Origin of the sequence: Aeromicrobium sp. UC242_57 (assembly GCF_044452305.1) — a bacterium.
Taxonomy (GTDB): domain Bacteria; phylum Actinomycetota; class Actinomycetes; order Propionibacteriales; family Nocardioidaceae; genus Aeromicrobium.
In genome coordinates this window covers 742,217-798,716 of record NZ_JBIOAM010000003.1, presented here as the reverse complement: position 1 = coordinate 798,716, position 56,500 = coordinate 742,217, and the positions used below count along the sequence as shown (strand labels likewise).

Here is a 56,500-nt window from a genome sequence, read left to right as displayed (position 1 = left end):
GGCAGCGCGCCCAGCGCCAGGTAGTCGAGGCACTTGATGTCGGACTTGCAGCGGTTGAACGCAGAGTCCACCAGCGGCGACAGCCCGATGTCGTAGGGCCCCGTCGAGACGAGCCAGGGAACAAAAGATGGATACGATGCGGCCGGCGGACTCAGTCGACGCATCCATGGGCTGTCTGGAAGCTCCTTCGCGACGCCCACCACGATCACCTCGAAGAGGCCTGGGTAGCGGTCGTGCAGCCGATCGAGGACAGGACGAACCAGCTGGAAATCTGCATCGTGGGTCTTGGTCCCCATGTAGAGGATCCGCAGGGGAACGTCCCCGTCGAGCCCGACCGGGCGGTGGTCGGGCTGCCACAGGTCGAGATCGAGGGTGTTGCGGACGACGACCGAGCGGTCTGACCCTCCGTGCAACTGGCGCAGGGCCTCGGTCGAGAGCCAGATCTCGTCCGCAGCCCCGATCACGTCGTCGAGCACCCGCGCGATCACCGAGAAGCTCCGCGAACTGCGGGTGCTCGTCAGTGATCGCGGCGAAGGCATCGTCGTTGTCGACGACCAACGAGCACCCCACCCGGTCGACCTCGGCCAGCAGGCGTCGGACGTCAGCGGGATTCGTGAGGGCGACGCGCTGCACGACGCAAGCTGTCGTGCGGCGATTCAGGCGAAGATCGCGAGCGTCCAAGATCTCGATCCCGACACGACGGCCGAAGGCCGGGCTGGTCAACGGCGCAAGCATCCGGATGAAGGTCGAGCTGGTCGGTCGGTCGGACTTCGCCACGACCAGTGAGACATTCGTTCCCCGACGACCGAACGGCTTCAACACGTACGTCGGCGCGTAGAGCTCCCGCACTGCCTGGCGTCGCCGGGACCGCTCACGGTCGCGGGCTACCCGGCCTCTGACCCGGCTCACCAACGACGACAACGACACGATCACGCAGTCTAGACGAGACGGGCACGCAGCTCGGCGAGCTGCTCGGCGACCCGGACCTGAGCCGTCCCGCCACGCGAGTCGCGCGACGCCAGCGAGCCTTCGACGGTCAGCACGTCACGCACGCCCGGCGTCAGAGCCGGCGAGATCGCTGCGAAGTCGTCGTCCGACAGGTCCCACAGCTCGATGCCGCGCTGCTCGCACACCTGGACACACGCTCCCGACAGCCGTGCGCGACCCGGAACGGAACGCCTTCTCGTACGAGCCACTCGGCAATGTCAGTCGCCAGCGCAAATCCTTGCGGTGCCAACGCCTGCATGCGTTCGGTGTTGAACGTGAGCGTCGCGATCATGCCGGTGAAGGCCGGCAGCAGGACTTCGAGCGTGTCGATCGAGTCGAACACCGGCTCCTTGTCCTCCTGCAGATCGCGGTTGTACGCCAGCGGAAGGCCCTTCAGCGTGGCCAGCAGCCCGGTGAGGTTGCCGATCAACCGTCCCGACTTGCCGCGAGCGAGCTCGGCGATGTCGGGGTTCTTCTTCTGCGGCATGATGCTGGACCCGGTCGAGTAGCCGTCGTGCAGCGTGACGAAGTCGAACTCCTTGGTGTTCCAGATGATGATCTCCTCGGCGAGCCGGGAGACGTCGACGCCGATCTGCGCCGTCACGAACGCGAACTCGGCCACGAAGTCACGCGCAGCAGTGCCGTCGATCGAGTTGGCCGTCGAGCCCGTGAACCCAAGATCGGCGGCGACCTTCTCGGGATCGAGCCCCAGGGACGAACCAGCCAGAGCACCGGCCCCATACGGCGAGTCGGCGGCAACCCGGGCATCCCAGTCGGCGAGGCGGTCGAGATCGCGGACCAACGGCCAGGCATGGGCCAGCAGGTGGTGCGACAACAGGACGGGCTGAGCGTGCTGCAAGTGCGCGCGTCCCGGCATCGCGACGCCGAGATGGGTGTCGGCCTGCGCAGCGAGTGCCTCGACGAGCTGCGTGACGAGAGCCGAGATCCGGCGACCGTGATCGCGCAGGTACATCTTGAACAGCGTCGCGATCTGGTCGTTGCGTGAGCGCCCGGCGCGAAGACGTCCACCGAGATCGGCACCGAGTCGTTCGAGCAGTCCCCGTTCAAGCGCCGTGTGGACGTCCTCGTCGCCCGGCTCGGCCACGAAGGCGCCAGTCTCGACATCGGCTGCCAGCGCGTCGATACCGGCGACCAAGGTCGTGAGGTCGTCGCGGCTCAGCAGACCAGCGGCCTGCAGCACCATCGCGTGGGCGCGCGAACCGGCGAGATCATACGGCGCGAGCCGCCAGTCGAAGTGCGTCGAGCGCGACAGCTCGACGAGCTCGGGCGACGGGCCGGACGCGAACCGTCCACCCCACAAGGCGGTCCCTTCGACGGGTTCGGTCGGCTCAGCGGGCGTGGTGTCGGTCATGAGTTCTCCTTGGAGGCCGGACCTGCCAGGTCCGTGAAGCGGGTGGCGACGGCCGAGCCGCCGGCGGGGTCGCTGCAGATCAGCAGGACGGTGTCGTCACCGGCAATCGTGCCGATGACGTCGGTGGGCGACGAGTGGTCGATGGCCGATGCGAGGTACTGCGCGGCGCCCGGAGGCGTGCGCAGGACGACCAGGTTGGCCGACGACTCTGCCGTCACCAGCAGCTCTCGTGCGATGCGGGCCAGACGCGCCTCACCGGCGATGCTGCCGGTGGCGGGACGCGGGGTGCGATCGCCGCCCTCCCCGGGGACGGCGTAGACCAGCCCGCGGTCGCCGTGCCTGACCCGGACGGCGTCGAGCTCGACGAGGTCGCGGGAGACCGTTGACGGCGTCGCGTTGACTCCCTGCTCATCGAGCAGCTCGACCAGGTCTCCCTGCGAGCGCACCGCGTGGCGGCTCAACAGCTCGACGATGAGCTGCTGTCGAGCTGCCTTGGTGTCGGCGGTGCTCATGACTGCTGCCTCGCAGCATGGGCCAGCAGGTAGACCATGACGGCCTTCTGGGCGTGCAGACGGTTCTCGGCCTCGTCCCACACGACGCTCTGCGGACCGTCGAGCACCTCGGAGGTGATCTCCAGCCCGCGGTAGGCCGGCAGGCAGTGCAGCACGATTGCGTCCGTGGCCGCGAGCTCGAGGGTCTGCGCGGTGATCGAGTAGTCGCCGAACAGCGCGAGTCGGGCCTCTTTCTCGGCCTCCTGACCCATCGAGACCCACGTGTCGGTGATCACGACATCGGCACCAGAGATCGCCGCCGTCGGATCATCGGTCACCACGACCGAACCGCCGGTCGTCGCGGCAATCGCGGCTGCGTCGCCGACGATCTGCGGATCGGGCTGATAGCCCTCGGGCGCACCGATGCGGATGTGCATGCCCGCCGTGGCACCACCGAGCAGGTACGAGTGACCCATGTTGTTGGCACCGTCACCGAGGTAGGCGACCGTCAGACCCGCAAGCCTGCCCTTGTGCTCGATGACGGTCTGCCAGTCGGCCAAGATCTGGCACGGGTGGAAGTCATCGCTCAAGGCATTGATGACCGGGACGCCGGCATGAGAAGCCATCTCCTCGAGACCTGCCTGGGAGTACGTGCGCCAGACGATCGCGCTCGTCATCCGACCGAGCACCCGAGCCGTGTCAGCCGGGGACTCCCCCCGCCCACCCTGCGTGGCCGCAGAGTCGAGGACCAACGGGTTGCCCCCCAGGTCGGCGATGCCGACCGCGAAGGAGACCCGGGTCCGGGTCGACGCCTTGTCGAAGATCACCGCAACGGTCTGCGGGCCGGCCAGCGGCTTGCGCCCGTACGGATCTGCCTTGATCTCGGCGGCGAGCGCCAGCACCTCGGCCTGCTCGGCCGGGGTCAGGTCGTCATCGCGCAGGAAGTGCCTGATGCTCATAGCGACACCTCGTCCAGGATGCCCCGAATCGTGGTCACTGCATCGGCGGCCTGGTCCTCGCTCAGGATCAACGGAGGAGCCAGCCGAAGGCGTTCGGCCGTCGCGTTGTTGAGGATCACGCCCGCCTCGAGGGCAGCCTTCTGTGCCTCCGCCGCCAGGGGCTCACGCAGCACGATGCCGACCAGCAGGCCCCGACCGGTCACCTCGGCGACGAGCGGGTGATCGACCAGTCCGCGACGGATCTGGTCGCCGATCGTCGTGACGTGATCGAGGAGGTTCTCGGACTCGATCGTGGCGATGACGGCGAGCGCCGCAGCCGTCGCGACGGCATTTCCGCCGAACGTCGTCCCGTGGTTGCCCGGCTGCAGCAACGTCGCCGCATCGCCGATCGCGATACATGCGCCGATCGGGATGCCGCCGCCGAGGCCCTTGGCCAACGTCATCAGGTCGGGGACGATGCCCGACTCGGTGTGGGCGAACCAGGCGCCGGTGCGACCCATGCCGGTCTGCACCTCGTCGAGCCACAGCAGGGCACCGTGGCGAGTCGTGATCTCGCGGGCCGCCTTCAGGTATCCCTCCGGCGGCACGACGACGCCCGCCTCGCCCTGGATCGGCTCGACCAGGAAGGCCGCGACGGTGTCGTCGATGGCTGCCTCCAGCGCTGCGACGTCGCCATACGGGATGAACGTGACATCGCCCGGGGAGCGGCTCGAAAGGTGCCCGGTAGGCCTCTTTCGAGGTCAGCGCGAGCGCCCCCATCGTCCGGCCGTGGAACGATCCCTCGGCGACGACGATCTTGGTGCGGCCGGTGCGACGCGTGACCTTGAACGCGGCCTCGTTGGCCTCTGCGCCGGAGTTGGTGAAGAAGACCCGGCTGTCGTGGCCGACGAGCGCGGTCAGCTTCTCGGCCAGCGTGATCTGCGGCTGGGTCGCGAACAGGTTCGACGTATGACCCAACGTCGACAGCTGCTCGGTGACGGCCGCGATGATCGCCGGGTGGCCGTGCCCCAACGCGTTGACGGCGATACCAGCCAGCAGATCGAGGTACTGCTTGCCGTCGGCATCCCAGACATGGGCGCCCTCACCACGCACGAGCATCCGGGCAGGCGTGCCGAACGTGTTCATGACAGCGCCTTGGTAGCGCTCCTGCCAGGTCGCAGTAGTTTCGACGGTCATGGCTTGTCCTTGTCGACGCTGGTCGAGTAGAGGGCGGTGCGGATGCGAGTCGGTGCACCGGGCACGACCTGCGTGCCGACGCCCTCGTCGGTGAAGATCTCGAGGAGCACGGCGTGGGGCTCGCGACCGTCGATCACGGTGGCGCGCTTGACGCCCTCCTCGACGGCCTTGAGGCAGGCGTTCATCTTCGGGATCATTCCGGTCGCCAGGCCAGGGATCAGCTCGGCGAGCGACTCAGGGCTGATCTCGCCGATCACGTCGCTGCTGTTGGGCCAGTCGGCGTACAACCCCTCGACATCAGTCAGGACCAGCAGCTTCTCGGCGCCCAGAGCCACCGCGAGAGCCGCAGCAGCGGTGTCGGCGTTGACGTTGTGCACCTGCCCGTCGACATCGGGGGCGACGGTCGAGACGACCGGGATGCGGCCGGCGTCGATCAGGTCGAGCACCGCCTCGGGGCGGACGCCCACGACCTCGCCGACCAGGCCGATGTCGGTCTCGACCCCGTCGATGATCGGCAGGGTCTTCTCGGCCGTGAACAGCCCACCGTCCTCGCCCGACAGCCCCACCGCCAGGTCGCCGTGCTGGTTCAGCAGTCCGACGAGCTCGCGGCCGACCTGGCCGGTCAGCACCATCCGGACGACCTCCATCGTCTCAGGCGTCGTGACCCGCAAACCACCACGGAACTCGGACTCGATGCCCAGCTTGTCGAGCATCGCACTGATCTGCGGGCCGCCGCCGTGCACCACGACAGGCTTGAAGCCCGCGAGCCGCAGGAACACGATGTCCTCGGCGAACGCTCGTTTCAGCACGTCATTGGTCATGGCGTTGCCGCCGTACTTCACCACGATGACCTTGCCGTGATACTTCTTCAGCCAGGGCAGGGCATGGGCGAGCGTGGCCGCCTTGTCAGTGGCCTTCTTCCAGTCGTCCGGATGCCACTCGTGGTCGGAGGTCAGATCTTCTGTCATGAGGAGTACGCCGAGTTCTCGTGGACGTACGCCTGCGTGAGGTCGTTGGTCCAGATGGTGCCCGACTGGTCGCCGGACTTGAGGTCGATGAGCACCGAGACGGCGCGCTCGTCGAGGTTGATCGAGTCAGGCGACTCCCCCGGGCCGCTGTTGCGGCACACCCAGACGCCGTTGAGCGCGACGTCGAGGTCGGCCGGGTCGAAGGCGGCCTGCGTCGTGCCGACCGAGGCCAGGATGCGTCCCCAGTTGGGATCCTTGCCGTAGATCGCGCACTTGAACAGGTTGCTGCGTGCCACGGACCGGCCGACCTCGAGCGCGTCGTCGACCGAGGCTGCGTTGACGACCTCGATCGCGATCTCGTGATCGGCACCCTCGGCATCGGCCAGCAGCTGGATCGCGAGGTCGTGGCAGACGGCAGTGACAGCCTCGGTGAAGGCCGTCGTCTGGGGGGTGACGCCCGAGGCACCCGACGCCATCAGCAGCACGGTGTCATTGGTCGACTGGCAGCCGTCGGAGTCGAGCCGGTCGAATGTCAGAGCGGTCGCAGCGCGCAGCGCGGCATCGGCCGTCGCCGCGTCGACATCGGCATCGGTCGTGATGACGACGAGCATCGTGGCCAGGGCGGGGGCCAGCATGCCGGCGCCCTTCGCCATGCCACCCACGGTCCAGCCATCGCCGTGCGCCACAGCCTCCTTGGCCACGGTGTCGGTCGTCATGATGGCCGTCGCGGCGTCACGTCCACCCTCGGCGCTCTGCGCCTCGATCGCCGCACGCGTGCCCGCGAGCACGGCATCGCGGTCGTTGAGCAGCCCGATCAGCCCGGTCGAGCAGACCTGGACCTCGATCGCCCCGACCCCCAGCAGATCGGCTGCCGTCTCAGCGGTCTGGTGCGTCGTGGCGAAGCCCTCGGCGCCGGTGTAGCAGTTGGCGCCTCCGGAGTTGATGACCACGGCGCTGGCAGCGCCAGCCTTGATGGCCTGCTCGCTCCACAGAACGGGGTTGGCCTTGCACCGGTTGCTCGTGTAGACCGCCGCGGCGACCTTGGACGGCCCGTGGTTGACCACGACGGCCATGTCAGGGGTGCCGGACGTCTTGAGTCCGGCCGTGACGCCGGCGGCGGTGAAGCCCTGGGCTGCGGTGACTGTCATGGTGCTGTTCCGATCGTGCTGAGCCCGGTGGTCTCAAGGAGACCCAGGGCAAGGTTCATGGACTGGATGGCACCGCCGGCGGTGCCCTTGACGAGGTTGTCGATGGCGGACACGACAACCAGGCGTCGGGCTCGGGCATCGATCGCCAGCTGGAGCTGGGCGGTGTTGGCCCCCAGCGTCGCGGCCGTCGTCGGCCACTGTCCCTCGGGCAGCAGGTGGATGAACGGCTCGTCGTCGTAGGCCGCGGTGTACGCAGCCCGCACGGCAGCGAGGTCGACACCGTCCTTGATGCGTGCCGTGGTCGTGGCGAGGATGCCACGAGCCATCGGCACCAAGGTCGGGGTGAACGAGATCGTCACCTCGTCGGCGCCCGCGAGCCGCAGGTTCTGCATGATCTCGGGGACGTGCCGGTGCATGCCTCCGACGCCGTAGGGCGATGCGGAACCGAGCGCCTCCGAGGCGATCAGGTGCGCCTTGGGCGCCTTGCCTGCACCGGAGTAGCCGTTGGCGAGCACGGCAACCAGGTCGGTGGCCTCGACGAGACCGGCTGCGATCGCCGGCTGGATGCCGAGCGTGATCGCGGTGACGTTGCATCCCGGTACCGCGATGCGGTTGACCCCGGCCAGGCGGTCGCGTTGACGTCTGCCTCCGACGATGACTCGGGCAGCCCGTACGGCCAGGTGCCGGCATGCTCTCCGCCATAGAACTCGGTCCAGTCGGCGGCCGAGTCGAGCCGGAAGTCGGCCCCCAGGTCGATGACCATGACGTCATCGCCCAGCTGGGCCGCGACCGCACCCGACTCGCCGTGCGGGAGCCCGAGGAACACCACGTCATGACCCGAGAGCGTCTCGGTCGTGGTCGGTTGCAGGATGCGGTCGGCCAACGGGACGAGGTGCGGATGGTGCCCGCCCAATGCCGTTCCGGCGCTGGAGGCAGCCGTCAGCGCGCCGATCTCGACGTCCGGATGTGACAGCAGGAGCCGCAGCACCTCGCCACCGGCGTACCCGCTCGCGCCGGCCACGGCGACAGTGATCTTGGTCATCTCTCCACCTTTGCAGACAAGCGAATGGGTGTGGGTCAGTCGGTGCCGAGCTTCCATCGCAGCAGCGTCGAGCAGCTGCGCGTCGTCATCCGCGACGGCCGGGTTGGCCTCGATGCGGGTTGCCCCGCCGGCGGGAAGCTCGCCGAACAGCGTGCCGTTCTCGACGAGCACCTGCCCCTGGTCGAGCGGCTGCGCTGCGTAGAGCTCGAGCATCGCACGGGAGTCGGCGATGTCGAGGTTGCGCATCGTCAGTTGCCCGATGCGGTCGGTCGGACCGAACACTGCGTTCTCGGTGCGCTCCATCGACAGCTTTTCGGGGTGGTACGAGAAGTTCGGGCCCTGGGTGTCGAGGATCGTGTAGTCCTCGCCGCGGCGGAGCCGGATCGTCACGTCGCCGCTGACGACCGACGCGATCCACCGCTGCACCGACTCGCGCAGCATCATGGCCTGCGGGTCGAGCCAGCGTCCTTCGTACATCAGCCGGCCGAGACGACGACCGTGCTGGTGGAAGTTGGCGATCGTGTCCTCGTTGTGGATCGCGTTGACGAGGCGCTCGTACGCGATGTGCAGCAGCGCCATGCCGGGCGCCTCGTAGATGCCGCGGCTCTTGGCCTCGATGATGCGGTTCTCGATCTGGTCGGACATGCCGAGGCCGTGGCGACCGCCGATCGTGTTGGCCTCGTGGACCAGGGCGACCGGGTCGCCGTCGAACGTCGCGCCGTTGATCGCCACGGGGCGGCCGGCCTCGAAGGAGATCGTGACGTCCTCGGTGAGGATCTCAACCGAGGGATCCCAGAACTTGACGCCCATGATGGGGTCGACCGTCTCGAGGCTCGTGTCGAGGTGCTCGAGCGTTTGGCCTCGTGCGTCGCGCCCCAGATGTTGGCGTCGGTCGAGTAGGCCTTCTCCTGGCTGTCGCGGTAGGGCAGGTTGCGCTCGGTGAGCCACTGGCTGATCTCGGTGCGACCGCCGAGCTCGGCGACGAAGGCTGCGTCGAGCCACGGCTTGTAGATGCGCAGCGCGGGGTTGGCAAGCAGTCCGTAGCGGTAGAACCGCTCGATGTCATTGCCCTTGAACGTCGACCCGTCGCCCAGATGTCGACGCCATCCTCGTGCATCGCGCCGCACCAGCAGCGTGCCGGTCACGGCCCGGCCGAGCGGCGTCGTGTTGAAGTAGGTGCGTCCGCCTGAACGGATGTGGAACGCTCCGCACGCCAGGGCTGCGAGGCCTTCGTCGACGAGCGGCCGCTTGCAGTCGATCGACCGCGCGGAGCTCTGCGCCGTACTCCATGGCGCGGCCGGGGATGCCGGAGATGTCCGGCTCGTCGTACTGACCGATGTCGGCGGTGTAGGTGCACGGGATGGCGCCCTTGTCACGCATCCATGCGACGGCGACGGAGGTGTCGAGGCCCCCAGAGAAGGCGATGCCGACGCGCTCGCCGGACGGAAGGCTGGTCAGTACTTTGGACATATTCACATTCTTGCACACGAGTGCAAGTCTTTGCACACCGGCCCGTCATCGCCCACGTATCGTCGCTGCAACCCCTAGGATGCGAGCCATGTATCGGACGCTGCTGCGCGTGGTCATCCTGTTGGTCGCTGCGGGCCTCGTGCTGGTCCCAGCGCTCGCGTCGACTGTCACCGACGACACCAGCACCGGACCCGATCCCGTCCGCATCAGCGACTACACCGCCGACTTCACGGTCAGCTCCGACGGCACGCTCGTCGCCAAGGAGACCCTCACCACCGAGTTCCCCTCCGGCGCCACGGCATCTTCCGCTACTGGGACCTCAGCGCACCCTACGACTCCCACGTCCGGCTCAACCCCGACCGCATCTCGGTCGAGCTGGACGGCCGCAGCGTGCCCCACGACCTGTCCTGGACACAAGGCCGCCGCATCAGGGTCGCCAAGATCGGCGACCCCGACGCCTACGTCTCCGCAGGCACCCACACCTACACGATCCGCTACACGATCAAGGGCGCCCTAGCTCCCAGCGACGTCGGCACCGGCAGCTTCGGATCGTCGAGCTGGACCGACGAGCAACCCGCCGAGTCGGTCTTCTACTGGAACGTCATCGCCCAGGGTTGGTCGATGGACATCGCGAAGTCGACGGTCAACCTGACCCTCCCGACCGCGAGCGGCAAGGTGCAGTGCACGACCGGCTTCGACGGCTCAGGGCGGTGCACGATCGACGGTGCCGGCACCGACACCGTGACGCTCGGCACCGGCGCGCTGGCGCCCAACACACCGGTGACAGTCCGCATCGGGCTGCCGATCACGACGCCCGACCAGGTCACGGCGCCATGGCCAGTCTGGGCCGACCGCGCACTGGGTCAGTCGCTCGTGGCGGTGCTCATCGTCGTTCTCGTCACGCTCGCGCTCGCTGCCGCCGGATACCTCCTCGACCGCCGCAGCCGCGAGGAACGACCGGGCTTCCCCGTGACCTTCGAGCCGCCACCAGGACTCGGACCGGTGCAGACCGCCTACCTGACGACGGAGTCGGCTCCCAGCCGCAGCCTCGTCGCCACGCTCCTGTACCAAGCCGAACAGGGCTTGACGACATTGACACCAGGCACCGACAAGTCGTGGACCATCACGGGTGTCGGCGATGCCACGGCGTGGGCCGGCACGGATGACGTGACCCGGTACGTGGGCGTCAGCCTCGGCGTCGACCGTCCTGGCGCGACGTTCACCTCCAGCAAGGACTCGATCGAGTCCGGCAAGCAGCTGCAGTCGGTGCGAGGGGCGCTCCCCGGGCAGACCAACCAGTGGGCCTCAGGCATCGGAGCCCAGCGCACTGTCTCGTCAGAGTCGATGTCACGGGTGCTCGTCGTGCTGTCGCTCGTCGCTCTGGTCGGGATCGGCATCTTCTGGAGCCCGCCCATCTCGATGTACCTGCTACCCCTGGCCGGTTTCGCGGTCGGCGGTGCAGGACTGCTCGCCCCGGGCGTCGGCAAGCGGCGCACCCCTCTAGGCCGTGAGCTCTGGTCGCAGGCCGGCGGCTTCGAGCGGATGCTGTCGACCGACTCGGCGCAAGACCGGTTCGACTTCAGCGGCAAGAACGACCTGTACACCGCATACATCCCCTATGCCGTCGCCTTCGACTGCGCCGACCGGTGGGCCCGCAAGTACGAGATCAGCACCGGCACCGCCGCGCCGGTGCCGATCTGGTACGGCGGAGGCAGCCCGGCCGGCGCCTCGTCGGGCTTCCTCGGCGCCGGAGACGGGTTCGCCGACTTCGAGTCCTCCCTGGCCTCCTCGATCAGCGCCTATGCCGCAACACAGAGCTCGTCCTCCTCGTCCGGAGGAGGAGGCGGGGGCGGAGGCGGCGGTGGAGGCGGCGGGGGCGAGGTTCCTGGTAGTCCCGCACGACCACAGCTGATCATTCGCACCACCCCACAGGAGAAGACATGATCTGGATCATCCTCGGCGTCATCGTCGTCGCGCTCGTGCTGTTCGGCGTCACGGCGTTCAACAAGTTCCGCAGGGCAGACATCGGCGCCCAGGAAGCCCTAGGCGGCATCGACGTGCAGCTGACGCGTCGCGCCGACCTGATCCCCAACCTGGTCAACACGGTCAAGGGCTATGCCCAGCACGAGAAGGGCGTGTTCGAGGCGGTCACGGCGGCCCGGGCAGGGGTCAAGGAGGCTGCCCAGAACGGCACCGTCGCCCAGAAGGCCGCTGCCGAGCAGGTGCTCGACAAGGCGATCGTCGACGTCCTTGCCGTGGCTGAGGCGTATCCCGAGCTGAAGGCCTCGGCAAACTTCCTGCAGCTGCAGTCTGCTGGCCGACACCGAGAACAAGATCTCGTTCGCGCGCCAGTACTACAACGACGCCGTCGCGACGCTCAACAACCTGGTCAAGACGATCCCCTGGATGTTCTTCGCCGGCCTCGCCAACGTCAAGGAACGAGACTTCTACAAGGCTCCAGAAGGCCAGGCAACCCCACCCCCCGTCCAGTTCTAACCCCCACCCTGACGAGGTGGTTATCGCCCCTTGACGAGAGGGTTGTCACCCCTTGACGAGAGGGTTGTCGCCCCTTGACGAGAGGGCGCTAAACCTCTCGCGAAAGGGCCATAACCACCTCGTCAGCGGTCAGGTGCGGAGGGTGGCTCCAGTGCGCGCGTTCGCTGCGCTCACCGCGGCCTCCCGCGCTTCACGGATTTCCTTCTCAGTCAGGGTGTGGTCCTGGGCCCGCAGCCGCAGCGCGAACGCCAGCGACTTCTTGCCCTCGGGCACCTGCTCACCGGCATAGACGTCGAACAGTCGCGCCGACTCCACCAGATCGCTCGAACCCGCCAGAGCCGCCTCGACGTCACCAGCGGCGACCGACACGTCGACCACGAGCGCCAGATCTTCCTTGGCGACCGGGAACGTGGAGAAGCTGGGACGCGGACCGACCGTCGGCGACGCCGCGATCAGGGCATCGAGATCGACCTCGGCGGCCACGACACGTGCCGGCAGTCCGTAGGCCTTCAGCACCCGAGGATGTAGCTCGCCGGCGAAACCGACGATCTCGCCGTCCACGAGGATCTGGGCGCAACGCCCCGGATGCCATGGCGCGAGCTGCGCCTGACGGACCTCGACCTCGACGAACATCGACGCAGCCAGCTGCCGGACCACGGCGATCGCATCTGCCCAGCTGGCCGCACGGCCGGGGCCGGCCCAGCCCGAACGGACGCGCTCGCCGCTCATGACCAGCGCTACGTGGAACGGCTGCTGCGGCAGCGAGCCGCCGAACGCGGCGAGCTGCTCGTCCGTCGGACGATGATCGACACCGTAGATCGGCGCCTCCGCACCATCGGCCTGGGGCAGGAACACCCGCCCGGTCTCGGTGATGTGGACATCGGAGTGACCCCGCCCGACATTGAGCACGAGGCTGCGCAGCAACCCGGTGAGCAAGGTCGTCGTCAGCCCCGGCTCCTCGGCGGACAGCGGGTTCTCCAGCAGCACCTGACGGCGTCGGACGTCGTCGGCGTCGAGTCCGAGCCGGTCCCAGTCGGCCGGGCCGGCGAAGGGGAAGGTCTTCACCTCGACCAGGCCTGCACCGGCCAGCACCATGCCCGCGCGGCGACGCAAGCTTCTGAGAAGGCGTCAGGCCACGACCGGCCGGCGCCGTCGGGACGATCGATGGGACCTTGTCGTAGCCGACGACTCGCAGCACTTCCTCCACGACGTCGTACGGATCGGTCAGGTCGGGGCGCCACGTCGGAGGCGTCACCGACAGCTGCTCACCGTCGAGCACCACGGCACAGCCGTTGGCCTCGAGCGCCGACACCGCAGTGGCAGTCTCGATCTCGACGCCTGTGATGCGGGCGGGCAGCTCGGCCGAGAGCACGATCGGCTGCGGTGCGGCAGCAGAACCGATGCTCGTCAGACCAGGCGACACGGTGCCCCCCGCCGAGCTCGGCGAGCAGCTCGGCGACCCGCGTGGCCGCGCGTGCCTGCAGGGTGGTGTCGATGCCGCGCTCGTTGCGCTTGCCGGCCTCGGACGTCAACCGGTGACGACGAGCGGCACGGAAGATCGTCGGCGGATCGAAGCACGCGGCCTCGATCACGATGTTGGTCGTGCTCGCGTCGATCTCGACCGAATCGGCACCCATGACGCCGGCCAGGCCGACCGGCCCATTGTCGTCGGCGATCAGCAGGTCGGCCGGATCCAACGGACGCACGACGTCGTCGAGGGTCTTGATCGACTCGCCCTCATGCGCACGTCGCACCACGATGTCGCCGCGCAGCTTGTCCTTGTCGTACGCGTGCGAAGGCTGACCGAGCTCGAGCATGACGTAGTTGCTGACGTCGACGGCCAACGAGATCGACCGCATGCCGGCGAGCTCGAGCCGGCTCGACATCCAGGCAGGAGTGGGGCTGGCCGGATCGAAGCCGGTCACCTCGCGCATCGTGAACACCGGGCACGCCGCTGGGTCTTCGACTCGCACGGGGTAGGACTCACCCGAAGTCTCGACAGCGATGTCGGCGGGATCGTGGAACGGCACGCCGAAGGCGATCGCCGCGTCACGGGCGATTCCCCCGCATCGACAGCGCATACGCCCGATCGGGGTTGACCTCGAGGTCGAGGACCTCCTCGCCCAGGCCCAGCAGCTCGATCGCGTCATCGCCGGGCTGGGCCGAGCCCGGCTCGAGCACGATGATGCCGCTGGCATCACCCGGCAGGCCGACCTCGGACGTCGAGCAGATCATGCCGTCCGAGACGTGACCGTAGGTCTTGCGAGCTGAGATCAGTCCGCCGGGGATGTACTGCGCGAGCGACGGCAGCACCGTCCCGGGCAGCGAGACGACGACGAGGTCGCCCTCGACGAAGTTGTGGGCGCCGCAGATGATGCCCCTGGACGGCACGTCGTCACCCGGCGCGTCTGGCACCGACGGCTCGTTGTGCTCGGGGCCGACGTCGACGCGGCACCAGTTGATCGTCTTGCCGTTCTTCTGCTCCTCCTTGACGAGGTTCAGGACGCGGCCGACCGTGAGCGGTCCGCTGATGCCGGACGAGACGATCTCTTCGAGCTTGAGGTCGAAGGCCGTCAGACGTGCGGCCAGGTCGACCGTCGACAGGTTCTCGGGCAGGTCGACGTACTGGCGCAGCCAGGAGACAGGTGCCCTCAGCAGCTGAACTCCAAACGGCTCGGTGAAACGGATGTCGCCATCGAACAGATCGCGCAGGTCAGCGATGTCGTAGCGGGACGTGATGGTGCGGTCGATACCGATGCCGAACGCGAAGCCCGAATAGCGTTCGGGTCGACGCCGCAGGCGATCAGGACGCGCGGATTGACGACGCCGCAGCCGCCCCACTCGACCCAGCCCTCGCCCTTGCACGTGCGGCAGTCGGCGACCGCCTCAGGCTCGTTGTGGCACACGTAGCAGAGCAGGTCCATCTCGGCGCTCGGCTCGGTGAACGGGAAGTACGACGGACGAAACCTGGTCGTCATCCCGTCGCCGTAGATCGCCTGGGCGAAGTGGTCGAGCGTGCCCTTCAGGTGTGCCATCGACAGACCTTCGTCGATCGCGAGTCCTTCGACCTGGTGGAAGACCGGCGAATGGGTCGCATCGAGCTCGTCGGTGCGGAAGACGCGTCCGGGGCAGGCGATGTAGATCGGCGGCTTGCGCGTCAGCATCGTGCGGGCCTGCACCGGGGAGGTGTGCGTGCGCAGCACCATCGCCGCCTTCTCAGGGGTGACCCAGAACGTGTCCTGCATCGTGCGGGCTGGGTGGTCGGGGCCGAGGTTCAACGCATCGAAGTTGAGCCATTCGGCCTCGACCTCGGGTCCTTCGGCGATCTCCCAGCCCATCGAGACGAAGATGTCGGCGATGTGCTCGGACAGCGTCGTGACGGGGTGGCGGGCGCCAACCGGCATGATGTCCCACGGCAGCGTGACGTCGACGGTCTCGGTGACGAGCGCCAGCTCTTCTGCGGCGGCTTCAGCTTCAGCCGTCTTGGCCGCAAGAGCCTGGTTGATCGCTCCACGCGCCTGGCCGATCCGCTGACCGGCCTCCTTGCGCGCCTGTGGGGGCAAAGCACCAATCTCGCGATTGGCCAGGGCGATCGGCGAACGGTCACCGACATGGTCGATGCGGACCTGCGCCAGGTCGTCGAGCGTCGCAGCGGCGTCGATCGCAGCGAGGGCCTCGATCCGCATGCGGTCGATCTCATCTGCGTGCAACGGAGTGACTTCCACCGGGTCGTACGACGAGTTGGGCGCGGACACAGCAAACCTGACTTTCGTTCGGGAGGCGCCCTGCACGGGTCGCGGGCACCACCTGCAGTCTAGTGACGTCCGTCGTCAGTCGGTCATCGTGTCTGGCTCGTTGATCGGGAGCCACACCCCGGATCTGCGCACCCCCGCCGTCAGCCTCGCCGATCTCGATGTCTCCGCCGTGCTCCTGGACGATGCCGCGCACGATGTACATGCCCAGCCCGCTGCCTGCACCGGGACCAGAACGCCAGAACCGGCTGAAGACGCGTTGCCGCATCTCCTCTGGGATTCCGGGGCCGTTGTCATGGACCTGCAGGAGCACGCCCGAGCCCTTGGCGGGATGTTCAGAGTTCTCGAGGGCGATCTCACGCAGGCCGAAGCCATGACGCAGGGCGTTCTCGACGAGGTTGGTGACGACCTGGTGGATGCGGTCGCTGTCGCCCAGATCAGGTCGACGCCGTCGGTGATGCTGATCTCGAAGGGCTCACCCTTGCCTGCCGAGACGTTCCGTCAGTACGTGGCGGACGACCTCCGGCAGCTTGACCGGGCCGCGCCGCAACGTCAGACGTCCGGCGTCGATCCGCGCGGCGTCGAGCAGCTCGGTGATGAGCCTGCTCAACCGGTCGGCATCTGCATCGATCGTCTCGAGCATCAGCTGGCGCTGCTGCTCGGAGAACTTGTCCCACTTGGTCAACAGGGTCGGCTGCAATCCCTTGATGCCGGTCAGCGGGGAGCGCAGCTCGTGGGCGACGGTCGCGACGAGGTCGGACCGTTCCCGGTCGGCCTGGTTGCGGATCCGGGCGTTCCGGACGCTGACGAGCACCCGCTGCACGGGACCGGCCCGGCGATCACGCACCAGGGATGCCGTGATGAGGTACTCGCTGCCCTTGGGTGACCACCAGGACGACTCCGACAGCCGGTTGCGGATGTTGATGCCCTCGTAGGGACGGGTGACGTCGTACCAGGAGTTTCCGTTCAGGTCGTCGAACGGCATGGCCTCGGAGATGTGCATCCCGATCATCTCGTCACCTACAGCACGAGCCATGACCTTGATACGGGGATTTGACGTACTCGACGAGCCCATCAGGTCCGGCGATGAGCACGCCGTCCGGATAGTCGTCGTAGTCCATGCCGAGAGAATCTAGTACTAAAGAACTAATCCCTTTGCACCGGTAGGGGAAAAATTTTAGGGAGTGAGACGCGCACGCGCGGTCGTGTAGAGGCAGACAGCAGCCGCCGTGGCCAGATTGAGGCTCTCGGCCTGCCCGTAGATCGGCACTGCAACGACCGAATCAGCCAGGGCCCGAGTCTGCTCTGGCAGGCCCCAGGCCTCGTTGCCCATGAGCCACGCGGTGGGCTGCGTGAGGTCGAGTGCCTCGTCGAACAGCCCGACGTCTCCCCCGCCGTCGGCTGCCAGCACCTGGAAGCCCGAGGCCTGCAGGGATTCGAGCGTGCCAGGGGTGTCGCGGTCGATCACCAGGGGCAGGTGGAAGATGCTGCCGACGCTGGCGCGTACGGACTTCGGGTTGTAGGGGTCGACGCTGTCGCCGACCAAGATGACTCCGTCAGCACCAGCAGCGTCGGCGCACCGGATGACCGCGCCAGCGTTGCCGGGATCGCGGATGTCGGCGCAGACGACCACGAAGGACGGCGCACGATCGAGGAACGCCTCCAAGGGGCGGTCGAGCATGGCGCAGCGGGCGACGACGCCCTGTGGCTGCACGGTGTCGCAGATGGCCTCGACGACGTCGTCGGTGACGACGTGCCAGTCGATTCCGGCGGTGCGGGCTGCGGCGACCAGATCAGTGTGGTGATCGGTGGCGTCAGCCGTCGCGAAGACTTCTTGTGTCACACCAGAGGTTTCAAGCGCTTCTCTGACCGCTTGGGGACCCTCCGCGAGGAACTCCCTCTGGTCGGCCCGGAACGCACGAGTAGCGAGCCGCCTGGCGTGCTTCACCCGTCCGAAACGGACGGTGAGCCACCAGGCGTGCTCGCCACTATGCGTCGGTACCACGGCTCAGGCCGCGGCGCCGTCCTTCGGAGCGTTGACGTCGGCCGGAAGGTTGTCCTTCGCGACCTGCACGAGTGCCGAGAAGGCAGCCGGCTCGTTGACAGCCAGCTCAGCCAGGATCTTGCGGTCGACCTCGACCTCAGCGGCCTTGAGGCCCTGGATGAAGCGGTTGTAGGTCAGGCCTTCAGCGCGGACCGCAGCGTTGATGCGCTGGATCCAGAGACGACGGAAGTCGCCCTTCTTGGCCTTGCGGTCACGGTAGCCTGTAGACCGAGCGAGTGAGTGACCTGCTCCTTGGCCTTGCGGTACAGACGCGAGCGCTGGCCGCGGTAGCCCGCAGCGCGCTCGAGTGTCTGACGGCGCTTCTTCTGTGCGTTGACTGAGCGCTTGACGCGTGCCATCTCAGTTCTCCTTCAAGTTCTTAGGTGGAATGGGGTGGAACGCGCGGTCAGAGACCGAGCATCTTCTTCACGCGGGGGACGTCGTTCTTGGAGACGGCCGTGGTGCCTTCGAGGCGACGCTTGCGCGACGAGGACTTGACCTCGAGCAGGTGGCGACGGTTCGTCTGCTCGCGGCGCAGCTTGCCGCTGCCGGTGGGCTTGACGCGCTTCTTCATACCCGAGTGGGGCTTGAACTTCGGCATTTATGCCTCCATGTCTGGGTCGAGGTTCTCGGAACGCCGACGGGGCTTCTTGGGTGTTGCAGTCTTCTGGGCGGCTTCGCGATGTGCCTTGACCTCAGCCTCTTCGGCTTCCTTCTCAGCGACCTTCGCAGCAGTCGTCACAGCCTTTTCGGCCTTGACCTCCGCCTGGGCTTCGGACTTCTTCTTGTGCGGGCCGAGAACCATCGTCATGTTGCGGCCGTCCTGACGCGCATTGGACTCGATGAAACCGAGATCCTCGACGTCGGCGGCGAGACGCTGCAGCAGGCGGTATCCCAGCTCGGGACGGTGCTGCTCGCGACCGCGGAACATGATGGTGATCTTGACCTTGTCGCCGGCCTTGAGGAATCGGACGACGTGACCCTTTTTGGTGTCGTAGTCGTGCTGATCGATCTTCGGACGCAACTTCATCTCTTTGATGATGGTGTTGGTCTGATTGCGGCGTGACTCGCGCGCCTTCTGAGCAGTCTCGTACTTGAACTTGCCGTAGTCCATGAGACGGCAGACGGGCGGACGGGCTGTCGGAGCAACCTCAACGAGATCGAGATCGGCTTCAGCAGCCAGTCGCAGAGCATCTTCGATACGGACGATGCCTACCTGTTCACCGCCAGGACCGACGAGGCGTACTTCTGGAACGCGGATTCGGTCGTTGACGCGCAGCTCTGTGGTGATAAATCCTCCTGAGATTGAAGGGAGGCCACAAACTAGTCACAAAAAAAGTGGCCCCCGTACGAACCGGAAGCCACCAAGCGACGTGCTCGTCAAAAAGCACGTCTCAGGTCGGTTCGGCGACATCACACATTCAATGCCGCGAGTCATGCTGAACCGACTCGTACCCCGCGACCATGAGCCACGTAGGTGGGAGGGGGCCTCCACTTCGTCTACCAGGGTATCAGCGACGTCGGTAGTGCTCCAAATCGGTCCCGGCTCACCCAGGGTTTTCGCCACACACCTGGCGCTGTGACACGAGGTGCGTGTCACAACTCCGGGGCCTCGTGGGAAACCGACGCGGAGGGGTGGTCGGTCGCCCTAGACCACCCAGGCGGGGCCGGCATCGGTGCGGGTCAGCCGGTGGCCGGCCGCCAGGTGCTCGACGTCGTCGGTCTCGACGACCGTGAAGGACGGGTTGGCGAGGTCGAGCAGGATCGCGGCCGCGCCTTCGTCGAGGGTCGCCTGCGCGGCGTCACGCCCGAGGATCGGCACCGGACGGGCCTGCGGATCCCACGTTGCCATGGTGGCCACGCTGCTGAACGCCAGGAGCGCCTGCCGCCCGTCGGCTCCGGTCATCAGCACCGCAGCCATGTCGGCGTTCTTGTCGCCTTCGGCCGGCACCTCACCGAGCAGCGCGACGATCGGCACGAAGACGCGCACGTCTGGCAATGCCTGGAGCACTGCGAGATCGTCGCCGAATGCCGCTGCCAAGCTCCGGTGCGACGGTGCCGTCATCACCGGGAAACTGAGGACTCGCCAGGGTCCGATCGTGTCCGTGGGTCATGACTCCAGCCTGCCACGCAGGTACTCGACCGCCGTGCGCGCGTACTTGCCGTCACTGCCCTGGATGCCGAACAGGTTGACCCGCTCGTCGTCCTTGGTCACGAGCGTCGGCCAGGGCGCACCGCTGTTCATCGCGAAGCCCTCGATGTCGTCCCAGCGCACCAGATGCTTCTTGTAGCCGTTGAGCACCTCGACGCCCTCGTCCGTCGCACGCACATAGCTGCGAGCGACACCGTGCAGCATGATCAGCACCGCGATGATGATCAGCCACATGGTGATCGTCTCGGCGGTGGTGAAGTAGATCTCGTCAGGCAGCGCCCACGAGATCACCGCGGTGATCCCGAGCATCAGCACCGCGACCGCATAGGCCACGACGCGGGCGCCGCCGGGGCGGAACGTCTTCAGATCCGGCACGCCAGGATGTCCGTCACCAGAATGCCGCGGGCACCGAGCCCGTACAGCTTGTCCATGACCTTTTGGGCGGTGTCGCGCGGCACCATCGAACGGACGGCGACCCACCCTTCGCGATGAAGCGGCGACACGGTCGGCGACTCGATACCGGGCGTCAGCTCGACGGCCGCCTCGACCTGGCTGACCCGGATGTCGTAGTCCATCATGACGTAGGTGCGTGCCACGAGGACGCTGTCGATCCGCCGCTTGAACACCTCGAAGCCGGCCGGCTCGTCGGCGCCCTGGCGGGTGATCAGCACGGCCTCGGACGACAGGATCGGGTCTCCGAAGACCTCGAGGTCTGCCTGCTTCAGCGTGCTCCCGGTCTCGACGACGTCGGCGATCGCGTCGGCGACTCCCAGGCGGATCGACGACTCGACGGCACCGTCGAGCCGGACGACCTCAGCGGTGATGCCGCGCTCTGCCAGGTAGGCACCGACGATGCCTTCGTACGAGGTCGCGATGCGCGCACCCTGCAGGTCGTCGAGCTTGGTCATCGCGCCGATCGGGGCGGCGAAGCGGAACGTCGATGCGCCGAAGCCGAGCGTCGTGTTCTCGGCAGCGTGGGCCTGCGAGTCGAGCAGCAGGTCACGGCCCGTGATGCCCGCGTCGAGGGTGCCCTCCCCCACGTAGATCGCGATGTCTCGCGGTCGCAGGTAGAAGAACTCGACGTCGTTGTCGGGGTCGAGGGTCACCAGGTCCTTGGAGTTGCGGCGCTGACGGTAGCCGGCCTCGGCCAGCATCTGGGCTGCCGACTCAGCAAGTGCCCCTTTGTTGGGTACCGCGATCTTGAGCATGGAATTCTCTTCTCAGAAGTTCTGTGACGGAGGTCGAAGGCACGGATGGGCGCCCGCTGCTGGCAGCGTCGGCCGATCCGTCACAGATGTGCGTAGACGTCGTCGAGCGAGATTCCAGACGCGATCATCATGACCTGCGCGTGATACAGCAGCTGGCTGATCTCCTCGGCGGTCCGCTCGGCACCTTCGTGCTCGGCGGCCATCCAGGACTCGGCTGCTTCCTCGACCAGCTTCTTGCCGATCGAGTGGACGCCAGCATCGAGCTCGGCGACGGTGCGCGAGCCCTCGGGGCGACGAGCCGCCTTGTCGGTCAGCTCGGCGAAGAGGTCATCGAAGGTCTTCATCGCGGATCAGTCTATCGGTGACGCCGCGTGCCCGGCGGAGCGGTAAGCATCAACGCAGCGAACGCAGGACGTTGAGCGTCAGCAACGCAGCCTGTGTCGCCTCGCGTCCCTTGTCCTCGCGGCTGCCGGGAAGTCCGGCCGGTCGAGTGCCTGCTCGTCGTTGTCGCAGGTCAGCAGCCCGAAGCCGATCGGCACGCCGGTGTCGAGCGCCACGCGGTTGAGCCCGTCAGTCGCCGCCTGCGAGACGTACTCGAAGTGCGGCGTACCGCCCCGGATGATGACGCCGAGGGCGATCACGGCGTCATAGCCGTTGGCGGCGTAGGCCTGCGAGATCAAGGGCAGCTCGAATGATCCCGGTGCACGCACCAATGTCACGTCGGTGACGTTCGCCTCTGCCAGCGCGCTCTGCGCTCCCGCGATGAGGCCGTCCATGACCTCGGTGTGCCAGCTGGAGGCGACGATCGCGACCTTGGCTCCGGCCGCGTCGACCGCCAGGTCAGGTGCTCCGTGTCCGCTCATGCGTGTTCTCCCAGTCCGGGCAGGTCGTGGCCCATGCGTTCGGCCTTGGTCTGCAGGTAGCGCAGGCTGTCGTCGGTCGGCGCGATCAGCAGCGGGAGCCGTTCGCTGACCTTGACACCGTAGGCCTCGAGCGCGGTGGTCTTGTCGGGGTTGTTGGTCAGCAGCCGCACCGACGTGACGCCCAGGTCGCGCAGGATCTGCGCGCCAGCGGCATAGTCCCGCTCGTCCTCGCCGAAGCCGAGGGCTGTGTTGGCGTCGACGGTGTCGCTGCCGGCGTCTTGCAGCGCGTACGCCTGCAGCTTGTGCAGCAGGCCGATGCCTCGTCCCTCGTGCCCGCGCAGGTAGACCACGATGCCGGCCCCCGCTGCGGTGATCTCGGTCATGGAGAGCTCGACTGCGGACCGCAGTCGCAGCGGCGCGAGCCGAACACGTCGCCGGTCAGGCACTCGGAGTGGATGCGCACGAGGGCGTCCTCGGTGCCGGGGTCGCCGAAGACCAGGGCGACGTGCTCCGAGCCCTCGATCCGGTCGCGGTAGCCGTGCGCCGTGAACTCGCCGAACTCCGTGGGCAGGCGGGTCGTGGCCAGCCGGTCAACCTGCGACTCGTGCAGTCGACGGTAGACCTGAAGGTCCTCGATCGACACGAGCGCCAGCCCGTGCTGGTCGGCGAACGCCCGCAGCTCGGCGCACGCATCAGCGTCCCGTCGTCGTTGAGCACCTCGCCGATGACACCGGCCGGGGTCAGACCTGCCAGCCGGGCGAAGTCGACGGCTGCCTCGGTGTGACCGTCACGCTCCAGCACTCCCCCGGGCTTGGCGCGCAGCGGGATGATGTGGCCGGGCTGGTTGAGCTCGAACGGCTCGGTGGCCGAGTCGGCGAGCACCCGGCAGGTGCGAGCCCGATCGGTTGCCGAGATGCCAGTCGTGATGCCGTCGCGCGCGTCGATCGACACGGTGTACGCGGTGCGCATCTTCTCGCGGTTGTGCGGCGTCATCAGCGGGATCGCGAGCCGGTCGAGGATCTCGCCCGTGATGGGGGCGCAGATCAGGCCGCTGGAGTAGCGCACCAGGAACGCCATCAGCTCGGGCGTCGCCTTGCTCGCGGCGAAGATGATGTCGCCCTCGTTCTCGCGCCCTTCGTCGTCGACGACCACGATGGCCTTGCCGTCGCGGAAGTCGGCGATGGCGCGCTCGATGCTGTCGAGCCTGACGCCCTCGTGTTCACTCATGATGCTGCTCCTTCACTGTCCTGCTCACATGCGGAAGCCTGCCCAGCTGCGGAGCCGCCCAGCAGGCGCTCGACGTACTTGGCGAGGATGTCGACCTCGAGATTGACCCGGTCGCCCGGGGCCTTGCTGCCGAGCGTCGTGTCGGCGAGGGTCGTGGGGATCAGGGAGACCGAGAACCACGGGCCGTGTCCGTCGACCGCGTCGACGACCTCGACGACGGTCAACGACGTGCCGTCGACCGTGATGGAGCCCTTGTCGACGAGGTACTTCGCGAGCTCGGACGGGAGCGCGATGCGGACGATCTCCCAGTGCTCGCTGGGGGTCCGGTCGATGATCTCTCCGGTGCCGTCGACATGCCCTTGGACGATGTGACCGCCGAGCCGGGCACCCGCCTGGGTGGCACGTTCGAGGTTGACCTCGTCACCGACCGCCAGGTCGCCCAGCGAGGTCTTGTCGAGCGACTCCTTCATGACGTCGGCACCGAACGTGTCGGCGTCCTGGGTCATGACCGTGAGGCAGCAGCCGTTGACGGCGATCGAGTCGCCGTGACCTGCGTCGGAGGTGACGAGCGGGCCGCGGATCGTGAGGCGCACCGAGTCGCCGAGGTCTTCGACCGCGGTGATGGCGCCCTTCTCTTCCACCAGACCTGTGAACATCAGTCGAAGTCCTCTCGTGCCATGCGACCAGGTGTGCCGATGATGCGGATGTCGGGCCCGACCATCGTCAGGTCCTCGATGTGAATCGGGCGCAGGTCGGCCAACGTGGTGGCCTCACCCTCGAGCGCTGCCCGACCCGATCCGAGCATCGCCGGGGCCATGTAGCCGATGATCCGGTCGATCACGCCGGCGTTCCAGAACGCCCCGGCCAGACGGGGACCGCCTTCGAGCCAGATGTGCCGGATGTTGTTCTCGACGGCTTGGCCAGCACTTCTTCGGGGTCGCGCGACTGGATCATGAGGGTCGGCGCGACCCGGTCGAAGACCCGGAAGTAGTCGGGGATCTTGGTCTCGCCGACCACGACCCGCAGCGGCTGCTGCTCGTACGGCAGCGGCATGTCGTTGGCGTCGCGCACCGTCAGGCGCGGGTCGTCGGCAAGCACTGCTCCGGTGCCGGCGACGATCGCGTCGACTCCCGCGCGGAACGTCTGGACGTCGCGACGTGCCTCGGCGCTCGTGATCCACTTGCTGGTCCCGTCGGGTGCTGCACTCAGACCGTCGAGCGTCGCGGCATACTTCCAGGTCACGAACGGGCGACCGGAGGTGACGGCGAAGGTCCACTCGACGTTGAGGTCGGTCGCCTCTTCGGCCATGACCCCGGCCTCGACCTCGATACCGGCAGCACGCAAGGTCTTGGCCCCGCCTGCGCCGGTGCGATCGGGATCTGATCTGCGCGAACACGACTCCGCGCCACGCCCGCCTCGATCAGCGCCTGGGCGCAGGGGCCGGTGCGGCCGGTGTGGTTGCACGGCTCGAGCGTCACGACGGCGGTCGCGCCGCGAGCTCGGTCACCGGCCTGGGTCAGGGCGTCGACCTCGGCATGGGGCTGACCTGCACCGAGGTGCTTGCCCACGGCTATCTCGGTGCCGTCGGGGGCCAGCAGCACGCAGCCGACACGGGGGTTGGGCAGCGTACGGGTGACCGTTGCTGCTGCTTCGAGTGCCCGACGCATCGCGTCGATCTCGATCTGCGTTGCCATGATCCTCCGGGGTGGTGATTCGCTCACGTGCTCCGGGGTTGATGGTGACCATGATGCCGCCAAAAAGGGTCGTGGCTGTGCCAAGACACCATGCTCCTACCATCCGGACTTTCACCGTCGGTGCCGGAATTTCACCGGCTCAACCAGATCTCATCCCTGCGCTTGCTCGTTCAGGAAGTCAGACCCGGGTCGCGGACTATCACCGCCGGTTCGGAATTACACCGACCCCGGAGCACGCGAGCAACTGCTCGTTGATCCCATGTTATCCCCCGGCAGGAAGTCAGTGGCAGTGACGTCCACCCAGTGATCGAAGCCGCCAGACCATGTCGTTCGGGTCATCGGCGCCGAACACCGCCGATCCAGCCACGAAGACGTCGGCGCCTGCCTCGGCACAGCGCTCGATCGTGCTCGACCGAGACTCCCCCGTCGACCTGCAACCAGATGTCGCCACCGTGCTTGTCGATGAGCTGGCGGGCGCGCCGGATCTTGGGCAGGCACAGGTCGAGAAACTTCTGGCCGCCGAAGCCTGGCTCGACGGTCATGATCAGCACCATGTCGAGCCGGGGAGCATGTCTTCGTACGGCTCGATGGGCGTCGCCGGCTTGAGCGCCATCGACGCACGGGCGCCCTGTGCGCGGATCTCGCGGGCCAGCCGGATCGGCGCGGCGGCCGCCTCGACGTGGAACGTGATGCTGCCGGCACCCGCCTCGGCGTACGCAGGAGCCCAGCGGTCAGGGTCGGCGATCATCAGGTGGGCGTCGATCGGCTGCTTCGCAACCTTCGCGACGGCCTCGATGACGGGCAGTCCCAGCGTCAGGTTGGGCACGAAGTGGTTGTCCATGACGTCCATGTGGAGCCAGTCGGCGCCGCTGATGCGCGCGGCCTCTGCCTCGAGGTTGGCGAAGTCGGCCGACAGCATGCTGGGGGTGATCTGGATGCCCATGGCACTCAGCGTAGTGGCCCCGCTCGGGCCCCTTCAGGAGGCGTCGGGCTCGCGCAGGATGCCGTCGACGATGATGCGGAGCATGGGCTCGGACTGGGCGGGCTCGAGCCCGGCCTGGTCGACGACGCTCGCCACTCCGCTGACCAGTCGCATGACCTGCCGCGACTCCACACCGTCGCGCAGGGCGCCGAGGGAGGCTACGTGCGCGATGACCTTGTCGTTGGCGCCGACGAGCACCTGGCACTTGCGATAGATCGGCGACGACTCGTCGTCCATCGCGGCGGTCAGCTTGGCAGCCGCCCCGTTGTAGATGCCGACGTTCTCGACGAAACGACCGAACCAGGCGGTGAGGGCCTCGCCTGCCGGGAGTCCCGACCGCACGATCTCCTCGCTGTCGGCGTCGACCTGCAGGGTCCAGTCGCGCATGACGGCGTCGATCAGGTCGTCGCGGGTCGGGAAGTGCCGGTAGAGCGTGCCTGGCCCGACGCCGGCCCGCTTCGCGATGTCGTCGAGCGACGCCTCGGCCCCGTTGCTCCGGAAGGCATCACGCGCAGCGCTGACGAGCTTGTCGTAGTTGCGCTGGGCGTCGGCGCGCAAAGGCTTGACCTGCTCGTCCGGAGCCGCAGCGCCGGAATCAGTGACGGACGCCACAGACAGCCCTCCCTTGCTAAACGGAGACACTCTCCGTATTGTCGACGAAGAACCGGAGTCCTTCTCCGTTCCACTCTACTCCACCCCACACTCCCACGACAGGGAAGCTCTCCATGACATCTGTCTCCACGGCGCGACCAGCACGCAGCCGCGCGACCGTCGGGATCAGTCTCGTGCTGCTCGCCCAGCTCATGCTCGTCCTCGACGCCACCGTCGTGAACGTCGCACTCCCCCCGATCAAGGAAGATCTCGGCTTCTCGACCGCCGGCCTCTCCTGGGTCCTCAACGGCTACACCCTCGCCTTCGGCGGCCTGCTGCTGCTGGGCGGCCGGCTCGGCGACGTCTTCGGACGACTCCGGGTCTTCCAGCTTCGGGCTCGCTCTCTTCACCGCGGCATCACTCGCTGGCGGTCTCGCACCAACCGCCGACCTGCTGGTGACCGCACGGATCCTGCAGGGTGTCGGCGCCGCGATCGCCGCCCCGAGCGTGCTGGCTCTGCTCATGACCGCCACGCCCGAGGAAGGATCCCGCAACCGCGCCCTGGCACTGTTCACGGCCGTCTCCTCAGCTGGCGGCTCGCTGGGCCTGATCCTCGGCGGCGCCCTGACCGATATCGGCTCCTGGCGCTGGACGCTGTTCATCAACGTTCCCATCGGCGTCGCCGTGCTCGTGCTCGTGCACCGCTACGTCGACGAGACCGATCGACGCACCGGCCGCTTCGACGTCATCGGCGCCGCAGCCGCGACGCTGGGCGCCGTGTCACTCGTCTACGCCTTCATCAACGCACCCGATCACGGCTGGACCTCGATCGGGACCATCGGCGGCTTCGCCCTCGCAGCCGCCCTGGCCGCGCTGTTCATCCGTACCGAACGCGTCGTCCCCCACCCGCTGCTGCGCCTCGGCCTGCTGCGCGACCGCCACCGGGCCGGCGCGCTTGTGGTGATGGCCCTGCTCGTCGGATCGCAGTTCCCGATGTTCTTCCTGCTCGTGCAGTACGACCAGGCCGTGCTCGGGTTCGGTCCGTTGGCCTCGGGCTTCGCATTCTTGCCGTTGACCCTGGCGATCTTCGCGGTCTCGCGCATCTCAGCACCGTTGGTGGGGCGCTACGGCCCGCAGCGTCTCATCGCGATCGGCACGCTCGGCATGGCGGTAGCTTCCTCTGGCTCAGCCAGATCAGCACCTCCAGCGACTATGTCACCGCAGTCCTCGGGCCGATGCTCCTGAGTGGCGCGTCGGCCGGGCTGGCCTTCATGCCGACCACCGTCGCGATCCTGAACGGCGTCGAGCCCGAGCACGCCGGCGCCGCGTCCGGACTGCTGCAGACCATGCAGCAGCTGGGCGGTGCAGTCGGCCTCGCCGTGATCGTCTCGGTCTACGCCTCCGGCTCGGTACCCGGTCAGGTCGTCCCTGGAGCGCAGGCCGCCTTCCTCACAGCGATGGGCTTCGCCTTGGTGGCCTGCTTCATCGCCACCGTGATCATGCGATCACCTCGCCAGGCGGACGCGCCGATCTCAGTGTCGGCGTAGCACCGCGCAGAACATCGCATCGGTGCCGTCGATGTGGGGCCACCACTGGTGGGTGGACTCCACGTCGACGTCATCGTGTCCAGCGACCACCGCATCGACCACGCCGGTGGTCTCCCGCAGGTGTGGCGAGCACGTCGCGTAGGCCACGACCCCGCCGGGCCGCACGAGCTCGAGTGCCCGCGTGAGCAGCTGTTCCTGCAGCTTCACCAGCTGCGCAGGTCACGCGGCTTGCGCCGCCAGCGCGACTCCGGACGTCGACGAAGCGCGCCGAGGCCGGTGCACGGCGCGTCGACGAGGATCCGGTCGAACGAGCCGGGCTCCCACGGTCCTTCACGGCCGTCGAAGACCGTGACCTCGACGTTGTCGAGCTGGCGCACCCCGTGACGCACGAGCTCGGCGCGGTGCTCCTGCATCTCGTTGGCCACGAGCGAGGCTCCACGCTGGGCGGCCAAGGCTCCCAGCAGGGCCGCCTTGCCGCCGGGACCTGCACACACGTCGAGCCAGAGATCGTCCTTGCCGGTCACGTCGGCCTCGGCCAAGCTGATCGCGACGAGCTGCGAGCCCTCGTCCTGGACGCCGGCACGGCCGGTGCGCACCTGCGTGATCTCACCGGGGTCACCGCCCTCGTCGAGGATGCGGGCGTACGGCGAGAGCTTTCCGGGGGTCCCCGGAAGATCGGCGGGATCGCACAGCCCCGGCCGCGCGACCAGCGTCACCCGCGGCGGCAGGTTGTCGGCCGCGAGCAGCTTGTCGATCTGTGCGGCGTGCCCGCCGAGTGCCTCACGCAGCGCCGTGACGATCCACAGCGGGTGCGAGGTGCGCACGGCTCGGGCCTCGTCACCTTCGAGCCCCTCGGTGACGATCGCCAACCAGCCGTCGAGATCCTTCTGGCCGATCTTGCGCAACAACGCATTGGCGAAGTGCACCGGCTTGTGGCCGATCTCGCGCCGCACGACGTCGACGGTCTCGGAGACGGCAGCATGGGCTGGCACACGCATGCTCAGCAGCTGGTGGCTGCCGAGTCGCAGCGCGTCGAGCACGGGCGCATCGATCGACTTGATGCCCTTGCTCGCGACATGATCGATGATCGCGTCGTAGGTTCCCTGGCGACGGATCGTGCCATGCACGAGCTCGGTCGCAAAGGCAGCGTCACGTCCTTCGACGTGGTGCTCGTCGAGCATCGCGGGGAGGATCAGGTTGACGTAGGCATCGCGCTCGGCGACTGCTCGCAGGGCGTGGAAGGCCACTGAACGTACGGGATCGGGTCATGCTGACACCTCCGAGGTGAAGCTCGGCTCGGCGTCGAACGAGGTACCGCGCGCCCAGTCGGCGGCGGCCATCCGCTTCTTGCCGACTGCCTGCACGTCACCGAGCACGATGTCGGTCGTGGACGTGCCGACCCGAACCTCCCGCTTGCCGACCGAGATGCGGCCCGGCTCCAACGTGCGCTCGTCGCTGATCGTGGCACGACCGATCTTGACCCGGTCGTCACCCAGGACAGTCCACGCACCAGGTGCTGGCGTGCAACCGCGAATGTGCCGGTCGACCGCGAAGGCAGGACGTGTCCAGTCGATGCGTGCCTCTTCGGTCGTCAGCTCCGGGGCGTACGAGATGTTGTCCTCGGGCTGCGGGACAGCCGCGATGTCGCCGTCCTCGATGTGGTCGACGACGTCGACCAGGAGCTTGCTGCCCCAGTCGGCCAGCCGTGCGAGCAGCTTCTTCGGAGGTGTCGTCGGGGCGGATGAGCTCGGTGATCGTGCCGAGCACAGGTCCGGCATCGAGCCTTCGACCAGGCTGAACACCGTCGCGCCGGTGACCTCGTCGCCGGCCATGATCGAGCGCTGCACGGGTGCTGCACCGCGCCAGGCGGGCAGCACCGAGAAGTGCAGGTTGATCCAGCCCCACTCGGGGATGTCGAGGGCCTCGCGGCGAATCAGCGCACCGTAGGCGACGATCGGTATGCAGTCGGGAGCGATCTCGCGCAGCCGATCCATGAACTCGGGGTCGGACGGCTTGGCCGGCTTGAGCACCTCGATGCCGTGACGCTCGGCTGCCTGCGCGACAGGCGAAGCCGTGAGCGTCCGTCCTCGACCGGCCGGAGCATCGGGCCTGGTCACGACAGCGACGACCTCGTGACGACTGGCGACAAGCGCTTCGAGGGACGGGAGCGCCGTCTCGGGGGTACCTGCAAAGACGATTCTCACCCGTTGAGTCTAGGCGGTGTGCGCTGCGCCGGACTGGGCGGTGACGCGGCAGGACGCGAGGCGGTCAGAACCGCAGCGGATCGATCTGGATCCGCGGAATCGACTGCTTTGCGGCGCTGCGGATCGCCACGACCTCGCGCAGCGCGTCGGCCAGATCAGCACCCTCACGTCGGGGAGCGCGCACGATCAGCCGCTGTCCCGCCTCGGGGTCACGTGGATCAGCAGCAACCGGACCGAGCGTCTCGGCATGCTGCGTCCAGGATCGGCCAGCCAGCTCGGCCAGCACGTCGTCGTCGGCGTCGATGATCGCGAGCCGCCCGGCCGGCGGCAGATGCGTCTCCGCGCGGTCGGCCAGCCACGGACGGCGAAGCCGACGGGGTCAGCGCGCACCAATGACTGCAAGGTGGCCGGATCTCCGACCGCGACTGCCGTGGCACCGGGTCCTGCCAGCGCCAGCGCGTTGAACCAGCGACGGTGCGACTCCTCGTCGACTCGCACGTCATCGCGTCCCAGCATCAGCCAGGTGTCGAGCAGGACGACCACGCGGTAACCACCGATGAGGTGCGGCTCGGCGCCAGGCGTCGCCAGCACCAGGACGGGCCCCGGATCGACGGAGTCGACGATCGTCGATCCCCCCGACGTCACGACTGTCAGGCCGGGAAAGGCGCGACCGAACTCCTCGGCGGTGCGCAGCGCGCCGACGACCGGTGCTCGGCAAGCTGGGTGCCGTGGCACTCGCTGCACCGCCACGCCGGCTCGACCGTTCCGCACCACCGGCACGCGATGGGCTGCGAGGCCGACCGTTGCACGAGCGGTCCGTGGCAGTGGGTGCAGCGGGCCGGATGCCGGCACGTCTGGCACGCCAACGACTCGCGATAGCCCCGTCTCGGCACCTGGATCAGCACGGGGCCGTCGGCCCGGCGGATCGCCGAGAACACCACCTGAGGCAGACGCACGGGCGCAGAGCCGTCGACGACGCCATCAGTCACGGTCAGCTGCGGCCACGCGGAGCGTCGAGTCTCGCGATCGGCCACGATCTCGCCGCACCACCCGCCTTCGACGAGTGACTGGCCCTCCGCAGTGCGGGCGTGTCCCCCAGCAGGAAGGCAGTTCTCTGCTGGGTCGCTCGCACGAGCAGCACCTCACGTGCGTGCGGATAGGGCGATCGCGGCTCGGCGAACAGGTCGTCGCCGTCATCCCACATGGCGACCAGGCCGAGGTCGTGGACCGGCGCGAAGGCAGCCGCACGGGTGCCGACCACGATCTTGACGTCGCCTCGCGACAGCGCCAAGAACGACCGGTAGCGCTGCGCCGGGGGCTGACCGGCCGTCAGGATGACGTGGTGTCCCTTACCCAGGACGTCGGCGAAGGCCTTGTCCCCATCGGGCGACGTCGCGCTGGTCGGGAACGCACACGATCGTTCCGCGGCCCGCGTGCAGCGCCGCTAGGGCAGCTTGCGCGACCGACCGTGCCGGGTCATGGCCGGGGACGGCGTTCCAGCACGCCCGCGGGCTCTCTCCCGCCATCAGGGCTGCCAGGAACGCCCGGCCACTCTCGTACGCGTCCCAACCGTCACCGGACACATCTGGCAAGGACGCGGGCACGGCGGGGCGAGCCTGGGCCTCGGCCCGAGCGTGTCGCGGCGGAATGGCCAGTCGCAGGACGTCGCCCGTCACTCCCGCGTAACGATCGGCGACGGCCTCGGCGAGCGCGAGCACCTCGGGCGTCAGGACGGGCTCGGACGAGACGATCTTTGCCACGAAGGCGAGCGTGCCCGGGTGCTCGCTGGCCTCGACCCGTTCGACGAGGAAGCCGTCGACGAGCCGTCCGGCGAATCGCACCTTGACCCGGCAGCCCGGCACTGCTGCCTCGTCGAGCTCGACGGGGACCCGGTAGTCGAACGGCCGATCGAGGTGCGGGAGGCCGGAGTCGACCAGGACGCGGGCCACCGGCAGCGACGCAGCTACCTGGGGCGCGGGCTTGGTCTTCTTGGTGCTCTTCTTGACGGCCTGCTTGGCCGGCTTCTCAGCAGCAGGGACAGACGAAGGGACCAGTGCGAGCTGCTCTGGTCCCTCGTCCGACATCACGTGCCAGTTCTATCAGTCACTACCGACGCTCCACGTTGCGTCATCGAGATCGAGGGTCATAGACCTCGACAGCGATGACGCAAGCCACGGGATTCAGGCAGTTGCGGCGGCCTTCAGGGCCTCGGCGCGGTCGGTGGTCTCCCACACGATGCCCGGCAGCTCACGGCCGAAGTGGCCGTAGGCGGCAGTCTGCGCGTAGATGGGGCGCAGCAGGTCGAGGTCGCGGATGATCGCGGCCGGACGCAGGTCGAAGACCTCGAGGACGGCTTCACGGATCTTGTCGACCGGAACCGTCTCGGTGCCGAACGCCTCGACGTAGAAGCCGACCGGGTGGGCCTTGCCGATCGCGTAGGCGACCTGCACCTCGACCTTCGAGGCGAGACCGGCGGCGACGATGTTCTTGGCGACCCACCGCATCGCGTAGGCGGCCGAACGGTCGACCTTGCTCGGATCCTTGCCGGAGAAGGCACCACCGCCGTGACGGGCGTACCCGCCGTAGGTGTCGACGATGATCTTGCGGCCGGTCAGGCCGACATCGCCCATGGGGCCGCCGATGACGAACTTGCCGGTCGGGTTGACCAGGAGCCGGTAGTCGGAGGTGTCGATGTCGAAGTTCGCGAGCACGACGTCGACGACATGCTTCTTGATGTCGACGGCGAGCTGGGCGTCGAGGTCGATGCCGTCCTCGTGCTGCGTCGACAGCACGACGGTGTCGACCCGCACCGGCTTGTCGTTGTCGTCGTACTCGACCGTGACCTGGGTCTTGCCGTCAGGACGCAGGTACGGCAGCGTGCCGTCCTTGCGAACTGCCGTGCAGCTGCTCGGCGAGCCGGTGCGCGATCGTGATGGGCAGCGGCATCAGCTCGGGCGTCTCGTCGCACGCGAAGCCGAACATCAGGCCCTGGTCGCCTGCACCCTGCAGGTCGAGCGGATCGGCCGATCCCTCGGTGCGTCCTTCGAAGGCCGTGTCGACGCCCTGAGCGATGTCGGGCGACTGCGCATCGAGCGTGATCTGGACGCCGCACGAAGCGCCGTCGAATCCCTTGACCGACGAGTCGTAGCCGATCTCGAGCACGCGGTCGCGCGCGATCTTGGCGATGTCGGCGTAGGCCTCGGTCGTGACCTCGCCACCCACGACGATGAGGCCGGTCGTGATGAAGGTCTCGCACGCGACCCGGCTCTTGGCGTCCTGCGCCAGCAGCGCGTCGAGGACGCTGTCGCTGATCTGGTCGGCGATCTTGTCCGGGTGACCTTCGGTCACGGACTCGGACGTGAAGAAGCGGCTCACATTTACTCCTGAGTTGACGACTGTTCGAAAGTGTAACGAGCGGAACGTCCTGCGGTTTCGCTCAGTCCAAGCGTTGGACTACTGCGTCCCAGATGAGGTGGGACAGGGCGGACTTTGAACCGAGTGGGAACTGTTCAAGTGTGCCGTCTGCTCCGAGCAGGACGGCCTCATTGTCTTCGCGTCCGAAGACTTTTCCGGCGCTGACGTCGTTGACGACGAGAAGGTCGCAGCCCTTGCGGGCCAGCTTGGCTCGGGCGTGCTCGATGACCGTGGCGTGGGCGTCGCCGGTCTCGGCGGCGAAGCCGACGATGACGGGGCTTCTGCTCGTCCGAGCGGCCACCAGCTCGACGAGGATGTCGGGATTCTCCACGAGGTGGATCTGCGGCGCGACCCCGTCGGCGGTCTTCTTGATCTTGGCGTCGACGAACTCGGTGGGCCGGAAGTCGGCCGGTGCGGCCGCCATCACGACGGCATCGGCGTCGACAGCAGCCAGGTGCATCTGCTGACGAAGCTTCTCGGTGCTGACGACGTCGACGACATCGACCCCGGCCGGGCGGGCCAGGGAGACGTTGGCTGCCACGACCGTGACCCGGGCTCCGCGCGCGACGGCCGCCTCGGCGAGGGCGAACCCCTGACGGCCCGATGAACGGTTGCCGAGGTAGCGGACCGGGTCGAGGTACTCGCGAGTACCGCCAGCCGACACCACGACGTGGCGTCCGGCCAGATCTCGCTCACGCCCCTCGAGGACGTTGATGGCCGCCGCATAGATCTCAGCCGGCGCAGGAAGGCGCCCCTTGCCGGTGTCGACACCGGTCAGGCGTCCGACGGCAGGTTCGAGCACGATGCACCCGCGCGACCGCAAGGTCTCGACATTGGCCTGCGTGGCATGGTTCTCCCACATCTCGGTGTGCATCGCCGGAGCGAACATCACCGGACACCGTGCGGTCAGCAGCGTGTTGGTCAGCAGGTCGTCGGCGAGGCCGTGCGCGGCCTTGGCCAGCACGTTGGCCGTGGCCGGCGCGACCAGCACCAGGTCAGCCGACTGGCCGATCCGGACATGCGCTACCTGGTCGACGTTGTCGAAGACGCCGACTTGGACTGGCTTGCCGCTCAGTGCCTCCCACGTGGCAGTGCCGACGAAGTTCAGTGATGACTCCGTCGGCACGACACGGACGCTGTGACCGGACTCCGTGAAGAGTCGCAACAAGCTCCGCGGCCTTGTAGGACGCGATCCCGCCGGTGACGCCGAGGACGATCTCTGCCATGGTGCAACCTCCGGGAGGAGGTCAGGCCTTCTCTGCCGGCTGCTGCTTCGGCCTCGGGGTCGATGTCTTCGACGGTCAGCAGGTCGGCGTTGATCTCGCGCAGCGCGATCGACAGCGGCTTCTCCTGGACGCCGGTCTCGAGCAGCGGGCCGACGTACTCGAGCAGGCCTTCACCGAGCTGCGAGTAGTAGGCGTTGATCTGACGCGCACGCTTGGCGCTGTAGAGGACGAGCTTGTACTTGCTGTCCGCCTTCTCGAGCAGGTCGTCGAGGGGCGGGTTGGTGATGCCGATGGCAACTGAACGTGTCGTGGACACAAAGCCTCACAGAAAAGACGGTGTAGTGGATGTTCATGACGAACCGACCCGGCTGATGCCGGATCTGAACAAGTCTACCAATTCTTCGCAAGCCGTACCGACATCGGTGTTGATGATCGTCACGTCGAACTCCGACTCGGCAGCCAGCTGGACCCGAGCAGTCACCAGACGCCGTTCGCGTTCTTCGGCGCCTTCGGTGCCACGACCGACGAGCCGGCGCTCGAGCTCTTCGAAGCTCGGCGGCTTCAGGAAGCACATGAGCGCCTCGGGCATCGCCTCGCGCACCTGGCGCGCGCCTTGCAGATCGATCTCGAGCAGGGCCGGCCGGCCGGCCGCCAGCTGCTCCTCGACCGCAGCGCGAGGCGTCCCGTACCGAGCGGCTTTGTGGACGACGGCCCGATTCGAGCAAGCCGCCGGTCTCGACCAGGTGGTCGAACTCTTCGTCGCTGATGAAGTGGTAGTGGACGCCGTCGATCTCACCGGGACGCGCAGGCCGGGTCGTCACCGACACCGAGATCCAGATGTCGGGATGCGACTCACGTACGCATGCCGCGACGGTGCCCTTGCCGACCGCCGTCGGGCCGGCGAGCACGACGAGGCGTGAACGGGTGCTTTCGTTGAGATCAGCCACGGGCAGTGCGCTCAGCCCGTTCGGCGAACTCGGCGAGCAGCGCCGAGACCTGGTGCGCGCCGAGACCGCGCAGACGCCGACTGTCGGCGATCCCGATGCGCTGCATGATCTCTTGGGCCCGAACCTTCCCGACGCCGGGCATCGCCTGCAACAGGTCGACGACCTTCAGCTTGGCGATGATCTCGTTGGCCTTGGACTCCGCGATGACGTCGTTCAGGCTGGCCGTCGACGACTTGAGCCGGGCCTTGACGTCGGCCCCGCAGCTGCCGGGCGACGGCTGCCTTCTCCAGCGCTGCCTTGCGCTGTTCTGGTGTCAAAATCGGAAGTGCCACTGCATCAACCTTTCTGCCTCATTTGAGCGTCACGCCACATTCGCTCTTGACGTTGTCTTTGATCGCCGTGCCGTGCTCGGCGGGACCGCGTCGGTGAACTTCTCGTAGGCGCTGCTGAGCCCTGCGCTCTGCGCGGTGCTCAGCCCGGCCACGGAGTCGACCGTGACGTCCTGAGGCTTGAGGCCCGCGGCCTTCTGAGCGTCCTTGACCTCGACCATCGCAGCGGTCAGGGCCTTCCAGTCCTTGTCGACGGGATCGGGAGCGATCTTGGAGATCGAGTTGGCCGTTCGCCGGTACTTCTTGAAGGCCGTGTCGGTCTTCTTCTTGCCGAACGAGTCGAGCGCCAGACGTTCTCCTTGACCGTGGCGCAGTACTCGCTGTCGCCACCGCACCCGGCCAGGGCTGCTGCGGTGATGGTCGTCGTGGCGACCAACGCTGCTGCCTTCTTCAGGCCACGCTTGTTCATGACAGAAGCTCCTCGGGGCGACGGACATGTGCCTGGTGTCACGACCCTACAAGTTCGGCGTTGACCCGCGCCGCAGCATCGCGCAACGCCGACACGTCGGGACCTGCCGACAGCACCCGCGCGACGTCGAGGGGATGACGTTGTCGATGACGCCGGCGAACAACCTGCGGATGTCGTCGACCGTGCCGCCCTGGGCGCCGAAGCCCGGCACCAGCAGCGGTCCGTTGATCGCCAGGTCTTCGTCGGCGTCGCCGATCGTCGCGCCGACGACGGCCCCGTACGAACCCATCGGCGTCGCGCCGGCGTTGAGCTGCGAGCTGTGACAGCACGCTGCCGGCGACCGTGCCGTCTCCCACCCGGGCGTGCTGCACCTCGGGGCCCTCGGGATTCGAGGTCAGTGCCAGGACGAACACGCCGGCGTCATTCTTCTCGGCGACGTCGAAGAACGGGGCCAGCGAGCCGAAGCCCAAGAACGGGCTGACCGTGATCGCGTCGGCGGCCATCGGCGAGTCGTCATCGAGGTAGGCGTCGGCATAGGCTGCGGCGGTCGAGCCGATGTCGCCGCGCTTGACGTCGAGGACGACGAGCGAGCCGGTGTGCCGCAGGTCCTCGATCGTCCGCTCGAGGACGACCACTCCCCTGGCACCGAAACGCTCGAAGAACGCCGACTGCGGCTTGACGAACGCGACCTGCCCGGCGAAGGCCTCGACGCAGATCGACGCGAACCGGTCGAGCCCCTCGATGTCGTCGTCGAGCCCCCACTGCTCGAGCAGCGCCGCGTGCGGGTCGATGCCGATGCAGGCTGGACCGTACGCCTGCATCGCGACCCGTGCGCGGGACCCGAAGGACATCAGCTTCGCCCGGCGGTGATGGTCTTGGCCCAGTCCTGCAACGACGTGACGCCGATGCTGCCCTCGATCATCGCCTCGATGCCCTGGACTGCGGCAGCGAGCCCCTGGATCGTGGTGATGCACGGGACGCCCTCGGCGACGGCTGCCGTGCGGATCTCGTAGCCGTCGATGCGCGGGCTGCCACCCGACGTCACACCGTGCGGGGTGTCTGATGATGCAGCTGCACGTCCTGCTCGTGGATCTTCTCCACGATCGTGCTGCGGCTCTGGCCGGCCAGCGGCTCCTCGCTGGGCTTGCGGATGACAGTCGCCTTGACCCCGTTGCGGGCCAGCACGACGGCAGTACCGCTGGTCGCCAGGATCTCGAAGCCGAGATCGGCGAGCCGCTTGACCGGGAAGATCATGTGCCGCTTGTCGCGGTTGGCGACCGACACGAAGACCTTGCCCGATGTCGGCAGGTTCTGCTGCGCACCGGCCTGTGACTTGGCAAACGCCGGACCGAAGCCTGCGTCAAAGCCCATGACCTCGCCGGTCGACCGCATCTGGGACCGAGCAGCGTGTCGACGTACTTGCCTTCGAAGGTGCGGAACCGGTTGAACGGCATGACCGCTTCCTTGACCGCGATGGGCGCGGTGTCGGGCAGCCGTCCGCCATCGCCCGAGGCCGGCAGCGCACCGGCGGCACGCAGCTCGGCGATCGACTCGCCGAGCATGAGCCGCGCGGCGGCCTTGGCGAGCGGGTCGCAGTCGCCTTGGAGACGAACGGGACCGTGCGCGATGCCCGCGGATTGGCCTCGATGACGTAGAGGATGTCGGACGACAGCGCGAACTGGATGTTGATGAGTACCCCGCACCCCGACGCCCTTCGCGATCGCCTCGGTTGCCTCGCGGATGCGGGAGATCTCCAGGTCGCCCAGGGTGATCGGCGGCAGGGCGCAGGCCGAGTCGCCGGAGTGCACGCCGGCCTCCTCGATGTGCTCCATGACGCCACCGAGGAACAGCGCCGAGCCGTCGTACAGCGCGTCGACGTCGATCTCGATCGCGTCGTCGAGGAACCGGTCGACCAGCACGGGACGGTCAGGCGAGATCTCGGTGGCCCGACCGATGTAGTCGGCCAGTGTCGCCTCGTCGTACACGATCTCCATGCCACGACCGCCGAGCACGTGTACGACGGACGCACCAGGACGGGGTAGCCGATCTCGTCGGCGATCTCCTTGGCGTTCTCGAACGTCGTGGCCATGCCGTTCTTGGGGGCGACCAGGCCGGCTTCGGCGAGCACTCGGGCGAACGCTCCCCGCTCCTCCGCGAGCTCGATCGCAGCGGGCTGGGTGCCGACGATCGGGACACCGGCGGCCTCAAGGCCTGCGGCAAGACCCAGCGGGGTCTGTCCGCCGAGCTGCACGATGACACCTGCGACGGGGCCGGCGAGCTTGCTCGGCGTGGACGATCTCCAGCACGTCCTCGAGCGTCAGCGGCTCGAAGTACAGGCGGTCGGAGGTGTCGTAGTCGGTCGAGACGGTCTCGGGGTTGCAGTTGACCATGATGGTCTCGTAACCGACCTCGGAGAGCGCCATCGCGGCGTGGACGCACGAGTAGTCGAACTCGATGCCCTGTCCGATGCGGTTGGGACCGCTGCCAAGGATCAGCACGGCTGGCTTGGTGCGCGGCGCGACCTCGGTCTCCTCGTCGTACGACGAGTAGTGGTACGGGGTCGCGGCCGCGAACTCGGCGGCGCAGGTGTCGACGGTCTTGTAGACCGGGCGGACGCCGAGCGCGTGACGCACACCGCGGACGACCTCTTCGCGCATGTCCCGCAGGCCCGCGATCTGGGCGTCGGAGAAGCCGTGACGCTTGGCCTTGCGCAGCACGGCGGGATTGCGGCTCGTTGGAGTCGCGCACCTCGACGGCGATCTCGTTGATCAAGAACAGCTGGTCGACGAACCACGGGTCGATCTTGGTCGATTCGAAGATCTCGTCGGGCGTCGCACCGGCGCGGATCGCGTCCATGACGAGCTTGATGCGACCGTCGTGCGGACGGGCGATCTGCTGGAGCAGCTCGGCCTTGTCACCGGTCTCGCCGGCCCAGGTGAACACCGAGTCCTTGCGCTCCAACGAGCGCAGCGCCTTGCCCAGCGCCTCGGTGAAGTTGCGGCCGATCGCCATGGCCTCGCCGACCGACTTCATGTGAGTCGTCAGGGTCGAGTCGGCGGCCGGGAACTTCTCGAAGGCGAAGCGCGGCACCTTGACGACGACGTAGTCGAGCGTCGGCTCGAACGACGCGGGGGTCTCCTGCGTGATGTCGTTGGGGATCTCGTCGAGCGTGTAGCCGATCGCGACCTTCGCAGCGATCTTGGCGATCGGGAAGCCGGTGGCCTTGGACGCCAGCGCCGACGACCGCGAGACACGCGGGTTCATCTCGATGACGACGATGCGGCCGTCCTCGGGGTTGACCGCGAACTGGATGTTGCAGCCACCCGTGTCGACGCCGACCTCGCGGATGATGCCGATCGAGATGTCGCGCAGCTTCTGGTACTCGACGTCGGTCAGGGTCATCGCGGGGGCAACCGTGATCGAGTCGCCGGTGTGGACGCCCATCGGGTCGAAGTTCTCGATCGAGCAGACGATCACGACGTTGTCGGCGGTGTCGCGCATGACCTCGAGCTCGTACTCCTTCCAGCCGAGGATCGACTCCTCCAGGAGCACCTCGGTGGTCGGGCTGAGCGCCAGACCCGAACCGGCGATGCGGTAGAGGTCTTCCTCGTTGTACGCCAGTCCTGAGCCGCTTCCGCCCATCGTGAAGCTGGGTCGCACGACCACGGGGTAGCCGCCGAGCTCGGGCACACCGGCCAGGCAGTCCTCCATGCTGTGGCAGATGACCGAGTTGGCCGACTCCGCACCCCACTCGGGCGGCAGCGTCGCGACGACCTCCTTGAAGGACTCGCGGTTCTCGCCCTTCTCGATGGCCTCGATCGAGGCGCCGATGAGCTCGACGTCGTACTTCTCCAGCACCCCCGCCTCGTGCATCTGGATCGCAGCGTTGAGCGCCGTCTGGCCGCCGAGGGTCGCGAGCAGCGCGTCGGGGGCGCTCCTTGGCGATGACCTTCTCGACGAACTCGGGCGTGATCGGCTCGATGTAGGTCGCGTCGGCGAACTCCGGGTCAGTCATGATCGTGGCCGGGTTGGAGTTGATCAGGATGACCCGGATGCCCTCCTCCTGGAGGACACGGCACGCCTGGGTGCCCGAGTAGTCGAACTCGCACGCCTGACCGATGACGATCGGACCCGAGCCGATGACCAGGACGGACTTGATATCAGTGCGCTTCGGCATTACGCGTCCACCTTGCTGGTCGAGCCTGTCGAGGCCATGAGGTCTACAAAACGGTCGAAGAGGTAGGCCGCATCGTGGGGGCCGGCAGCCGCTTCTGGGTGGTACTGGACGCTGAACGCGGGCTGCTCCAGCAGGGCGAGCCCTTCGACGACGTCGTCGTTGAGGCACACGTGGGTGACTCGCCCGGCACCGTACGGTGTCTCGAAGGTGCCGGTGATCGGCGCATCGACCGCGAAGCCGTGGTTGTGCGCGGTGATCTCGACCTTGCCGGTCGTCAGGTCCTGCACGGGCTGGTTGATGCCGCGGTGTCCGTAGACCAGCTTGTAGGTCCCACGGTCGAGCGCCCGGCCGAAGATCTGGTTGCCCAGGCAGATGCCGAAGTAGGGCAGCTTGGCCGCGAGCACCTGCTTGAGCACGCCGACCGCGTGGTCGGCGGTGCCCGGGTCACCGGGTCCGTTCGACATGAAGACGCCGTCGGGGTTGACCCGCGACGATCTCGTCGTAGGTCGTCGTGGCCGGCATGACGTGCACCTCGATGCCGCGCTCGGCCATCCGGCGCGGGGTCATGCCCTTGATGCCGAGGTCGATCGCGGCGACCGTGAAGCGCTTCTCGCCGACAGCCGGCACGACGTACGTCTGCTCGGTCGTGACATCGGCCAGGAAGTTGGCGCCCTTCATCGTCGGCGCGGCCTGGACCCGGGCCAGCACCTCGGCGACGTCGGTGCTGGTCGAGCTGATCGCACCGCGCATGGAGCCACGCTCACGCAGGTGACGGGTCAGTGCGCGTGTGTCGATGCCGGAGATTCCGACGACGTCCTGCTTGACGGCTCTTCGTCGAGCGAACGGTCAGAGCGCCAGTTGCTGCGCACGCGAGCCGGGTCACGGACGATGTAGCCGTCGACCCAGATGCGGCGCGACTCGAAGTCTTCGTCGTTGACGCCGGTGTTGCCGACGTGCGGCGCAGTCATCGCGACGATCTGGCCCTTGTAGGACGGATCGGTCAGCGTCTCCTGGTAGCCGGTCATGCCGGTCGAGAACACGATCTCGCCGATCGTCTCACCGACGGCGCCGTACGACTCGCCGCGGAACACGCGCCCGTCCTCGAGGACCAGGATTGCTTCGGTCGTCGTCATGCGTTCACACCTTCTACGAGTGCACGGTCCTGGACGGTGGGGTTGCCACGCAGGAACGTTGCGACGATTTCGCCGGGCAGGGTCAGCCCGGCGTAGGGGTTGTTGCGCGACAGAGAGGCGGTGTCGCGCGGGTCGATCGTGCGGGTGGCTGCGGGGTCGACCAGCACGATGTTGGCCGGCTCCCCCACCTCGAGCGGACGGCCGTGGCCGGCCACTCGACCGATCGACGCGGGCTTGGTCGACATCTTCTCAGCGACCTGAGCCCAGGTGAGGCGTCCGGTGTCGACCATGGTCTGCTGGACGACCGACAGCGCGGTCTCGAGCCCGAGCATGCCGAACGCTGCGGCGGACCACTCACACTCCTTGTCCTCCATGGGGTGCGGTGCGTGATCGGTCGCGACGATGTCGATCGTCCCGTCGGCCAGGCCGTCACGGACTGCCTCGACGTCGTCGTTGGAGCGCAGCGGCGGGTTGACCTTGTAGATCGGGTCATAGCTGCGCACCAGGTCGTCGCTGAGCAGCAGGTGGTGCGGGGTGACCTCGGCCGTGACGTCGATGCCGCGGCTCTTGGCCCACCGGATGATCTCGACCGATCCGCGGGTCGACAGGTGGCACACGTGCAGGCGCGAGCCGACGTGCTCAGCCAGCAGCACGTCGCGGGCGATGATGGCCTCTTCGGCGACGGCCGGCCAACCCGTGAGTCCGAGCTCGCCCGACAGCGGGCCCTCGTTCATCTGGGCGCCTTCGGTGAGTCGCGGTTCCTGAGCGTGCTGGGCGATGACTCCGTCGAATGCCTTGACGTACTCGAGCGCCCGTCGCATCAGGACGGCGTCGGAGACGCACAGGCCGTCGTCGCTGAACACCCGGACACCGGCGGCCGAGTCGGCCATCGCGCCGAGCTCGGCGACTGCTGACCCTTCAGGCCGACCGTGACGGCGCCGACGGGCTGGACGTCGCAGTAGCCGCCCTCGCGGCCCAGACGCCAGACCTGCTCGACGACACCGGCAGTGTCGGCGACCGGGGACGTGTTGGCCATGGCATGCACGCAGGTGAACCCGCCACGGGCAGCGGCCCGCGAGCCGGTCAGGACCGTCTCGGCGTCTTCGCGTCCGGGTTCGCGGACGTGCGTGTGCAGGTCGACGAGACCCGGAAGGGCGACCAGGCCCGCGGCTTCGACAACTTCGTCGCCGTCGAGATTTGCTCCGATGGCCGCGATGACGCCGTCCTCGATCAGGATGTCGGCAGTGTTCTCACCGAGGATGTTCGCTCCCCTGATGACGATGCTCATTCACGTTCCCTATCGGTCGAGTCTTGTTCTGCTGAGTCTCCGGCGGCGCCGCCGAGGAGGAGGTACAGGACGGCCATACGAACGGCCACACCGTTGGTGACCTGCTCGACGATGACCGAGCGGCCGGAGTCGGCGACGTCGGCCGTGATCTCCATGCCACGGTTCATCGGGCCAGGGTGCATCACGATCGCGTGGTCGGGCAGCCGGTTCATCCGCACGGTGTCGAGGCCGTAGCGGCGCGAGTACTCGCGCGCACTGGGGAAGTACGAGGCGTTCATGCGTTCGGCCTGCACCCGCAGCATCATGACCGCATCGGCCTTCTCCAGCGAGGAGTCGAGGTCGTACGACGTCTTGACCGGCCAGTGCTCGATGCCGACCGGCAGCAGCGTGGGCGGCGCGACGATCGTGACGTTGGCGCCGAGCGTCTTGAGCAGCAGGACGTTGGAACGCACCACACGGGCTGTGGAGCACGTCGCCGACGATCGTGATGTTCTTGCCGTCGAGGCTGCCATCGCCGTCCTTGGCCAGGTGCCTGCGCATCGTGAACGCGTCGAGCAGTGCCTGCGTGGATGCTCGTGCGTGCCGTCACCAGCGTTGATGACGGCGCCCTTGGTCCACTTGGCCTGCGCGAGACGGTGCGGAGCACCCGACGAGTGGTGCCGGATGATGACCGCGTCGGCGCCCATCGCCTGCAGCGTCAGCGCGGTGTCCTCGAGGCTCTCGCCCTTCGACACGCTCGAGCCCTTGGCCGAGAAGTTGATGACGTCGGCGCTCAGCCGCTTGGCCGCAGCCTCGAAGGAGATGCGGGTGCGGGTCGAGTCCTCGAAGAAGAGGTTGACGACGGTGCGTCCGCGCAACGTCGGCAGCTTCTCGATCGGCCGGCTCGCCACGCCGAGCAGCCTTCGGCGGTGTCGAGCACCTGGATCGCATCGGCGCGGTTGAGATCGCCCGCACTCAGGAGGTTCTTGATCATGCCGTCGCCCTCTCGAAAAAGGAGCAAGGCAGCGACGGCATGATTGCGCTGTCTTTCGCTCGCTGGCGCTCGCTGATGCCGCTCCCCCTCGAATCGCGACAGCGTCGACCTCGTCTGTCTCGACCAGCGTCACCTTGACCCGTTCGGCCAGGGACGTCGGCAGGTTCTTGCCCACGAAATCGGCCCGGATCGGCAGCTCGCGGTGACCGCGGTCGATCAGCACGGCGAGCTGGACGGCCTTGGGACGGCCCAGCTCGTCCAGGGCATCGAGCGCGGCGCGGATCGTGCGGCCCGAGAACAGCACGTCGTCGATCAGCACGACGACCTTGCCGTCGATGTCGTCGGGAATCTCGGTGTGCTCCAGCGCGCGGGCCGGCTTGAGCCGCAGGTCGTCGCGGTACATCGTGACGTCGAGTGCCCCGGCGGTGATCGTGCGTCCTTCGACCTCGGACATGCGCTGCGCGATCCGGCGGGCGAGATGGACGCCGCGGGTCGGGATGCCGAGGAGGACCAGTCCGTCGGAGTCGCGGTTGCGTTCGAGGATCTCGTGCGTGATGCGGGTCAGAGCCCGGGAGATGTCTTGATCGTCGAGGACCGTGCGAGCATTGTCGCCGATGTCGTCGTGGGCATTGCCAGCACGTGAAGCGTCCGTAGGCGCGACCATGACTGACCTCCTTCTCCGCCTCTCGGGACGGCCGTTAAAGGATGTCGTTGAACAGTCCGAGCCTAGCAGCGTGAGCGCCCTCACGCTGATGCGGCCCACCCACTCCTCGAGCACTCCGACTGCCTGGCGATGCTTGGTTTCCCACCCTTCGACATGCCTGATGACCCGATACCTGAGGATCGTTGAATGACAAGCGCCCCACACGAGATCTCCGCGCTGCCGGTCGTCGTCCCGCTCGCCGCACTGGCCTTCGCCGCCATGCTGTGGCGGCTGCACCGCCGCGCCGCGTGGTCGATCCCTCGGGTCGTGGTCGCCGCTGCGGTGTGCGTCTATGGCGCTGGCATCATCGCGAACACCGTCTTCCCGATCCTCATCGACTCACCTGCCTCTGGGCCGTCGTGGCCGTCGCTGATCAACCTCGCCCTCTTCGTCGACACCGAGTGGTTCGACATGCTCAGCAACGTCCTGGTCTTCGTGCCGCTCGGCTTCTTGCTGCCGCTCGTCACTCGGGCGCGTACCCCGAGGCGAGTAGCGCTCTACGGATTCGCGATCAGCCTGACCATGGAGACCGCCCAGTTCGTCAACGCCGTCACAGGTCACGGCGGCCACATCGCCGACGTCAACGACCTGTTGGCCAACTCCCTGGGCGCGGTCGTGGGATATGCCCTCTTCCGGGCTTGCCTCCGCCTGCCGGCTGCTCGCCGACTGGCCGACGCCGCACGCTGGACAGAGGTCCCGTGGGACGATCAGCTCGCGGTCTCTGCAATTGCAGAGACCGACCCTGACTCCCCTTGACCGGTTGGCGCCGCTGAATTGGCCTGTGGCATGATGGTCTCGCTGCTTCGGCAGCACCTGCGGACGTAACTCAATTGGCTAGAGTCTCTGCCTTCCAAGCAGAATGTTGCGAGTTCGAGTCTCGTCGTGCCGCTCCCACCAAGAAGGGCCCCTCGTCGAGGGGCCCTTCTGTCATGTCCAGCATCAGCCACAGACCTCAGCTCGTCAGGTCCTTCATCATCTTCAGCGTCTCGGGCGAGCCGTTGACGATCATCGTCGTCACGAGCGAGTCGTGCCACGGCGCGATGTCCTCGGCGATCTTCTCGCGCGGTCCGATCAGCGAGATCAGCTGCGACCATCTCCAGCGTCACTGCCTTCTCGGCCTCGGCCTTGCGGCCCGACAGGTAGAAGATCCTGGATCTTGTCGCACTGCTCCTCGTAGCCCATGCGGTCGAACACGGCCTTGTGGAAGTCGCACCCTTGGCCCCATGCCACCGATGTACAGCGCCATCATGGGACGGATGCGATCGGCGGCCGCGTTGACGTCGTCGTCGACCTCGACGTTGACCATGCAGGCCACCTCGAAGTTGTCGATCGTGTTGCGGGCGCCTTCCTGGCGAAGCCCACACCGAGCGCCTCACGGTAGTGCGCATCATCGGTCGGGCGTAGAACAGCGGCAGCCAGCCGTCAGCGATCTCGGCGGCCAGGGCGACGTTCTTCGGCCCCTCAGCTGCCAGCAGGATCGGGATGTCGGTGCGCAGCGGGTGGATCGTCGAGCGCAGCGGCTTGCCGAGATTGGCACCGCCCTGGAACGGGATCTGGAAGAACTCGCCGTCGAACTCGACCTTCTGGCGTTCCATGGTCTGCCGCATGATCGCGATGTACTCACGGGTGCGCGCCAAGGGCTTGGGGTACGGCTGGCCGTACCAGCCTTCGACGACCTGCGGGCCGGATGCGCCGAGGCCCAGCATGACCCGACCGCCGCTGAGGTGATCGAGCGTCATGGCTGCCATCGCCGTGGCGACCGGCGTGCGGGCAGACATCTGGGCGATCGCCGTCCCGAGCTTGAGGTTCTGCGTCGTCGCGCCGTACCAGGTCAGCGGCGTCAGGGCATCCGAGCCGTACGCCTGGCCGTCCACATCGAGTCGAAGCCGAGATCATCGGCGGTGCGGACCAGCTCTGCCATGCCGGGGGGCGGGCCGGCCGACCAGTATCCGAGAGAAAGACCCAGCTTCATTCGTGACCTCCTGTGAAGTGTTGACTCCCCACAGATTGCCACACTTATTGCGCAACCAGTTGCATAGGTCGAAAACTTCCTCAGCGTTCGTGCACCCGGCTGAGGATCAGCACCGCACGGTCGTCGTCTCCTGACGTGACCAGGTTGAGCACCCGGCGCGGGGCCTGATCGAATCCGCTCGCGACGACATGAGCCGCGCTCTCGCGGAGCCATTCGATACCACTCGTGAAGTCCTGGGTGCGCGACTCGACGACCCCGTCGGTGTAGAACATCAACGCGTCGCCGACCTCGAGACGGCCCGTGGTCTGCTGGAAGTCGGGGCGCTTCGTGATGCCCAGCGCGGGTGCCCCGCGCCCCGTCGAATGTCCCAGACCTCACGGCGCGCATCCCAGCGCAACGCAGGCGGATACCGGCATTGATGATGGCGTACTCGCCGGTCGTCAGGTCGACCAGGACGTGTACTGCCGTCGCGAAGCCCTCGTCCAGTTCTGGCGCAGCAAGAAGTCGTTGCCTGCCGAGAACAGACCGATCGGAGGCAACGCACCGATCAGTCCACCCAGCGCCCCTGCGAACTGGAGCGACTCGGGTTCCGGCGGCCACGCCCTTGCCGCACACGTCGACCAAGATCATCTCGAGCTGGGTCTGGTCGTCCGACAGGTTCGCCACCAGGAAGTCGCCGGCGAACTCGTGCCCCCGGCCGACGCCATGGCCGACTGCGAGCGCCACCCCTCGGGCAGTGGCGGCACGACGCCCTGAGCCTGCAGCTCGTCGCGCAGGTCGACCAGCATCGCCTCACCGAGCGGTCCGGGAAGACCGCTTCGATGGCGGCTGGACTCGTACAGGACGATCGCCGCCACCAGGACCATGACCAGCAGCGTGCTGACCCGGCCGCCCGTGATGCCCGGCTCGCCGTGGCCGGTTGCCTCCAGGTAGGCGTGGGTGACCGTGATCGCGACGCACACGAAGATGAAGAGCACCAGGAGGAGCAGCGGCCGATAACGCAGCGCCATGGTGCCCAGCAGCAGCGGGATCACGAATGCCGCAGCAGGCACGACGTCGTAGTTCACGATCGACCCGGCCAGCAGCAGCAAGGTCAAGATGTTCAATGCTGCGAGGACCGCGACCTGTCCTTCTGTCGTCCCCGTGCGCCACCGCACGATGCGGTCGTCCAGATACCCGGCCACGCTCGGAAGCAATCGTCGGAAGCTTAGGCATCACCTGGGAAACCCTATCGGCGTTACTGGCATGTCGGGCACCAAAACAGGTTTCTGGCGGCGACAACTCTGCGCCGGACAGCGGTGCCGCAGACCAGGCAACCCTGCCCGTCTCGGCGGTAGACGTAGACCTCTCCCCCGTGGTCGTCGGCGCGCGGCTCACGACCCATCGCGTCGGGCTCATGTTCTGGACGCACCGTGTCGATGCGACCGCGTTCGACGCCGACCTGCATCAGGTCGACCAGGTCGGACCAGATCGCGTTCCACCGCACCTTCGAGATGCGTCGCCCGGCCGTCATCGGAGCGACGTGCTGCCGGAACAGCACCTCGGCGCGGTACACGTTGCCGACGCCGGCCAGGACCGACTGATCCATCAGCAGGGTCGCAATCGGAGCGGACGAGCGGTGGGATCCGCGACCACGCCCGCTCCGGATCGGCGTCGGCGCGCAGCGGGTCGGGTCCGAGCCTGGTCATGATGGCCTCGACCTCTGGGGGTGCCAAACAGCTCCGCAAGCGCTGGGCCCGCGTAGATCAGCCGTGTGGTCCGACTCGAGGCGCCACCTGACCTGGCCGACGACCGGGCGTCCAACACCCGGTGAGATCGCGAACGTCCCGTAGAGCCCCAGGTGCACGTGGACCTGATCGGGCACGTCGGCGAACGAGACGAACAGGTGCTTGCCCCACGCCTCCGCAGTCTCCAGGACTCGCCCGTCAAGCCGTGCCGACTCGGCAGCGAAACGGCCCTGCGGGCTCGACAAGGCGACCCGTCGAGCTGCGAACGTGTCGCTCAGGTCACCGGCGAGCCGGTGGAGCGTGTGGCCTTCAGGCAAACTTGCCGGTCGTCTCGTACGACAGCAGCATGTCGATCCGGCGCTGGTGCCTGGCCTCGTCGCTCCACGGCGTGGTCAAGAAGGCCTCGACGATCGCGGTGGCCTCGTCGGCGGTGTGCATGCGCGCACCGACCGCGACGATCTGGGCGTTGTTGTGCTGACGAGCCAGCGAGGCAGTCTCGGTGCTCCAGGCCAGGGCGGCGCGGGCGCCGGTGACCTTGTTGGCGGCGATCTGCTCGCCATTGCCCGATCCGCCGATCACGACACCCAGCGAGCCCGGCTCTGCCACGGCCGCAGCAGCGGCGTCGACGCAGAACGGCGGGTAGTCGTCGAGCGCATCGTAGGCGTGCGCACCGTGATCGACCGGCTCGTACCCGTTGGCCGTCAGCCAGGAGATGAGGTGGGCCTTGGCTCGAAGCCGGCATGGTCAGCTGCAATGTGGACGCGCATGAGCGAATTCTTTCAGTCCCCTCACCGGCGTCGTCAACTGCCTCGGACCAGGCTCCTGACGAACCCGGCAAATGCCTCGGCCGACTCGTCGCCGTCGAAGTCGCCGAGGACATAACGTTTTCTCTCAGCGCGGGCCTCGGCCAAGGGATCGGCGACCAGAAGGTCGTCGAGCACCTCGTCGAGGTTGGACAGGTCGCCCAGCAGGACGTACCCCGTCTCGGCCACCGAGAACTCTGCCCGGAAGTCGTCGACCGAGGCATGCATGCTGACCATCGCGTACGGCTTGCGGGACTGCAGGAAGTCGGAGACGACGGACGAGACGTCGGAGATCAACGCATGCGACTGGTTCGGCGCAGTCGGCCACCGACCAGACCTTGTCGACCTTCTTGCCCAGCGATGCCGGCGACCGGAGATCGTCTTGTCGGCCCGCAGGATCGCCTGGATGTCCCGCACGACGGCCTTGCGGATGCGCCAGCGATAGCTCAACGGGTGCGGACGGAAGATCACGGTGGCACCCCGGTCGATCAGCGCCTGCACGATCCGCGGGCCGCGCTCGAGCGACGAGAAGTTGACCGCCTCGTCGAGACCGTGCCACGTCGGGGCGTACAGCACGATCTTGGGATCCTTGCGGGCGATGGGGCCGGTCACCGAACGAACGCCCGACGCCTGGGGGCGCCCCAGGATCACGAACTTGTCGGGTCGACGCTGGATGCCGTGCCGTGCGTAGCGGTCGATCCCGGCCTGGCCGCAGACCACGGCTTGTCGTAGTGGGCGTGGCGCGGGTTGAAGTTGGCGGGCTTGTCGGAGTCGCCGTGGTTGAGCCAGACGTGCGTCAACCGGTCGTGCGCCATGAACCCGGCGTTGGAGCGGGCGTTCTGCACGTAGAAGACCGCCTTCAACGACGGCACCAGCAGCTGGTCGAGGTCTTTGAAGCCGCGCGAGCCCAGCTGGAGGTACGGCGACGACAGATCGGCGTCCTTGAGGATCATCGCGGCGTACTTGGCGTGCAGGCTGATCACGACGTTGCGTTCGCCCGACCGCAGGATGTACGGCTCCCACATGCGCAGCTGCCACGGCCCGCCCGAACGGCCCGCGAACCCCATCGCGGTGGTCGGCGCATAGGCCGCCAGAGCCCGTTGGACCCGGCGGCTCTGACGTGCGTAGCGCAGCGCGCTGTCAGCCCCCACGAGCCACGACACAGCAGCCACACCGGCCAGCACCACGAATGTCCAGGGCTGCGCGTCGATCGCGATCAGCACGGCTGCGACCGCGGCGGCGAGGACGCTGACGGCCCCGTAGACGTACACCGGGATCGGGCTCGGGGTGCTCGGACCATCTGGCACTCCGGGGAGTCCGTGCGACCACGGCGGGCTCTCTGCCTGGTCGGGTCGAATCCCGACGCAGTGCCGAGCAGCGCGAGCACGCCAATCACGACGACTCCCCGGTCGAGGACGAACGCCAGCACCAGAAGGACCGCGAAGGTCAGGACGACGAGCGACTGCAGCACGGGCGGTCGGCGCAAGGAGGTGGAGGTGACCGCCGGCGGGGTCGTCGGCACGTTCTTGGTCACCTCGTCAGTATGCCAGTCAGCGCGCACGGGCCCGCTGAGCATCGAGCAGCGCCCCCACGAACGTCACGGCAGACCGCGAAGCGTCGAACACGTCGGGCTGCCTCCAGAACGAGTGCACCATGCCCAGCGCGCGGTGCGCCGTGACCTCGACTCCCGCAGCGGCGAGCTGAGCGGCGTACAGCTCGGCCTGATCGCGCAGCACGTCGTGCTCGCAGGTCAGGATGAAGGCCGGCGGGTGCTCGGCGAGGTTGTCGGCGCACGCCGGCGACACCTCTGGGTGGTCGCCGAGCTCACCGGGAGCGTAGGGCTCCAGAACCAGTCCGATGCCCGCACCGTCCAGCGTGGCATTGGCCAGCGGCCGACAGCTCGGCACGACGGTCGACGGGCGGGTACATCAAGACCTGGAAGTCGAGAGCCTGCGGATCTCTCACGCACAGCCCGGCTACCAGGTTGGCGCCCGACGAGTCTGCGATGGCCGGCAGGAACGACGCGTCGATCCGGTGGGACCGGTCGTGCGCCGCAGCCAGCTGGCCGCGGTGGCGACGTCGTCGAGCGGCGCCGGGTACGGGTTCTCCGGCGCGAGACGGTAGTCGACGGCCAGCAAGGCCCACCCCGTCCGGTGCGCGAGGTAGCGGCAGAACGCGTCATGGGTCTCGAGGTCGTGCATGGCCCAACCACCGCCATGGACGTACAGCGCAGCCGGAGCCCCCTGCTTGGGGCGGTACAGCCGGCACGGGACGCCGTCCGCGTCGACGTCAATGACGAAGTCGAGGCCGATACGTTCGCCCTGCAACGCTGCCGCCCTGGCCTCGGCGCGCAACGCCACCAGGTCTTCTGGAGGCCACGGCTCGTCATCGTCGACCAGCGTGTCCAGCAGCGCCCGCGCCTGAGGGTGAAGTGTCATGGCACGAGGCTAGTTGCCCCTTGGGGTTGTCGAAAGGGCTCCTCTCGACAAGCCCAAGGGGCGAAGCGACGTCAGCTGAAGTCGAGGTCACCCTTGCGGGTGCGCTTCGGCTCGAAGAAGTCAGGGAACGAGGCCAGCGCCCGGGCACCGTCGAAGACGACGCCAGCTGTCTCACCCTTGGGGATGCTCTGCAGCACCGGACCGAAGAAGGCGACGCCCGCGATCTCGATGACGGGCGTGCCGACGTCCTCGCCGACCTTGTCGATGCCGACCTGGTGCGAGGCACGCACGGCATCGTCGAGCGAGGCGTCGTCAGCCGCCGCAGCGAGCTCGACCGGAAGACCGGCCGCAGCGCAGCGACTCCTCGAACAGCGAGGTGTCGAACTCACGCCCCTCGTTGTGGTGACGGGTGCCGATCGCGGTGTAGAACTCACGGACGGCTGCTGGCCCGTGCTGCTGCTCGACGGCGATCGCGATGCGGACCGGCCCCCAACCGCGCTCGATCATGTCCTTGTACTCGTCGGGCACGTCCTTGCCCGAGTTGAGCACCGACAGGCTCATGACGTGGAAGTGGGTCTCGACGTCGCGCACCTTCTCGACCTCCAGCATCCAGCGGGAGGTGATCCAGGCGAACGGGCACAGCGGGTCGACCAGAAGTCGACAGTCTCGGTCTCAGCGAGTTCAGTTGAGGTCATGATCTGTGCAACACCGGATGACCCGCGCGCATTTCCTCGACGAGGGATCCGACCACTGCATCGAGCTCACCGGCGTTGATCGCCGCGACCCGGCGCTGACGCTGGTAGGACGCACCACCGGCGATGATGGAGTGGATCCCGGCCAGCTCGTCGACGCACTCGAGCCGCTCGGCGACCGGCGCAAGACGGTCGAGCCACCGGTGCAGATCGGTCGTGACGAGGTCTTCGTCGGCGTTCTTGTCGAGGATCAAGATCGCGTCCATGCCGTACCGGGCCGAGCGCCACTTGTTCTCCTGCGCGAACCACGGCGGGATCGTCGGCAAGCTCGCGGCCCGCGTCGAGCTCGGTCGAGAAGTACTCGACGAGGCAGTGGGTCAGCGCCGAGATGCTGAGCAGACTCGGACATCGACGGTATGCCGTCGCACACCCGCACCTCGAGGGTGCCGAACTTCGGCGACGGACGCAGGTCCCAGCGAATCTCGTCGAACGAGTCGATGACACCGGTGTGCAACATGTCGTCGACGTAGTGCTCCAGCTGGCTCCACTCCTCGAACTGGAACGGCAGGCCGGCCGTGGGCAGCTGCTGGAACATCAGTGCCCGGTTGGAGGCGTAGCCGGTCTCGTTGCCGCCCCAGAACGGCGACGACGCGCTGAGCGCCTGCAGGTGGCCGTAGACCGTCAGCATCGCCCGGCTGATCGGCAGGACCTTGTCGCGATCCTCGATCCCGACGTGCACGTGCACGCCGTAGATCAGCATCTGGCGCCCCCACCACTGAGTCCGGTCGATCAAGGTCGCATAGCGCTCCTTGTCGGTGACCTTCTGGTGGTTCCAGGCGGCGAACGGATGCGTTCCGGCGCACATCAGCGTCGACCCGAAGCGGATCGGTGACGGTGCGGATCTCGTCGATCGCCCGCTGCAGGTCGGCGCCTGCCTCCGCGACGCTCGTGCACACACCCGAGACCACCTCGACGGTGTTGAGCAACAGCTTGGCGGATGTGAGGATGCTGGTCGAGCCCTGGCGGCAGCACGGCATCGAGCACGGTCTGTGCCACCTGCCGCAGGTCGCCGGAGTCGGAGTCGACCAGCGCCAGCTCCCATTCGATGCCGACCGTCGAACGGGCGGACGACGCGAAGGCAATGGTCATGTCCCTATCCTGCCCGAGTCTTCGGCGATCACCCGCGTCGACCAAAGTGCGGGACCGTGAAAGCATGGCGACATGCCTGGTACGAATCTCACCCGCGAAGAAGCCAGCGAGCGCGCCTCGATCGTCTCTACCGAGACCTACGACGTGCAGCTCGACCTCACCCTCGACTCCGAGACGCGTTTCGGATCTGTCACGACGATCGACTTCGGGGCGACCCCCGGCTCGTCGACGTTCGTCGACCTCGTCGACGCGCAGATCACGTCGATCAGCCTCAACGGCTCCGCCGTCTCGCTCGACGCCTACGCCGACAACCGCATCGCGCTGTCAGGCCTGCAGGAGTCCAACACCCTGGTCGTCGAGGCGACGTGCGCCTACTCCCGCTCCGGCGAGGGCCTGCACCGTTTCGTCGACCCAGCCGATCAGCGGGTGTACCTGTACACCCAGTTCGAGGTTCCCGACGCCCGCCGCGTGTTCGCGACGTTCGAGCAGCCCGACCTGAAGGCCGTGTTCACCTTCCACGTCACTGCTCCGTCCCACTGGGCCGTCGTCTCGAACTCCCCACGCCTGAACCCGTTCCCGCCGCCGAGGGCACCAGCACCTGGCACTTCGCACCGACCAAGAAGATGTCGACCTACATCACGGCGCTCGTGGCCGGCGAGTACGTGTCGGTCACTGACTCCTACCAGGGCGCGTACGACGAGATCCCGCTCGGCATCTTCTGCCGCCAGTCGGTCGTGGAGCACCTCGACGCCGACGACATCTTCTTGATCACCAAGCAGGGCTTCGAGTTCTTCGAGGGAGCCTTCGAGATGGGCTACCCGTTCGGCAAGTACGACCAGCTCTTCGTCCCCGAGTACAACATGGGTGCGATGGAGAATGCCGGCGCCGTGACGTTCCGTGACGAGATGATCTTCCGCAGCCGACAGACCGTCGCGGCGTACGAGAGCCGCGCCAACACGATCCTGCACGAGATGGCACACATGTGGTTCGGCGATCTCGTCACGATGAAGTGGTGGGACGACCTGTGGCTCAACGAGTCCTTCGCCGAGTTCGCCGCCTCGCACGCCTCGACCAACGCGACCCGTTTCAAGGACTCCTGGACGAGCTTCACGAACGCTCGCAAGAACTGGGCCTACCGTCAGGACCAGCTGCCGTCGACGCACCCCATCGCAGCCGACAACTACGACCTCCATGCGGTCGAGGCCAACTTCGACGGCATCACGTACGCGAAGGGCGCCTCGGCGCTCAAGCAAGCTCGTCGCCTGGGTCGGCGAGAAGGACTTCTTCGCCGGCCTGCGTGCCTACTTCGGCAAGCACGCCTACGGCAACACCGAGCTGAAGGACCTGCTCGTCGAGCTCGAGGCCGCATCGGGACGCGAGCTCGGCGACTGGGGCCGCGGAGTGGCTCCAGACGTCGGGCGTCAACACGCTGCGGGCTGAGTTCGAGACTGACGCCGATGGCGCCTTCACCTCGTTCTCCGTCCAGCAGACCGCGATCGAGGCCTACCCGACGCTGCGCCGTCACCGCATCGCGATCGGCCTCTACGACCGTGCGGACGCTTCGACGAGGCTCGGGAGGGCCTGGAAAGCTCGTCCGCACCCACCGCGTCGAGGTCGACATCCGGGGCGCATCGACCGACATCGCCGAGCTGATCGGCAAGCAGCAGCCTGACCTGATCCTGCTCAACGACGACGACCTGACGTACGCCAAGATCCGCCTCGACGAGCGCTCCTTCGCGACGCTGGTCGACAGCATCGCGACGTTCGAGGAGTCGCTGCCGCGGGCACTGTGCTGGGGATCGGCCTGGGACATGACCCGCGACGCCGAGCTCTCGGGTGCTGACTTCGTGACCTTGGTGCTGGCCGGCGTCGGATCCGAGTCCGATCTGACCGCAGTCGGCTCGCTGCTGCGTCAAGGCAGCGGAGCGGTGCACTACTACACCAACGACGCTGCACGGCCGGCACTCGCGCAGCGCTGGGAGTCGGGACTGCGCGAGCTGGTCGACGCCGCCGAACCTGGCAGCGATCACCAGCTCGCCCTCGTCCGGGCCTTCGCCTCGGCGGCCTCCTCCCCCGACCGCATCCGAGAGATCCTCGACGGCGCGCTCGACGGTCTGACGATCGACACCGATCTGCGCTGGACGCTCATCACGGCGCTGGCCCGGCTCGATGACGCCGACGAGGCCGCGATCGCCGCCGAGGCTCGAGCGCGACAACACGATCTCGGGCCAGGAACGAGTTGCTGCGGCACGCACGATCCGTTCCCCACGCCGACGCCAAGGAGAAGGCGTGGCAGGTCGTCGCCGTCGATCCGTCGACCCCCAACGAGACCCGCCGCCAGACAGCAGTCGCCTTCCAGGTCTCAGGTCAGGCCGACATCCTCGAGCCCTACGTCGACCGCTACCTCGAGATGGCCAACACCGTCATCGACGACCTCGGCGTCTGGATCGGGCAGGTCGCGCTGATCCACCTGTTCCCGCTGGCCAATCCCTCGCAGTCGGCGCTCGACAAGGTCGATGCGTGGCTGGCCTCGACGTCGGCGAACGCTGCCGCCGTCCGATACGTCTCGGAGGGCCGCGACGACCTGGCCCGCGCGCTCAAGGCACAAGCCGCGTTCTGAGCTTCTCCGAGTCAGGCAGGAGGGCACCATGCCCGTGGATCTCGTGTTCCGAGGACGTCGGTCGACC

Annotated in this window: 45 protein-coding genes, 1 tRNA gene, 30 pseudogenes and 1 riboswitch (2 of these 77 cut by a window edge); of the genes and pseudogenes, 11 read left to right on the top strand and 65 right to left on the bottom strand. The window is 67.6% G+C overall.

Annotated features, from left to right (window positions below; genetic code table 11):
* Positions 1–209, bottom strand: partial view of a hypothetical protein gene (locus ACHMWU_RS14945; protein WP_396044810.1) — the start only. The gene continues 235 nt to the left of window position 1, outside the view; the window shows 209 of its 444 coding nt (coding positions 1–209); the start codon lies at positions 207–209; its stop codon lies off the left edge, out of view.
* Positions 210–233: 24 nt separating this feature from the next.
* On the opposite strand from ACHMWU_RS14945, the gene ACHMWU_RS14940 reads away from it, so the two are divergent.
* Complete coding sequence (locus tag ACHMWU_RS14940; RefSeq protein ID WP_396044808.1) at positions 234–401, top strand: hypothetical protein; 168 nt, start codon at positions 234–236, stop codon at positions 399–401.
* Positions 373–786, top strand: a complete 414-nt coding sequence (locus ACHMWU_RS14935) for a hypothetical protein (RefSeq protein ID WP_396044806.1) — start codon at positions 373–375, stop codon at positions 784–786. The genes ACHMWU_RS14940 and ACHMWU_RS14935 overlap by 29 nt, the downstream gene beginning before the upstream one ends.
* Positions 787–938: 152 nt before the next feature.
* Here ACHMWU_RS14935 and argH read toward each other — a convergent pair.
* The 9 genes and pseudogenes from argH to argG form a co-directional block, all read right to left on the bottom strand.
* Positions 939–2,359: pseudogene (gene argH, locus ACHMWU_RS14930) on the bottom strand (argininosuccinate lyase).
* Positions 2,356–2,871 carry an arginine repressor gene (locus ACHMWU_RS14925; RefSeq protein ID WP_396044804.1) on the bottom strand — a complete coding sequence of 172 codons (516 nt, stop codon included), beginning with the start codon at positions 2,869–2,871 and terminating at the stop codon, positions 2,356–2,358. The pseudogene argH and the gene ACHMWU_RS14925 overlap by 4 nt, the downstream one beginning before the upstream one ends.
* Positions 2,868–3,809, bottom strand: coding sequence for an ornithine carbamoyltransferase (argF, locus tag ACHMWU_RS14920; protein WP_396044802.1), 942 nt, complete (start codon positions 3,807–3,809; stop codon positions 2,868–2,870). Before argF ends, ACHMWU_RS14925 begins: the two co-directional genes overlap by 4 nt.
* The gene (locus tag ACHMWU_RS14915) at positions 3,806–4,420 is read right to left on the bottom strand and encodes an aminotransferase class III-fold pyridoxal phosphate-dependent enzyme (RefSeq protein WP_396046784.1); all 615 of its coding nucleotides are present in this window, start codon (positions 4,418–4,420) and stop codon (positions 3,806–3,808) included. Before ACHMWU_RS14915 ends, argF begins: the two co-directional genes overlap by 4 nt.
* A gap of 136 nt (positions 4,421–4,556) precedes the next feature.
* Positions 4,557–4,907: pseudogene (locus ACHMWU_RS14910) on the bottom strand (aminotransferase class III-fold pyridoxal phosphate-dependent enzyme); the annotation flags it as partial.
* 74 nt (positions 4,908–4,981) lie between these two features.
* A complete protein-coding gene (argB, locus tag ACHMWU_RS14905) occupies positions 4,982–5,953 on the bottom strand; it encodes an acetylglutamate kinase (RefSeq protein WP_396044800.1) in 972 nt (323 codons plus the stop codon).
* Positions 5,950–7,101: a bifunctional glutamate N-acetyltransferase/amino-acid acetyltransferase ArgJ gene (gene argJ, locus ACHMWU_RS14900; RefSeq protein ID WP_396044798.1), complete on the bottom strand. Its 1,152-nt coding sequence runs from the start codon at positions 7,099–7,101 to the stop codon at positions 5,950–5,952. Before argJ ends, argB begins: the two co-directional genes overlap by 4 nt.
* Positions 7,098–8,143 (bottom strand): annotated as a pseudogene (gene argC / locus ACHMWU_RS14895) (N-acetyl-gamma-glutamyl-phosphate reductase). Before argC ends, argJ begins: the two are co-directional and overlap by 4 nt.
* A 51-nt stretch (positions 8,144–8,194) precedes the next feature.
* Positions 8,195–9,613: pseudogene (gene argG, locus ACHMWU_RS14890) on the bottom strand (argininosuccinate synthase); the annotation flags it as partial.
* Positions 9,614–9,913: 300 nt separating this feature from the next.
* On the opposite strand from argG, the gene ACHMWU_RS14885 reads away from it, so the two are divergent.
* Both ACHMWU_RS14885 and ACHMWU_RS14880 read left to right on the top strand, forming a co-directional pair.
* Entirely contained in the window at positions 9,914–11,557 is a 1,644-nt protein-coding gene (locus ACHMWU_RS14885; RefSeq protein ID WP_396046782.1) for a DUF2207 domain-containing protein, read from the top strand.
* A pseudogene (locus ACHMWU_RS14880) lies at positions 11,554–12,109 on the top strand (LemA family protein). The gene ACHMWU_RS14885 and the pseudogene ACHMWU_RS14880 overlap by 4 nt, the downstream one beginning before the upstream one ends.
* A 129-nt stretch (positions 12,110–12,238) precedes the next feature.
* Here ACHMWU_RS14880 and ACHMWU_RS14875 read toward each other — a convergent pair.
* The 22 genes and pseudogenes from ACHMWU_RS14875 to ACHMWU_RS14770 all read right to left on the bottom strand — a co-directional run bounded on the left by ACHMWU_RS14875 (position 12,239) and on the right by ACHMWU_RS14770 (position 26,643).
* Positions 12,239–13,222: a hypothetical protein gene (locus tag ACHMWU_RS14875; RefSeq protein WP_396044796.1), complete on the bottom strand. Its 984-nt coding sequence runs from the start codon at positions 13,220–13,222 to the stop codon at positions 12,239–12,241.
* A gap of 124 nt (positions 13,223–13,346) precedes the next feature.
* Positions 13,347–13,481: pseudogene (locus ACHMWU_RS14870) on the bottom strand (hypothetical protein); the annotation flags it as partial.
* Between the two features lie 118 nt (positions 13,482–13,599).
* Positions 13,600–14,043, bottom strand: a pseudogene (locus ACHMWU_RS14865) (phenylalanine--tRNA ligase beta subunit-related protein); the annotation flags it as partial.
* A 115-nt stretch (positions 14,044–14,158) separates the two neighbouring features.
* Positions 14,159–14,614: pseudogene (locus ACHMWU_RS14860) on the bottom strand (phenylalanine--tRNA ligase subunit beta); the annotation flags it as partial.
* A 171-nt stretch (positions 14,615–14,785) separates the two neighbouring features.
* A pseudogene (gene pheS, locus ACHMWU_RS14855) lies at positions 14,786–15,864 on the bottom strand (phenylalanine--tRNA ligase subunit alpha); the annotation flags it as partial.
* The gene (locus ACHMWU_RS14850; protein WP_396046780.1) at positions 15,806–16,297 is read right to left on the bottom strand and encodes a sensor histidine kinase; all 492 of its coding nucleotides are present in this window, start codon (positions 16,295–16,297) and stop codon (positions 15,806–15,808) included. The pseudogene pheS and the gene ACHMWU_RS14850, both read right to left, overlap by 59 nt.
* A gap of 39 nt (positions 16,298–16,336) precedes the next feature.
* Positions 16,337–16,897, bottom strand: coding sequence for a sensor histidine kinase (locus ACHMWU_RS14845; RefSeq protein WP_396044794.1), 561 nt, complete (start codon positions 16,895–16,897; stop codon positions 16,337–16,339).
* A gap of 141 nt (positions 16,898–17,038) precedes the next feature.
* Positions 17,039–17,866: a TrmH family RNA methyltransferase gene (locus ACHMWU_RS14840; protein ID WP_396044792.1), complete on the bottom strand. Its 828-nt coding sequence runs from the start codon at positions 17,864–17,866 to the stop codon at positions 17,039–17,041.
* A 3-nt stretch (positions 17,867–17,869) separates the two neighbouring features.
* Positions 17,870–18,264 (bottom strand): annotated as a pseudogene (rplT, locus tag ACHMWU_RS14835) (50S ribosomal protein L20).
* A 47-nt stretch (positions 18,265–18,311) separates the two neighbouring features.
* Positions 18,312–18,506 (bottom strand): 50S ribosomal protein L35, encoded by a 195-nt coding sequence (rpmI, locus tag ACHMWU_RS14830; RefSeq protein WP_396044790.1) that lies wholly within the window; start codon positions 18,504–18,506, stop codon positions 18,312–18,314.
* On the bottom strand, positions 18,507–19,184 hold the full coding sequence (gene infC / locus ACHMWU_RS14825) for a translation initiation factor IF-3 (RefSeq protein WP_396046778.1): 678 nt from the start codon (positions 19,182–19,184) through the stop codon (positions 18,507–18,509). It abuts the gene before it with no gap.
* Between the two features lie 369 nt (positions 19,185–19,553).
* Entirely contained in the window at positions 19,554–19,946 is a 393-nt protein-coding gene (locus ACHMWU_RS14820) for an SseB family protein (protein ID WP_396044788.1), read from the bottom strand.
* A gap of 69 nt (positions 19,947–20,015) precedes the next feature.
* Positions 20,016–20,432: a PH domain-containing protein gene (locus ACHMWU_RS14815; protein ID WP_396044786.1), complete on the bottom strand. Its 417-nt coding sequence runs from the start codon at positions 20,430–20,432 to the stop codon at positions 20,016–20,018.
* Positions 20,420–21,265 (bottom strand): ATP phosphoribosyltransferase, encoded by an 846-nt coding sequence (hisG, locus tag ACHMWU_RS14810; RefSeq protein ID WP_396044784.1) that lies wholly within the window; start codon positions 21,263–21,265, stop codon positions 20,420–20,422. Before hisG ends, ACHMWU_RS14815 begins: the two co-directional genes overlap by 13 nt.
* Positions 21,266–21,345: 80 nt before the next feature.
* Positions 21,346–21,609, bottom strand: coding sequence for a phosphoribosyl-ATP diphosphatase (locus ACHMWU_RS14805; protein ID WP_396044782.1), 264 nt, complete (start codon positions 21,607–21,609; stop codon positions 21,346–21,348).
* A gap of 49 nt (positions 21,610–21,658) precedes the next feature.
* Positions 21,659–22,128, bottom strand: a pseudogene (gene ribH / locus ACHMWU_RS14800) (6,7-dimethyl-8-ribityllumazine synthase).
* A pseudogene (gene ribA, locus ACHMWU_RS14795) lies at positions 22,125–22,654 on the bottom strand (GTP cyclohydrolase II); the annotation flags it as partial. The pseudogenes ribH and ribA, both read right to left, overlap by 4 nt.
* Entirely contained in the window at positions 22,567–23,355 is a 789-nt protein-coding gene (gene ribB / locus ACHMWU_RS14790) for a 3,4-dihydroxy-2-butanone-4-phosphate synthase (protein WP_396044780.1), read from the bottom strand. The pseudogene ribA and the gene ribB, both read right to left, overlap by 88 nt.
* A complete protein-coding gene (locus tag ACHMWU_RS14785; protein ID WP_396044778.1) occupies positions 23,352–24,011 on the bottom strand; it encodes a riboflavin synthase in 660 nt (219 codons plus the stop codon). The genes ribB and ACHMWU_RS14785 overlap by 4 nt, the downstream gene beginning before the upstream one ends.
* Positions 24,011–25,049, bottom strand: a pseudogene (ribD, locus tag ACHMWU_RS14780) (bifunctional diaminohydroxyphosphoribosylaminopyrimidine deaminase/5-amino-6-(5-phosphoribosylamino)uracil reductase RibD). Before ribD ends, ACHMWU_RS14785 begins: the two are co-directional and overlap by 1 nt.
* Before the next feature lie 87 nt (positions 25,050–25,136).
* Positions 25,137–25,288, bottom strand: a riboswitch (FMN riboswitch).
* 96 nt (positions 25,289–25,384) lie between these two features.
* A pseudogene (rpe, locus tag ACHMWU_RS14775) lies at positions 25,385–25,968 on the bottom strand (ribulose-phosphate 3-epimerase).
* A 57-nt stretch (positions 25,969–26,025) separates the two neighbouring features.
* A complete protein-coding gene (locus ACHMWU_RS14770; RefSeq protein WP_396044776.1) occupies positions 26,026–26,643 on the bottom strand; it encodes a TetR/AcrR family transcriptional regulator in 618 nt (205 codons plus the stop codon).
* Positions 26,644–26,756: 113 nt separating this feature from the next.
* Between ACHMWU_RS14770 and ACHMWU_RS14765 the strand changes: the two are divergent.
* The 3 genes and pseudogenes from ACHMWU_RS14765 to ACHMWU_RS14755 all read left to right on the top strand — a co-directional run.
* Positions 26,757–26,996 (top strand): annotated as a pseudogene (locus ACHMWU_RS14765) (MFS transporter); the annotation flags it as partial.
* Positions 26,890–27,867 (top strand): MFS transporter, encoded by a 978-nt coding sequence (locus ACHMWU_RS14760; protein WP_396046776.1) that lies wholly within the window; start codon positions 26,890–26,892, stop codon positions 27,865–27,867. The pseudogene ACHMWU_RS14765 and the gene ACHMWU_RS14760, both read left to right, overlap by 107 nt.
* Positions 27,858–28,169 (top strand): hypothetical protein, encoded by a 312-nt coding sequence (locus ACHMWU_RS14755; RefSeq protein ID WP_396047006.1) that lies wholly within the window; start codon positions 27,858–27,860, stop codon positions 28,167–28,169. The genes ACHMWU_RS14760 and ACHMWU_RS14755 overlap by 10 nt, the downstream gene beginning before the upstream one ends.
* Here ACHMWU_RS14755 and ACHMWU_RS14750 read toward each other — a convergent pair.
* The 17 genes and pseudogenes from ACHMWU_RS14750 to pyrR form a co-directional block, all read right to left on the bottom strand.
* Positions 28,155–29,416, bottom strand: a pseudogene (locus ACHMWU_RS14750) (RsmB/NOP family class I SAM-dependent RNA methyltransferase). The gene ACHMWU_RS14755 and the pseudogene ACHMWU_RS14750 sit on opposite strands and share 15 nt — an antisense overlap.
* Before the next feature lie 18 nt (positions 29,417–29,434).
* Positions 29,435–30,373: a methionyl-tRNA formyltransferase gene (fmt, locus tag ACHMWU_RS14745; protein ID WP_396044775.1), complete on the bottom strand. Its 939-nt coding sequence runs from the start codon at positions 30,371–30,373 to the stop codon at positions 29,435–29,437.
* Positions 30,374–30,559: 186 nt separating this feature from the next.
* Positions 30,560–31,123, bottom strand: a complete 564-nt coding sequence (locus tag ACHMWU_RS14740) for a hypothetical protein (RefSeq protein ID WP_396044774.1) — start codon at positions 31,121–31,123, stop codon at positions 30,560–30,562.
* Between the two features lie 241 nt (positions 31,124–31,364).
* Complete coding sequence (locus tag ACHMWU_RS14735) at positions 31,365–31,664, bottom strand: hypothetical protein (protein WP_396044772.1); 300 nt, start codon at positions 31,662–31,664, stop codon at positions 31,365–31,367.
* A gap of 58 nt (positions 31,665–31,722) precedes the next feature.
* Positions 31,723–32,457, bottom strand: a complete 735-nt coding sequence (locus ACHMWU_RS14730; RefSeq protein WP_396046774.1) for a hypothetical protein — start codon at positions 32,455–32,457, stop codon at positions 31,723–31,725.
* Positions 32,458–32,553: 96 nt separating this feature from the next.
* Positions 32,554–33,748 (bottom strand): annotated as a pseudogene (gene metK, locus ACHMWU_RS14725) (methionine adenosyltransferase).
* Between the two features lie 61 nt (positions 33,749–33,809).
* Positions 33,810–34,913: a bifunctional phosphopantothenoylcysteine decarboxylase/phosphopantothenate--cysteine ligase CoaBC gene (coaBC, locus tag ACHMWU_RS14720; protein ID WP_396044770.1), complete on the bottom strand. Its 1,104-nt coding sequence runs from the start codon at positions 34,911–34,913 to the stop codon at positions 33,810–33,812.
* Positions 34,914–35,050: 137 nt separating this feature from the next.
* Positions 35,051–35,329: pseudogene (rpoZ, locus tag ACHMWU_RS14715) on the bottom strand (DNA-directed RNA polymerase subunit omega); the annotation flags it as partial.
* A 33-nt stretch (positions 35,330–35,362) separates the two neighbouring features.
* Positions 35,363–35,960, bottom strand: a pseudogene (gene gmk, locus ACHMWU_RS14710) (guanylate kinase).
* Positions 35,953–36,292 (bottom strand): annotated as a pseudogene (mihF, locus tag ACHMWU_RS14705) (integration host factor, actinobacterial type). The pseudogenes gmk and mihF overlap by 8 nt, the downstream one beginning before the upstream one ends.
* 29 nt (positions 36,293–36,321) lie before the next feature.
* A complete protein-coding gene (locus ACHMWU_RS14700) occupies positions 36,322–36,786 on the bottom strand; it encodes a hypothetical protein (protein WP_396044768.1) in 465 nt (154 codons plus the stop codon).
* A 10-nt stretch (positions 36,787–36,796) separates the two neighbouring features.
* Positions 36,797–37,609 carry an orotidine-5'-phosphate decarboxylase gene (gene pyrF / locus ACHMWU_RS14695; RefSeq protein ID WP_396044766.1) on the bottom strand — a complete coding sequence of 271 codons (813 nt, stop codon included), beginning with the start codon at positions 37,607–37,609 and terminating at the stop codon, positions 36,797–36,799.
* Positions 37,609–40,935: pseudogene (gene carB, locus ACHMWU_RS14690) on the bottom strand (carbamoyl-phosphate synthase large subunit). The gene pyrF and the pseudogene carB overlap by 1 nt, the downstream one beginning before the upstream one ends.
* Positions 40,935–42,068, bottom strand: a pseudogene (carA, locus tag ACHMWU_RS14685) (glutamine-hydrolyzing carbamoyl-phosphate synthase small subunit). Before carA ends, carB begins: the two co-directional pseudogenes overlap by 1 nt.
* Positions 42,065–43,356, bottom strand: a pseudogene (locus tag ACHMWU_RS14680) (dihydroorotase). Before ACHMWU_RS14680 ends, carA begins: the two co-directional pseudogenes overlap by 4 nt.
* A pseudogene (locus ACHMWU_RS14675) lies at positions 43,353–44,180 on the bottom strand (aspartate carbamoyltransferase); the annotation flags it as partial. The pseudogenes ACHMWU_RS14675 and ACHMWU_RS14680, both read right to left, overlap by 4 nt.
* A 231-nt stretch (positions 44,181–44,411) precedes the next feature.
* Positions 44,412–44,993, bottom strand: a pseudogene (gene pyrR / locus ACHMWU_RS14670) (bifunctional pyr operon transcriptional regulator/uracil phosphoribosyltransferase PyrR); the annotation flags it as partial.
* Positions 44,994–45,179: 186 nt separating this feature from the next.
* Between pyrR and ACHMWU_RS14665 the strand changes: the two are divergent.
* Both ACHMWU_RS14665 and ACHMWU_RS14660 read left to right on the top strand, forming a co-directional pair.
* Positions 45,180–45,788 (top strand): VanZ family protein, encoded by a 609-nt coding sequence (locus ACHMWU_RS14665; protein ID WP_396044764.1) that lies wholly within the window; start codon positions 45,180–45,182, stop codon positions 45,786–45,788.
* Between the two features lie 59 nt (positions 45,789–45,847).
* Positions 45,848–45,922 (top strand) — tRNA-Gly (locus tag ACHMWU_RS14660).
* Between the two features lie 212 nt (positions 45,923–46,134).
* On the opposite strand, the gene ACHMWU_RS14655 is transcribed toward ACHMWU_RS14660, so the two are convergent.
* The 16 genes and pseudogenes from ACHMWU_RS14655 to ACHMWU_RS14580 form a co-directional block, all read right to left on the bottom strand.
* Complete coding sequence (locus ACHMWU_RS14655) at positions 46,135–46,338, bottom strand: hypothetical protein (protein ID WP_396044762.1); 204 nt, start codon at positions 46,336–46,338, stop codon at positions 46,135–46,137.
* A 145-nt stretch (positions 46,339–46,483) separates the two neighbouring features.
* Positions 46,484–46,906 (bottom strand): annotated as a pseudogene (locus ACHMWU_RS14650) (LLM class flavin-dependent oxidoreductase); the annotation flags it as partial.
* A 178-nt stretch (positions 46,907–47,084) separates the two neighbouring features.
* Positions 47,085–47,342: a SpoIIE family protein phosphatase gene (locus ACHMWU_RS14645; RefSeq protein WP_396046772.1), complete on the bottom strand. Its 258-nt coding sequence runs from the start codon at positions 47,340–47,342 to the stop codon at positions 47,085–47,087.
* A 288-nt stretch (positions 47,343–47,630) separates the two neighbouring features.
* The gene (locus tag ACHMWU_RS14640) at positions 47,631–48,188 is read right to left on the bottom strand and encodes a hypothetical protein (protein ID WP_396044760.1); all 558 of its coding nucleotides are present in this window, start codon (positions 48,186–48,188) and stop codon (positions 47,631–47,633) included.
* A gap of 53 nt (positions 48,189–48,241) precedes the next feature.
* Positions 48,242–49,048: pseudogene (locus tag ACHMWU_RS14635) on the bottom strand (Fpg/Nei family DNA glycosylase).
* Positions 49,041–49,498, bottom strand: a pseudogene (locus ACHMWU_RS14630) (ribose-5-phosphate isomerase). Before ACHMWU_RS14630 ends, ACHMWU_RS14635 begins: the two co-directional pseudogenes overlap by 8 nt.
* A 33-nt stretch (positions 49,499–49,531) precedes the next feature.
* A complete protein-coding gene (locus tag ACHMWU_RS14625; protein WP_396044758.1) occupies positions 49,532–50,254 on the bottom strand; it encodes a CDP-glycerol glycerophosphotransferase family protein in 723 nt (240 codons plus the stop codon).
* Positions 50,182–50,805, bottom strand: coding sequence for a hypothetical protein (locus ACHMWU_RS14620; protein ID WP_396044756.1), 624 nt, complete (start codon positions 50,803–50,805; stop codon positions 50,182–50,184). Before ACHMWU_RS14620 ends, ACHMWU_RS14625 begins: the two co-directional genes overlap by 73 nt.
* Entirely contained in the window at positions 50,751–51,068 is a 318-nt protein-coding gene (locus ACHMWU_RS14615) for a hypothetical protein (protein ID WP_396044754.1), read from the bottom strand. The genes ACHMWU_RS14620 and ACHMWU_RS14615 overlap by 55 nt, the downstream gene beginning before the upstream one ends.
* A gap of 16 nt (positions 51,069–51,084) precedes the next feature.
* Positions 51,085–51,441 carry an alpha/beta hydrolase fold domain-containing protein gene (locus tag ACHMWU_RS14610; RefSeq protein WP_396044752.1) on the bottom strand — a complete coding sequence of 119 codons (357 nt, stop codon included), beginning with the start codon at positions 51,439–51,441 and terminating at the stop codon, positions 51,085–51,087.
* A gap of 69 nt (positions 51,442–51,510) precedes the next feature.
* Positions 51,511–51,972: an alpha/beta hydrolase gene (locus ACHMWU_RS14605; protein ID WP_396044750.1), complete on the bottom strand. Its 462-nt coding sequence runs from the start codon at positions 51,970–51,972 to the stop codon at positions 51,511–51,513.
* Between the two features lie 71 nt (positions 51,973–52,043).
* Entirely contained in the window at positions 52,044–52,361 is a 318-nt protein-coding gene (locus tag ACHMWU_RS14600) for a hypothetical protein (RefSeq protein ID WP_396044748.1), read from the bottom strand.
* A complete protein-coding gene (locus tag ACHMWU_RS14595; RefSeq protein ID WP_396044746.1) occupies positions 52,285–52,581 on the bottom strand; it encodes a hypothetical protein in 297 nt (98 codons plus the stop codon). The genes ACHMWU_RS14600 and ACHMWU_RS14595 overlap by 77 nt, the downstream gene beginning before the upstream one ends.
* An 82-nt stretch (positions 52,582–52,663) precedes the next feature.
* Positions 52,664–52,930: a hypothetical protein gene (locus ACHMWU_RS14590; protein WP_396044744.1), complete on the bottom strand. Its 267-nt coding sequence runs from the start codon at positions 52,928–52,930 to the stop codon at positions 52,664–52,666.
* The gene (locus ACHMWU_RS14585) at positions 52,915–53,529 is read right to left on the bottom strand and encodes a YbdK family carboxylate-amine ligase (RefSeq protein ID WP_396044742.1); all 615 of its coding nucleotides are present in this window, start codon (positions 53,527–53,529) and stop codon (positions 52,915–52,917) included. Before ACHMWU_RS14585 ends, ACHMWU_RS14590 begins: the two co-directional genes overlap by 16 nt.
* Positions 53,529–53,813 (bottom strand): hypothetical protein, encoded by a 285-nt coding sequence (locus ACHMWU_RS14580; RefSeq protein ID WP_396044740.1) that lies wholly within the window; start codon positions 53,811–53,813, stop codon positions 53,529–53,531. Before ACHMWU_RS14580 ends, ACHMWU_RS14585 begins: the two co-directional genes overlap by 1 nt.
* A 72-nt stretch (positions 53,814–53,885) precedes the next feature.
* Between ACHMWU_RS14580 and pepN the strand changes: the two are divergent.
* Positions 53,886–56,433: pseudogene (gene pepN / locus ACHMWU_RS14575) on the top strand (aminopeptidase N).
* Positions 56,330–56,500 (top strand): annotated as a pseudogene (gene folP, locus ACHMWU_RS14570) (dihydropteroate synthase) (it continues 831 nt past the right edge of the window). The pseudogenes pepN and folP overlap by 104 nt, the downstream one beginning before the upstream one ends.

Excerpts from the sequence above, each read along its gene's own strand:
- rpmI (WP_396044790.1), bottom strand. The coding sequence starts at position 18,506 with ATGCCGAAGTTCAAGCCCCACTCGGGTATGAAGAAGCGCGTCAAGCCC.
- ACHMWU_RS14755 (WP_396047006.1), top strand. The coding sequence starts at position 27,858 with ATGCTCCTGAGTGGCGCGTCGGCCGGGCTGGCCTTCATGCCGACCACC.
- argF (WP_396044802.1), bottom strand. The coding sequence starts at position 3,809 with ATGAGCATCAGGCACTTCCTGCGCGATGACGACCTGACCCCGGCCGAG.
- ACHMWU_RS14580 (WP_396044740.1), bottom strand. The coding sequence starts at position 53,813 with ATGACCATTGCCTTCGCGTCGTCCGCCCGTTCGACGGTCGGCATCGAA.
- ACHMWU_RS14585 (WP_396044742.1), bottom strand. The coding sequence starts at position 53,529 with ATGTGCGCCGGAACGCATCCGTTCGCCGCCTGGAACCACCAGAAGGTC.
- ACHMWU_RS14665 (WP_396044764.1), top strand. The coding sequence starts at position 45,180 with ATGACAAGCGCCCCACACGAGATCTCCGCGCTGCCGGTCGTCGTCCCG.
- ACHMWU_RS14925 (WP_396044804.1), bottom strand. The coding sequence starts at position 2,871 with ATGAGCACCGCCGACACCAAGGCAGCTCGACAGCAGCTCATCGTCGAG.
- ACHMWU_RS14700 (WP_396044768.1), bottom strand. The coding sequence starts at position 36,786 with ATGTCCGTCGCCCCGAGGAGCTTCTGTCATGAACAAGCGTGGCCTGAA.
- ACHMWU_RS14785 (WP_396044778.1), bottom strand. The coding sequence starts at position 24,011 with ATGTTCACAGGTCTGGTGGAAGAGAAGGGCGCCATCACCGCGGTCGAA.
- ACHMWU_RS14805 (WP_396044782.1), bottom strand. The coding sequence starts at position 21,609 with ATGAAGACCTTCGATGACCTCTTCGCCGAGCTGACCGACAAGGCGGCT.
- argB (WP_396044800.1), bottom strand. The coding sequence starts at position 5,953 with ATGACAGAAGATCTGACCTCCGACCACGAGTGGCATCCGGACGACTGG.
- ACHMWU_RS14590 (WP_396044744.1), bottom strand. The coding sequence starts at position 52,930 with ATGGACGCGATCTTGATCCTCGACAAGAACGCCGACGAAGACCTCGTC.
- pyrF (WP_396044766.1), bottom strand. The coding sequence starts at position 37,609 with ATGTCCTTCGGGTCCCGCGCACGGGTCGCGATGCAGGCGTACGGTCCA.
- ACHMWU_RS14730 (WP_396046774.1), bottom strand. The coding sequence starts at position 32,457 with ATGTCGGACGAGGGACCAGAGCAGCTCGCACTGGTCCCTTCGTCTGTC.
- hisG (WP_396044784.1), bottom strand. The coding sequence starts at position 21,265 with ATGCTCAAGATCGCGGTACCCAACAAAGGGGCACTTGCTGAGTCGGCA.
- argJ (WP_396044798.1), bottom strand. The coding sequence starts at position 7,101 with ATGACAGTCACCGCAGCCCAGGGCTTCACCGCCGCCGGCGTCACGGCC.
- ribB (WP_396044780.1), bottom strand. The coding sequence starts at position 23,355 with ATGAGTGAACACGAGGGCGTCAGGCTCGACAGCATCGAGCGCGCCATC.
- ACHMWU_RS14595 (WP_396044746.1), bottom strand. The coding sequence starts at position 52,581 with ATGCTGGAGGTCGAGAAGGTGCGCGACGTCGAGACCCACTTCCACGTC.
- ACHMWU_RS14845 (WP_396044794.1), bottom strand. The coding sequence starts at position 16,897 with ATGGCTCGTGCTGTAGGTGACGAGATGATCGGGATGCACATCTCCGAG.
- ACHMWU_RS14605 (WP_396044750.1), bottom strand. The coding sequence starts at position 51,972 with ATGACACTTCACCCTCAGGCGCGGGCGCTGCTGGACACGCTGGTCGAC.
- ACHMWU_RS14655 (WP_396044762.1), bottom strand. The coding sequence starts at position 46,338 with ATGGTCAACGTCGAGGTCGACGACGACGTCAACGCGGCCGCCGATCGC.